Source organism: Achromobacter sp. Root83, from assembly GCF_001428845.1.
Taxonomy (GTDB): domain Bacteria; phylum Pseudomonadota; class Gammaproteobacteria; order Burkholderiales; family Burkholderiaceae_B; genus Achromobacter.
Window position 1 is genome coordinate 113,801 of record NZ_LMIU01000003.1, and the last position, 55,337, is coordinate 169,137.

The following is a 55,337-nucleotide window of genomic DNA, read 5'->3' on the forward strand; positions in this document are numbered from 1 at the left end:
TTCCAGAAATATATAGGTATTTGTTTTCCCCGCCGATGCGTCAGACTCCCGCGCTGGTGGCCGCGGGTCTGGCCGACGCCATTCCGGACCACATCAAGGCCTGCCGCCCGCCCTATTCGTTTGAACGGTTGCAGCCGAGCGACGTGCTCACCGCCTTGCACGGCGCCGGCTGGTCGTTCGGCAGCGACCGCATGGGACAACTGCTGATCAGCAAGGGCGCCGACCATCTGACCATACGGCCTGGCGTGCAGGTCGCATCCGGATGCATCACGGAAGCGGATGTCCGATATCTGGATGGATATGTGGCGGTCGTCACCGGCGATGAGGTGCATGAATGACCGGCGAAACCCGGCGCCCGCTGCGCGTCATCCACTCGGAAGCCGCTACCAGCTTTGGCGGGCAGGAGCATCGCATCCTGAAAGAAATGCGGGGCATGCGGGATCGCGGCCATGTCATGGAAGCCATTTGCCAACCCGGCAGCGGGCTGGCGCTGCGGCTGACGGACGAAGGATTTGCCGTGCACACGATGCCGATGGACGGGGCGGCAAATTATCTTCGGGCGATTCATCGCATCCGGCGGCTTCTGGCCCGCGGCCGGTACGATGTGCTCAATACGCATAGCCGCCGCGATACCGTCATCGCCGCGGTGGCGGCGCGCCTGGCTGGCGTGCCGCTGATCGTGCGCAGCCGGCATCTGGCAAAGCCGCCGGGCTCGCTCTGGAGCTACACCGGCCTTCCGCACAAGGTGATTGCCGTCAGCGAGTACGTCGCGCGGCAACTTCTCGACCGTGGCGTGAAACCCGGCGACGTTGATACGGTGTTTGACGCGGTCCAGCCCCTGGCGCGCGCGGCCCGGTCGACCTTGCGCGACGAACTGGGCATCGGCCACGATGCCGTGGTGATCGGATGCGTCGGACATTTGCGGCCTCAGAAGGGGCATGGCCTGTTGCTGGCCGCGGCCGCGCCGCTGCTGAATCGTGGACCCGACCTGCATCTGGTCGTTGCGGGCGAAGGGTCGCAGCTCGATAGTCTGCAGGCGCAGGCACGCAGCCTCGGATGCGAGGGGCGGGTTCACTTCCTGGGACGCCGGAACGATATCGAAAATGTCCTGTCCGGCTGCGACGTCTTCGCGCTTGCTACCGAGTTCGAGGCGCTCGGCACGTCCTTTATCGAAGCCGCTGCCTGCGGCCTACCCATCGTAGGCACGGCGGTGGGAGGCGTGCCCGAGATCGTCAAGCACGCAGAGACCGGCCTGCTGGTCCCGTATGGCGATGTCGAGGCGCTACGCGGCGCCCTGGCCGCGTTGGTGGCGGACAAGGCGCTGCGAGAACGCATGGGCAGGGCTGGGGAGGCCTACGTTCGCGGGGAAAAGAAATTCAAGATCACCGGAATGGCGGAAGGCATGGAATCCGCTTACAGACGCTGGCTGGCGCGTACCTAGCAAGCGATTACGCGGATCAGCAACCGGCCCAGGGCCGGTTTTTTTGCGCCTGCTCCAGGAGGGCGGGGTTTTCGTAATTCTTCTAAATACGTACGAAAACCCCAACGTTAGAGTCTCGCCTGGAATGAAGTTGCGGCTTTGGGCCGCGGTTGGCAACGGCTTGCGTTTGCCGCGCCGGTACCGACTTCGGCAAAGCAAAAATCTATATGAACACACTGAGTCACATCGTGCGCAGAGAATCCGGGCTGCCCGCGGTTCTTAGCGGAAGGCAGATGTCGATGGTCGCCTTCGGCACCGTCATCAGCTACGGACTCGTCTCCGGTAGCGCCTTCCCGCTGCTGGCGGCTGGTCCCGCCGCGGTGCTGGCCTATCTGGCCGCGGCGCTGATAGCGATATCGCTGATGGCCTGCCTGAGCCGTATCGCCAGCGCTCATCCGACGCCCGGCGCTTTTGGCTCCCTTGCCGAAGGCTATCTGGGCGCCACCGCGGGGTTCATGGTCCGCGCGGCGTACTTCGTTTCGCTCGTGCTGATCATGGGCACGGAAGTGACGCTGCTCGTGCCCGTGCTGAATGCCTGGTTGCCGAATGTTCACACCGGTCCGCTGCTTGTCGCCGTATTCGTGGGGCTCGCCCTGGTGAACCTGCACGGAGCCAGAACTTTCGCGCGTAGCGAAGTTGTGCTGTCGGCGCTGAAGATCCTGGCCCTGGCGGGGCTCATCGCCATGGCGTGCTACTACGCGGCGTTTGGCACGCCATCGCGGGCGCAGGCGCAGTTTGATGTCGTGGCCGCCATTCGGGCCGCGCCCTTGCCCGGCGTCTGGCAAGCCTTTGTTCTTGCTGTGCTGGGCTACGTCGGTATCGAGTCACTGGCCATCGTGGCGGGCGAGACCAACGCGTCCGCGCAGGCGCTGCGGCGCAGGATGCGGGTCACGTCCCTGGCGGTCGTGGCGCTGACCATTCTGGCCGTGACGGCGTCCGCCGCCCTGGTGTTCAGCGGCACGGTGTCCCTGTTCGAGATTCCCTTCAGCGCTTTGCTTGGCGTGGCGGGTTTGCCGTGGCCGAAAACGCTGTTTGGCGCATTGCTGCTCGTCACCGTGCTTTCGGTGCTCAACAGCCAGATGTATTGCGCGTCGCGAATGCTGTTCAGCCTGGCGCGCGCGGGGCAGGCCCCGTCGGCGTTCGGCCGAGCGTCGCCGCGCGGTCCCGCGCCGGCCGTTCTTGCGACCGCCGTGCTGGCGCTCCTGGTGGTCCTTGCCGGCGCGTGGTTTCCCGGCCAGACCTATGCGGTTGCAACCTCGATCGCGACAGCCGGCCTGCTGTTCGTCTGGCTGGCGATATTCCTGACCTATATCGGATATCGCCGCGGGCAGGCCGCAACGGCGAAGTTCCATCCGGCAGGGCATCTGGACTCGGCGGCGGCGGTGGCGGGCGCGCTGGTGGTAGCGACGATAGCGGCGTCGACGTGGGTGATCGAGTCCTTCTCCCTGACATTGCGCATTGGCCTTCCGTTCATGGCGCTTCTGTGGATCGGCCATGCGCTGCGGGGGCGTCGCGGATTGCCCCGTGTAGAGCGGGCAAACACAAACCGCCTCTGCGCGGATCAACTGATTGGGTGACCCGTATGAGCAAGCTAGGCATCTGGGCCGATTTTGAAATGAAGATCGTGTGCAACGAATTGCGCCGGCAGAACCTCCTGTCTTTTCGGGATTGGGTCTACGACGCGAGCCATTGCGCAAAGACGTTCTCGCCGACGAGCTACCTGGGGTATCGCGTCTGGGCGATTCCGTGTCTGCGGCTGATGCGCAAGTATCCGCCTTTGGCCGCGGGCCTTGCGGTGGTGGTTCGATGGATGGTCGCCGATTTGAAGTACGAAATCGGCGTCAGCGCGCAGCCTCACCTGCCAGGCCGCATCGTGCGGCGCGGGCTGTTCTGGCCGGGAAACTGGCTCCTGGGCAGTCTTGCGCGCTTTGCTCGAATGCAGGTTGGCGCTCCGTCATGCCGAATGCGGACGCCAGATTACCGGCTGTCCGTCGGACCGCCATCGTCAGTATTTTTTTCCTCAACATAGATAGGTTTGAAAGACATGAAAAAACACCTCTTGAATGCCCTGGTCGCCGCCAGCTTTGCCGCGATCGCCGGCACCGCCGCCGCGGATACGGGCAACATCTCCTTCCAAGGCGAGATCACCACGTCGCCGTGTTCGATTGGCGGTGGCCAGCAGGGCACCGACATGGTGGTTCCGCTGGGCAGCATCTCCACCAATAACTTCAGGGCCATTGGCGACAAAAGCCCGGAAGCGCCTTTCACCATCTCGCTGCTGAACTGCGACACGGCGGTCGCGCAATCGGCTGCGATCTCTTTCCGCGCCGGCGCGGGCAGTGTCGTCAGCAGCCGCCTGCTTGGACTGGAAAACGGCAGCGGCGCGCAAGGTGTTGCCATCGGCCTGATCGACGAAGCCGGCAATGCCGTGGTTATTGGCGGCGCGGCGACCAGCTACGCGCTGATCGACGGCACCAACAACTTCAATTTCAAGGCGTTCTACGAATCCACCGCGGCAACCGTTACCGCGGGTCCGGCCAACGGCCGCGCGGTATTCGAAGTCACCTACTCGTAAATTGCCCGCCTGCCTGTGGAAGACGGGCCAGGCAAGCGCCGAGCCCAGCAGTAAACCGCAGCAGCACGGAGCGGCGCCATGCGCCGCTCCGCCTCCCCCCTTCGCGGCGGTTGCCGCTTGCCGCGAACGGGAGCAAAGCGGGGGCACCGGATGACGATATGAATCTCAACACTGGAAATGTCGCCGTCGCCACGGTTCTCCTTGCCGCGGCTTGCGCGGCGTATGGCCAGACGGCCACCTTAAACATACAGGGAAGAATCACGAGCACCCCGTGCACCATTTCGGTCGGCTCGGTTTCCATGGGCGATGTGCCCATTTCGGAATTCAGCGGATCGAACACGCCGGATCAGAAGTACTGGAAGAATTTCACGGTCTCTTTGCAGAGCTGCGAGATGTCGACCCTTCAAGCCGCCAGCCTTCGCTTCAACGGCACGACGGCGTTCGGAGACGCCAGCATTCTTGCGCTGACACCCGGCTCGGACAACGCGACCGGATTCGGCGTGCAGGTGCAGACCAGCGACACGACGCATGGCTCCGGCGTCAAGGTGCGAATGGACGGTAGCCAGTCGTACGCCTTCAACGTGAATTCGGCGCAGAACACGTTCCAGTTCACGAGCTACTACATCAGCGCGCCGGGCGCGGCGCAAATCAGATCGGGAACGGCCAACGCCACCGCGACGATAACGCTGTCGTATTCCTGATTCAGGTCCGGCCCCCTTCGGGCAATGCGCCAGCGAACCGGCCATGCCTTTCACTTTCACTCTTAAGCCGGATCGCTGGTAGCGAACCGCAGGTTAGCCCCATGAACAGCATTATCAAACGCTTACTCCCCGTGGTTGCCGCGATCGGCGTATTGGCGGGCAATGCCGCCGAAGCCGCCGTGCAGCTCTCCACCACCCGCGTCATCATCAACGAGAAGGACAAGAACGTTTCGGTTTTTGCCAAGAATCATGGCGCCGATCCCTTCGTCGTTCAAGCCTGGATCGATGGCGACTCCGAAGAAATGGAAACGCCATTCTTCGTCACGCCGCCCTTGAGCCGGTTCGACGGCAATGCCGAGCGCAGTCTCAATATCACTCGGGTGGGCGCGGGCCTGCCTGGCGATCGGGAAAGCTATTTCTGGTTGAACGTGCTGGAGATTCCGCAGAAGAAGGCGGGCGGCGACAACAGCCTGACCCTTGCCACGCGCACGCGCATCAAGCTGTTCTATCGGCCGGAAGCGATCCAGAAGATGCCGCGCGGCGCCGATCTGGTGCAGTGGTCCTGGGGGAAGGACGGCAAGCAATGCCAGCTTGCCATCAAGAATGCCTCGGCGTTCACCGTCAATTTCGCGGCCATCGACATTCCCGGCGAGGCCGCCGGCTTTGGGCGCACGATCGTTGCCAAGCCGCTGGCCACGACCCAGGTGCCGCTTGGCAAGTGCCCAAGCGGCGAGGTCCGTGCGAAGGCGCACGTCGTCAACGATTACGGCGTGGTTGAAACGTGGGCCGAGGTTTCCGTGCAACCCGAGGCCGGCGGCCCGGAGGGGAGCCGCAGGTGAAAGGAATAGGGAATCGCGCGACGGTCAGCCTGATGGCGGCCGCGATTCTTGTCTTTCCCGCATGCAGCTTTGCCGGCGAGCCGGGCCTGGACGCGGCCACCTTCGACAGCAGCTTTCTGCATCGGAGCAAGCCGGGCACCGACGTGGACTTGTCGGTGTTCGCCTATTCGAATCGGACATTGCCGGGCAAAAAATCGGTCTTGATTAATTTGAACCGGCAGGCGTTCGGCATGCGCGAAATCGAGTTCGTCGCCGTCGAGGGAATGGACGACGGGCAGCCCTGCCTTCCCGTTTCCGTGCTGAAAGAGATGGGCGTGAAGGTCGATGCCTTTCCCGCCCTGCAGGCGCTGGATTCCGCCAACTGCCAGGACGCATTGAAGGCGCTGCCGTCGGCCGGGACGCGCTTCGATCAGGACAGGAACGTGCTGGACGTGTCCATCCCGCAGGCGGCGCTGGACCGCAAGGCCCGGGGCACGGTCGCGCCGGCGCTGTGGGATAACGGCACGACCGCATTGTGGTCGTCGTACCGGCTTACGCACAATGCCGTTCGCGCGCCTGGCGGGCAGGGCGGCGGCACGGCCAGCACTACATTCGCCAATTTTCGCAATGGTTTGAACCTGGGCGCGTGGCGCCTGCGGGCGAATGGCAGCTATTACGACAGCGCGGAACGATCGGATTGGGACTGGAGCGATCTCTACGCCGAGCGCGATGTCGCGCCGTGGCGCGGCTGGCTGCGACTGGGAGACAGTTCGACGCCGGGCAATATATTCAATGCCTCCCGTTTCCGCGGAGCGCTGCTGCAATCGGATGACGGGATGCTGCCGGATAGCCTGCGCGGTTACGCGCCGGTGGTTCGAGGCATCGCGCCTTCCAGCGCCAAAGTGACCGTGCGCCAGAACGGCCATGCGATCTATACGACGTTCGTGCCCGCGGGCCCGTTCGTTATCGACGATCTCTATTCCACGCCGGGCGGCGGGGATCTGGAAGTCATCGTCGAGGAACTCGGCGGCCGGACGACACGCTCCGTTCAGCCGTTTTCGGCCCTGCCGACGATGTTGCGCGAGGGCACCTGGAACTACAGCCTGGCGGCGGGCGAGCATCGCCCGGCCTATCTGGACGAGCGTCCGCTGATGGCTCAACTGACGTTCGCGCATGGCCTGCCTTGGGGCATCACGGCCTATGGCGGATGGACGAGCGCCGAGGGCGCCTATCATGCGGGCGCCGCGGGCATGGCCCTCAACCTGCGCCGGATGGGCGCGGTGTCCGTCGACGTGACGAGTTCGCGTTCACAAGGCGCCGCCGGCGAAAAGCTGGTCGGGGCGGCCGCCAGGGTTCAATACGCCAAGACCTTTCCAGGGATGGGCACCGATCTGACGCTGGCGGGGTACCGGTACAACTCCGATGGCTATCGCAGTCTGAACGACGCCATGCGCGACCGCTCGCGGCGCGACTCGTACCCGGGTTACGAGCGGCAGCACGAGTATCAGCTCTGGCTATCGCAGCGGATCGCGGATATGGGTTCGCTGTCCTTCAACTATTACGGCATTGCCTATCGGAACGCGCCGCGCAATGCCTCGTTCCTGCAGGTTTCGTATTCCAGCGCGATCGGCCGGGTGGGCTATGCGCTGAACTATGGCGTGAACCGGAGTCCCTGGCAGGACCGCGAGTCGACCGTCATGCTGACGCTGAGCATACCGCTGGGTAGCAGGCACACCGCCAGCTATACGATGAGCCGCACCCAGGGTCAGGGCACGAGCCACGACGCGAACGTCAGCGGTGCGCTGACCGATGACTACTCCCTGACGTATGCCGTCCAGGGAGGCGTGACGAATGGTTCTCAGGCCGGCAACAGCCGGCGAGGCTATGCCTCGATGGGGTACGCGTCGCCGGTGGGGCTTGCCAATCTGAGCCATGCGTCCAATTCGGGGGCTTCCAACACGAACATAGACCTTAGCGGCGCCGTGGTGGTGGATCGCAAGGGCGCGCTGTTCGGACAGTCCATCGGAGAGACGGCGGTCATCGTGGAGGCGCCGGGCGCCGCTGGCGTGAAGGTGGATTCCTATCCGGGCGTTCGCACCGACGGGTCGGGCCGGGCACTGGTGCCCTATGCGACGCCCTATCGCGAAAACCGCATTTCGTTGTCGCCCGATTACGACGATCCAAATGCGACGCTTGCGGAGAACGTCGCCACCGTCGTCCCGACGCGCGGCGCGATCGTGGTCGCGAAATTCGAGACGGAACTGGGCCGCACGCTACTGGTCGTGCTCAAGAACGCGTCCGGCGCGGAATTGCCTTTCGGGGCGTCGATCTACGCTTCCGACGGCGAGCAGCGCGGTGTCGTTGGGCCCGTCGGACGGGCATGGCTGACCGGGCTGCAGGGGGCCAGCCGCTACACCGTGAAGTGGGGAGGCGAGCAAGCACAGCACTGCACATTTGATATCGATGTTTCGGCGGCCCAATCCGGCGTTGCGGAAACCATGAAGGAACTGACATGCGCCTAAGCGCCAAGCCCATTCTTTGGGCGCTCGCCGGTCTCGGCTCGCCAAGCCGGAGATTCGCCGGACTTTGCCTCGCGCTTCTGGGCGCCGTGGCCGCCCCGCAGGCGGCGCTTGCGGGGCCGCTGGATTCCCGGGCGGTCAAATGCTCCGTCAACACGTCGGGCGGCAACGGGCCGAGCGGCATGCGCTATGAACCCTTTTCCTCGTATCAGTTCGCGCTGCCGTCGGGCAGGAGCTCCTTTGCCGCGCCCGCCCAGGCGGCCAGAGGCGAGGTGCTCTTTGCCGTGGAACGGTATCTTCCCGCGTTTGCCGCGGGCCAGCAGGGCAGGGTGGCTCCCTTGTACAACTGTCCGCCGGGGGCGATGGAGTATTTCTCCGGCAATGGAACGCTGGTGCCTGGAAGCGGCGACATCTACCGCACCAACATCGCGGGGATCGGCTACCGGGTGTTCTATTACCGGAATAGCCAGAGCAGCCAGACCGCCCCGGCGGTCTACACCAACAATTACGCAAAGGGCGTGCTGGTGTTCCCGTTCGATAACCCGAGTTTTGGCGCGAACACCAGAACCCGGATCGAGATCGTCGCCACGGGAGAGCCCATCGGCACCGGCACCCTGAATGCCGGCACCATCTACGCGCAGACCTGGATAAGCGGCACGGGAGGGACGATACCGCCCGCCGGCCTGTACCGGGTTGCCCTGCAGGGCAACGTGCAGATCACGCGGCCCACCTGCACGGTGTCCAACCCGAGCGCGCTGAATCTGACGCTGCCGGATGCAACGCTTGCCGCCCTGAAGGGCGGGAGCGCCGCCGACGTGACGGCGACCACGCTTCAGGTGACATGCGCCGCCACGAGCACGGCGGCGCCCACCCTGTCGATTTCTGGAACGACGGTCACCGGCTATCCGTCGACGCTGGCCAATCAGGACACGACGTCAGCCGGAGCCAAGGGGGTGGGCGTGAGGCTGTGGGTGCACGATCCCGTGACCGGGAGCTTCCGGCTGCCGGAAATGGGGGTGGCCGAGAAGAACCTGGGTTCGGCGGTCGGCGCCGTGCCGACGACGACGTGGTCGTACCGCTTGGGAGCGAGCTACCTGCAGGTGGCGCCGGCTCCCACCGCCGGGGTGGTGCGCGCCACGGCGACGCTGACGCTGTCCTATAGCTGACGGGCCGGCGCCGCGCTTGGACCATTTTGCGCCCGATGCCTTATAGTGGTTTGGTTCGGTGCCCAGAGGGTTCATTCGTCGCTGCCCCCATAGATAGTTCTATTTTTTGGGAATTCGATCATGCAAACCCAGCAGACCACGCCGGTTCTTCCGGCCCCCGGGATCCTGCGCGAAAAGCTCGCCGCCATCATCGCCAATGTGTGCCGATGCGAACCTGGACCGCTGCTTGAAGACCAGGAGTTCGCCGCCGTCATCACGCAGTTCGACTCGTTGGCGATTCTTGAGATCCTTCTCGAGATCGAAACGGAATTTCATATCCAGACCGACGACATGCTGCCCACCGACCACGCGGTCGGCGCTCAGGAAATCACAAGCATCTTTCCCACCAATCTCTCGGCCTTGATCGCCTATATGCACGTAGTCGTCGAGCGGGTCGCGGCGGGCCCCGCCGAGGGCAGCGCGGCGGCGCGCATGGCGCTCGCGGCCGCTCGGCGCAAGGACTGAAGCGGGGACGGCTCATGATGCAGCGCAGGAAAGTCGTCATCACCGCCATCGGCATGGTCACCCCGGTGGGCGGCAACGCCACGCAGACTTTCGACGCCCTGGTGGCGGGGAAGTGCGGCGTGGATGTCCATCGCGACAGCGGCATCGGGCGGCGCGTGGGCTATGTGCGCGCCGATATCGCCGCTGGCGTTCACCCGGCGCAGGTGCGCATGATGGACCGCGTCACGCTGATGGCGCAGTGCGCGGCCGGCCAGGCGATGGCGCAGGCGGATCTGGACGAGGCACAAAGGGCCAATTGCGGCGTCTTCGTGGGCACGGGTATCGGCGGTGTGTCGACCTTGTGCGAGGCGGTCGAGGCCTACCATGGCATCGTCCCGAAGCGGCCCCTGCTGGTGGTGCCTGCCACCATGCCGAACGCGCCGGCCGCGCATATCGCGCAGCAGCTCAAGTCCCTGGCGGAAGCGCAGACCTACACCACCGCATGCTCGGCGGGCGCCGTTGCCATCGGCGAAGCGTTCCGCCGCATTCGCGACGGCTACCTGGATATCGCCCTGGCTGGCGGCGTGGAGGCCATGCTGACCCCGACGATCGTGGCGGCGTGGACCCAGCTGCATGTGCTCTGCGCGGACCCGGAAAATGGCGACGCGGGGAGCTGCCGGCCTTTCAGCCATCGGCGCACGGGATTCGCCCTGGCGGAGGGAGCCGCGATGCTGATGCTGGAGTCGGCCGACCACGCCGCTGCCCGGGGTGCCGCGCCCATCGCGGAGCTCTGCGGCTATGGCGTCAGCAACGATGGCACGCATCCCCTGCGTCCCGACTCCGATGGCCAGTCCCTGGCCATGTCGCGCTGCCTGGCCGATGCGGGCCTGTCGCCTGCGCAGGTGGACTATGTCAACGCGCACGCGACCGGCACGCTGGTGGGCGATCGCATCGAGACCGCCGCCATCAAGCGGGTGTTCGGCGAGCACGCGCGCAGCTTGCCGGTCAGCAGCATCAAGGGGGCGATCGGGCATACGATCGGCGCCGCCGGCGCCATCGAAGCCGCCGTGACCGCCATGGCGGTATCGCGCGGGATCGTGCCGCCCACGCTGTTCTTTGAATCCGGCGATGCCCAATGCGACCTGGACTACGTGCCTGGGACGGCGCGCGCGCTGCCGGCGCTGACGCTGGCGCTCAGCAATTCGTTTGGCATGGGTGGCAACAATGCCGTCCTGGCGTTCCGCAAGGACGGGCACGGCATTTGCTGACGGCCTGGGCCCCAGTCCGCAGGCAGGTTGCCATGACCAAACCGAAGCTCGACGTTCGCACCGGACAGTACACCGGTCCGCTGGCGCGGGACGTTTTCCGGGTGCGCTTCATGCGCCGCTTCTACGATCCTGCCTTCCAGGCCGAGGGCGATGCGCTGGACCGGCTGGAAGCCATCGCGTGGGATGCCTACGAAGGAAGCCGCAAAGCGCCCATCACGGTGAAAGCCGGACCGGGGTATGCGGATCCCGAGTACGACCTGTCGGTGGAGTGGAAAGAAGCGCACGACCGCCTGGCGCGCGCGGCGGAGATCCAGAGCCAGCCGGAGACGCGCTCGCGGGTGCTGGTGGTCATCGCCGCGGCGCGCAACGATGGCACCTGTCCGGGGGAAGTCTCCAAGAGCTGGCGGCTTGCGCAGATCGTGCGGCACGAGCTGGAGTCGGCGGGCATGCTGGCCGACATGCTGGACCTGAGCCGTTTGACTTCCGAATACCAATACCAGATCCATCCTTGCAAGGGTTGCGTGTCCACGGCGATGCCGCTTTGCCATTGGCCGTGCAGTTGCTATCCCAATCATTCGCTGGGGCAGGACAACGACGCGATGAACGACATCTACGAGCAATGGGTTTCCGCGCACGGCGTGGTGCTGGTGGCGCCAACCTATTGGTACCAATCGCCGAGCGGCTTGAAGCTGATGATAGACAGGCTGGTGTGCGCCGATGGCGGCAACCCCGATCCGACGTCGACCGCGGGCAAGGATGCGATGAAGGCCAAGCAGATCGAGATGGCAGGCTGGCCCTACCCGAAGCACCTGGCGGGCCGGGCCTATGGCCTGGTGGTACATGGCGACGTGGCGGGCATCGAGGATCACCGGCGCGCCCTGGGCGACTGGCTGGACTGGATGGGGCTGGTCGACGCGGGCGCATCGTCCCGGCTGGATCGCTATATTGGCTACTACGAGCCTTATGCCACCAGCCACGCCGAGCTGGATCAGGATCAGGCGGTGCAGGAAGAGGTGCGCAACGTGGCCAAGGCGGTCGCCCATTGCGTGCCGCTGCTGCGGGCCGGTCGGTGGGCGCCGGGTGCAGACGGCGTGCGCTCGCCCCGGCCGAAGTAGGCCGCGGTCAAGGCGCGGACGGCGGCAGCAGCTTCATGCCTGTCCGCCGCACGAATTCCTCGTAGCCGATGGGCGCTCCCACCGTCGTGCTGGCGCTGTTTGCCTGCCAATGGACCCACGAGCGGCCCGTGGCCGCGTCGTACACGACCTTGTAGATGTGGCTGGGCACGGCCACACCCGACCCGATCTCTTTCGGCTTTTCCGCATAGAACGGCCCCGTGAAGACGTAGACGTCGCCTGCGGCGCGCATCACGTACTTCCGGGTGTCCTGTTCGATGCGGCTCCAGGCGCCGGCGTTCTGGGTCTGGTCCTGGGGCACCATATTGGCCAGCGAGAAGCTCTGCGCCATGGCGTCCGGGGTGGACATGTCCCCTGCCGGGGCCATGTGGCCGCGCGAGTAGCCCGAACCCCGATAGTCAGGCAGTTCTGCCCGTTCGGCGCGCGGGATGCGCGCCTCGGCGTAGAACCGGTCCGCTCGCTGCATCCCCTGGGCCTGCGCCAGCGTTTTCCGGTTCAGCCGCTCCGCGACGAAAACCGGCGTCTTCGTCTGGCCGTTGTGCAAGATGGCGAACGATGAAAAGCACAGTTCCCGCAGCGCCTGGCTGGCGGGAACGACCGGCGGGCTTTCGCGCGGAAAGAACTGAGGACAATCCGCGAATCGGGTGTGAGCGAAGCCGCCGGCCGGCGCCGGCGCGGGCGCGAACTGCTGCTCCTGGGCCGGCCAACCCAGCCGCGCCAGGATGTCTTCCGGCGAGAAGTGAACCCGCCATTGGGGATTCAGCGCGTAGGTGGCCGCGCCAAAGCTGGCAAGCGAGGTAAGGGCGAACGTACGCAGGAATCGATAAATGCGGCCACTTCGGGTGGCCTTGTTCCTGCTTACCGGGGTTCTCTTTCTGGGGGCTGATTTCTTCGCGCGCGTCATGCTGCCTATGTGTTGCAGGCCGGCGCATCTGCTCGCCCGGCACGTCGACGCATTGTAGATGACCGCAAAATTCGGGTGACGGCGGGGTATTCTATGGTCGCTCGCGTTCCGGGAGGCGGACCGCGGCTTACAAGATCGGGGTAGTTGAATGAGAATGTCATTGCTTTTCGTGGCCGCCATCGTCACCGGCTGCGCCGCCACCAACTCTGGGGACTTGATCACCCAGGCCAAGGTTGAAGGCATCAAGATCAATGCCACCACCTTTGACGAGATGGTCCGGGACTTCGGGCCGCCACGGTCCCAGCACGTCAATTCGCAGGGCCTGCGGACCGCGACCTGGTTCTACTTCAATAACAGCGAATTCGGGGCGGTGCAGGATCAGCGCACGCTTACCGTGGTCTACAACAAGAATCTCACGGTGAAGGAATACATGAACGCCTCCGCCGGAGAAAAGGACGCGAAGACCGTCCGGTAGCGCGCAACGGTCAAGCGGCCTCGCCCGCCGCCACCAGATGTTCCAGCAGCACGAAATGTACGTGCAGCAGGCGGGAGTGAGGGCCAGGCACATCCCGTACAAGGGCGTGGGGCCGACGCTGCGCGAACAGGGGCTGGCGGTCTACGAAATTCGCAGACGGTGGCGTACTTCCGTTCTGAAATGGCGAAGTACGCGGCCGTCGTCAAAGGCGCGGGGCTGGAACTGATGTAGCCCGGCCCGGGCGCGTCAGCTGCCGTTCTGGTCGGCCGCCCGCAGCAGCCCATACAGCTTGTCCTTGAGCTGCAGCTTTTCTTTTTTCAGCACTTCGATGTTGGTGCCCGAGGACGGCACGATGCCGTCTTCCATGTTCTTGATCTCCTGGTCCAGGTCGTTGTGCCGCTGGAACAGTGCCGAAAAATGGGCGTTTTCGGATTTGAGCTGGGTAATGAGTTGACGGTATTCAGGGAACATAGGGGCCTCTTTAGGAACCGGTTGACGGGACCGATGATGCGCCATGCAAGACGCTTCATCAGCGTCGATTCCATGACACGCCAACCCCCGCGCCTTGTCAACCTTGCGGGCCGCCGTCGCGGATACCCGATTGACCGCGCGCAAAGGCCGCCGCGAAAGAGTCATTCTGTCGCGCATGCTCACGTTTCTTTACAGGGTGTTCCGTCCCCAGCGATACACTCGCTTCCCCGTGGATAGCCATCAAAGTGAAATGAAACAGCGCGCGCCCATCTATCGGCAGGTTTTCGACCTTTTCAGGCAGGACGGCCGTATTCATCCGGGCACCGGCATGATGAGCGGCGTGATTGCGCTGTTCCTGGCCATCCTGGCGGTGCTGGGAGTCCTGGCGTTTCACTTTCCCGCCTATCTGACCACGCCCGAGCTGCGCGCGTTCTATTCCGTGGACGCGATGCGCAGCCTGCTGTTCGGCGCGCTGCTGGTGTCAGGCACCATTGCGTTGGCCAACACGGTGCTGGGCCGTCAGCGGTGGCTCAATATATCGGCCTTCTTGCTGGTCTGCTGCGCGGTGGCCGCCGGTGGCAGCCAGATCGCGGTGACCCCATCCAACGCGGGCAGCCATCCCTATCTGGGCCTGGACTGGTTCATCCTGGACCTGCTGGCGTCCAGCACGGTCTTCATCATTTTCGAGAAGCTGACGCCGTTGTATCCCGGGCAGCCGGTGTTCCGCGGCGAATGGCAGGTCGACATGAAGCACTTTCTGTTCAACCACCTGTCGGTGGGTGCGGTGCTGCTGTGCATCAACTTCTTCATCCACCGCCTGTTTTCCTGGGCGGCCTATGAGCCGCTGCAGGCGGCCATCCAGTCGATGCCTTATCTGCTCGAGCTGTTCGTGGCGGTGCTGGTGGCCGACCTGGCGCAGTACGCGGCCCATCGGATCTATCACGAGGTGCCGTTCATGTGGCGCTTCCACGCCGTGCATCACAGCACGCGCACGCTGGACTGGCTGGCGGGTTCGCGCCTGCACATCGTCGAACTGCTGATCACCCGCGTGGCGGTGCTGGGCGTGCTGTTCGTCCTGGGGTTTTCCAAGTCGGTGCTGGACGCCTACATCATCATCGTGGGATTCCAGGCGGTGCTGATCCACTCCAACGTGAAGCTGCCCTGGGGCTGGCTGCGCTACATCATCGTGACGCCGGACTTTCATCACTGGCATCACTCGTCGGACACCGAGGCCATCGACCGGAACTACGCGGCGCACTTCTCGTTCATCGACTACCTCTTCGGCACCGCCGTGCTCGGGGTCGGCAAGCGCCTGCCGGAGAACTACGGCATTCTGGACAACGACATGCCCGGTACCTTCCTGGCGCAGCAGGCGTATCCCTTCCGCAGGAAGTCGTAGACGTTACGGCCCAGGCAAGCGCCTGGGCCATAACGGTCACTTGCAAACCCGTGCGTGCAACGCTTACCTGGAACCCTTGACCGTCGAGTACGACGCCATCAGGTTGCGGTAGTCCGGGATGTGATTGGCGAACAGGGTGCCCAGGCCTTCCACATCGTTGCGCCAGTCGCGGTGCAGTTCGCACGCCACGCCGAACCACGACATGAGCTGCGCGCCGGCCTGCTCCATGCGGCTCCAGGCCGCATTCCGGGTCACCTCATTGAACGTGCCCGACGCATCCGTCACGACGAACACATCAAATCCCTCTTCCAGGGCCGACAGCGCCGGGAAGGCGACGCAGACTTCGGTCACCACGCCGGCGATGATCAATTGCTTCTTGCCGGTGGCCTTGACGGCTTTGACGAAGTCTTCGTTGTCCCAGGCATTGATGTTGCCGGGGCGGGCGATGTAAGGAGCCTGCGGGAACTTGTCTTTCAGTTCCTGGACCAGGGGGCCATTAGGACCGTCTTCGAAACTGGTGGTCAGGATGGTGGGCAGCTTGAAGTATTCCGCCAGGTCGGCCAGGGCCAGCACGTTGTTCTTGAACTGGTCGGGTTGAAAGTCGCGCACCAGGGACAGCAGGCCGGCCTGGTGATCCACCAGCAGAACGGCGGCTTGGGTCTTGTCGAGCTTTACGTAGGGCTTGGTCATGACTAGTTCCTTGTTGGGTCGCACCGGGCAGGGCGGCACTGAGTACACGCTGATTGCGTAGACAGAAATCCTAAATTCAAGGTGATTTCAGCGCTAGACGGGCAATATGAGCTTCAGCGTTCTATAAATCGGACAATGCATGGGCTGGCAGCAACGTGGGGATGCCATGGCGCGTCTGGGTATCGGCTTCGCGCCGGGCGTTTTCACGATACGCCGCGCTCATGAAATCCAGAAGTTCTCTGACGGCGGGCAAGAGGCCGCGGCGGGAAGGGAACACGGCATGCACGCTGCCCGGTTCCGGTTGCCAAGGGGCTCCCACCGTCGATAGCGAGCCGGCGTCCAGTTCGTCGCGGATCATCAGCAGGGGCAGGGCGACGATGCCCACGCCTCGCAGGGCCGCCTGCTTGAGCGCCAGCATGTCGTCGGTCACCAGCCTGGGCGCGAAGGGCACGACCTGGCGGGCGTTGCCGGGCCCATGCAGCCGCCATTGGCATTCGCGCTGTTCCGTGCCCAGCGCCAGCGTAGGCTGCTGGGCGATACGCTGCAGATCGGCGGGATCGGAGAGGGATCGCGCCAGCGCGGGGCTGGCGACCAGGGCCTGGCAGCTCATGCCCAGGTGCTTCATGACCAGGTCGCTGCTTTCGATCGGGCCAAACCGCACCCGTACCGCCAGATCGAACCCTTCGCGCAGCACGTCCACCGGACGGCTGTAACTCTTCAGGTAGACGTTCACCTTGGGGCACTTCTCCATGAAGCGCGCCACCACATCGCCCAGAAAGTAATAGATCAGCGCGGGCGGGGCCGCAATGCGGATCGTGCCCTGCGGCTCGGCGTGCGTACGGTCGATGACCTCTTGCGCCGCTTCCGCGCCCGCCAGCATCGCCAGGCATTGATCGAAATATTCCTGGCCCAGTTCGGTCACGGCGAACGTGCGCGTGGAGCGCTGTATCAGGCGCACGCCCAGGCGCTCTTCCAGCAATGCGATGCGCCGGCTGAGCCGCGATTTGGGGATGTCCAGTGCCCGGCCGGCGGGTGCGAAGCCGCCGCTTTTGACCACCTGGACAAAGTAGTAGAGATCATTCAAGTCGTGCATGGACCGTCCGTGCTTGCGTCAATAGGCTTGTTGCGAGGAGGATATAACGCGCGCGGGCCCGGGCACGCGCTTTTTCCTCTACAGTCGTGCGCATCGAGTCCACGCGTTACGGAGACGCAGACATGTCCGCATTCGACCCGGAATCCCTCGCCCGCCAGGTGCTGGCCGCCCAGGACGGCGTCCACCCGCTCACGCCGTTCACCGCTCGATATCCGGGCTTCAGCCTGGAGGCGGCTTATGACGTGGCCGCGCGCGTCCGCCGGACGCGCGCCGGCGCCGGGGCCGTGCTCGCGGGGCGCAAGATCGGCTTTACCAATGCCGCGATGTGGGCCGCGCTGGGCGTGGATTTTCCGGTATGGGGCTCCATGTATGCGCACACGGTCGTCCATGTGGCTGAGGGCGAAGCCCGCTGCAGCCTGGGCGGCTACATGGAGCCGCGCATCGAGCCCGAAATCGTGCTGCGATTTCACGCCGTGCCGCCAGCGACCAGCGACCTGGCAAAGATCCTGGCCTGCGTGGACGGCATCGCGCATGGCTTCGAACTGGTGCAATCCCATTTCCCGGCGTGGCAGTTCCAGGCCGCCGATACCGTGGCCGACGGGGCGTTGCACGGCGCGCTGTTCGTGGGTCCGTTCGAGGATCCCGCCCGGCTGGGGCCAGACCTGCAGGACAAGCTGGAGCGCTTCCGCATCGAACTGTCTTGCGACGGCGTCCGCCGCGAGACAGGCGGGGGCGCCAATGTGCTGGGCAGCCCGCTGGCAGCCATGGCGCACTTGCTGGGCGTGCTGGCGGACCGGCCCGCCGACGAAGCGTTTCAAGCGGGGGAACTGGTCACCACGGGCACCCTGACGCGCGCCTACCCCGTGCATGCGGGCCAGACCTGGAGCACCGCGCTGGACGGCATCGGCTTGCCCGGCCTGCGGATCGCGTTCGAAGACTGAACGGCAGCGCGCGTATCGCGTCTTTGCGACAGGCGCGTCAGGCCGCCAACGCGGTTTCGTCTTTCCATCGCTGCTTGTCGCGCAGGGGCGGCGCGCCGAACAGCCGGCTGTACTCGCGGCTGAACTGCGACGAGCTTTCATAGCCGACGGCGTGCGCCGCAAGCGCTACGCCGGCGTCGTCGGTAAGCATGAGCCGGCGCGCTTCCTGCAGGCGCAGATGCTTCTGGTACTGCAGGGGGCTCATGGCCGTGGCCTGCTTGAAATGATGGTGCAACGACGACACGCTCATGTGCACGTCGCGGGCGATCTCTTCCACGCGCAAGGGTTGCGCGTAGTTGTCGCGCAGGATGCGGATGGCCTTGGCCACGCGGTTGAGCTGGCTGTCCTGCAAGACCGTCTGCCGCAGCACGACGCCCTGGCCGTTCATCAGTAGGCGGTACAGGAGTTCGCGCCGGATCATCGGCGCCAGGATGGGAATGTCGCGCGGCGTGTCCAGCAACCGCAACAGGCGCAGCACCACATCCAGCAGCGTGCCTCCCAGCGGATTCACGCACAGTGCGCGCGACGCTTCCGCGGGCAGCAGCGGCGGCAGGTTCTCGTCGCTGATCAGCTCGGTGATCTCTTCCACGTTCAGGTCCAGCCGCAGGCCCAGATAGGGCAGGGTCGGGCTGGCGACCGACACCTTGGCCACCACCGGCAGATCCACCGACGAGATCAGGTAGTGGAAGGGGTCGTACTCGTACGTCTCGTCGCCGATGAACAGGCGCTTCGATCCTTGGGCAATGACGGCCAGCGCGGCTTTCTGCAAGCCCGGCTTCGCGCCGGTAGGCTGCGACAGGCGATGCAGGAACAGGCCTTCGATGGGCGTGTCCAGCGAACCCTCGAGGGTTCCGGTCATCCGTTCCAGCGTGCACAGCAGTTCTTGCCGCGCGGGCTCGTACGCGGTGTCCGGAACGGCGCTCGTGTCATTGCCGGAATGGGCACGTGTCAGGGGCATCGGGGTTCCCGGTGGCGCGCCGCCTCGCGGGCGGGTAGCCGTGGGGGCAGCGGAGGATTAGGTGGTTGCCAGTGTATCCCTGGAAGCAGCCGTCTTGCAGGGCGAAACCCAGGTGTGGAGGAATGGGCAGAAAATCCGGAGGATTGAGCTCGCGCCCGCGGATTGGCGCCCGCGCCAGAGAATCAGGCAAAAAAAGGGCAGGATCGAGCAGCGCGCGCGCCGGGCCCCGGACGCATACTGTGTCCACGCCGGCGGGCTGCCGCAGCGGCGTCCCACTCCGGGGACCCAGCGCGCCCGCCAAGCCCTTGAAGGAGTGCAATCATGCGATACAAGAAATTCGGAAGCACCGGTCTGTTCGTCTCGGAGCTGTGCCTGGGCACCATGACCTTCGGCGGCGAAGGCGAACTCTGGAGCAAGATCGGCAATCTCCAGCAGGAAGACGCCAACCGGCTGGTCGGAAGGGCCCTGGACGCCGGGGTCAATTTCATCGACACGGCGGACGTGTATTCCGAAGGCCGTTCGGAAGTCATCACGGGCCAGGCGCTGCGCGACCTGAAGATCGCACGGGACGAGGTGGTCGTCGCGACCAAGGTATTCGGCCAGACCGGCCCCGGCGCGAACGCCCGGGGCAACTCGCGCTTTCACATCATCGACAGCGTCAAGAAGAGCCTGTCGCGCTTGCAGCTCGATCATATCGACCTCTATCAGATCCACGGCTTCGACCCGGCGACACCCGTGGAGGAAACGGTGCGGGCGCTGGATAACCTGGTGCAGCATGGCCACGTGCGCTATGTGGGCGTGTCCAACTGGGCGGCCTGGCAGATCATGAAGGCGCTTGGCATCGCTGAACGGCTGGGGCTGGCGCGCTTCGAGTCGCTGCAGGCGTACTACACGATCGCGGGCCGGGACCTGGAGCGGGAACTGGTGCCCATGCTGCAAAGCGAGGGCGTCGGGCTGATGGTCTGGAGCCCCCTGGCAGGCGGCCTGCTCAGCGGCAAGTACGGCCGCGACGGCCAGGCCGAGGCCGGCAGCCGCCGCGCCGCGTTCGACTTCCCGCCGGTGGACCGGGACCGCGCCTACGACAGCATCGACGCCTTGAGGCTGGTGGCGGACGCGCGCGGCGTGTCGGTGGCGCAGGTGGCGCTGGCCTGGCTGCTGCACCAGCGGGTGGTGACCAGCGTCATCATCGGCGCGAAGCGCGTGGACCAGCTTGACGACAACCTGGCCGCTACAAGCATCAAGCTGACGCAGGACGAGCTGGCGGCGCTCGACCAGGTCAGCGCGCTCCCGCCGGAATATCCGGGCTGGATGCATGAGCGCCAGGGCGAGTACCGGCGCCAGCAACTGAGCGGGTCCGGGGCGGTCTAGCCCTGCCGCGATCCTCGGCGGCGGGCATCGGCCATCTTAGTCGGCCATCTTATCGCGGTGGTCCGGCCCGCCCGCTAGTAGAATCGCAGCAGCCCCAACCTTGAAGATTCCACATGAGCCTAGGCTTTACCCCCGGCGAACTGGGCGCCCTGCGTGAGCATGGCATTGCCCTGTTCGCGGACCGCGTGCTGATCAGCGTGCAGCCCCCCTTGTCCGATGCCCGCATCGCCGAGATCGAAGCGGCTTGCGAGGGCCCTTTGCCGCAAGCCTTGCTCGACCTGTGGCGCCTGACCGCGGGCGGCGAGCTGGCGTATGACCTGCGCGCGCGGATGGACGGCAACGAAGAAGCCCTGAGCTGGACCGAGCTCTTCTACGACGGCAGCGATCAATATCGCGACCTGCAAGGCTGGATCGAACACGAGCAGGAGTGCGCGCAAGAGGCGGCCGCCGAAGACGGCGGCGTCTGGAACGGCAAGCTGCGCTACCTGCCGATAGGCGGCTTCGAATACTGCGACCGCATCTATGTGGCGATGGAACCAGGCCCGCGCGCCGGCAGCGTCGTCGCGTGGAAGCAAGGCCTGCCGGGCTGGACGCACGCCTTGCAGCAGGACGGCATCGCGACCATCGCGCCGGACCTCTACAGCGCATTCGCGGCGCTCTCCCTGGAGACCGACCCCAACGAAGACGAGGACAGCCCGGGCGTGCGCGTGCTGGAGTATCTGGACGAACGCGTGTCGGATCACGGCATGCCACAAGCCCTGGCGGACAGGCTAGCCGCGTTCTATCGGCGCGCCCTGGTGGATTGGCGCGGCCCGCTGGAGGCCGGGACGCTGGCCGATTCGCCCCGCCTGGCTGGCCTGGCGCTGCAACATGCGCTGGCCAAGGACGATGCCGCGCTGGTCCGCCTGCTGGCGGCGCAGGGCGTGCGCTTTGACGTTGCGCTGCGCGGCAGCGCCCAGCCCGTGGAGATCGCTCTGATGCAGCACGCCTATGCCGCGGCCGAGGCTCTGCTGGACGCCGGCGCGCCGGTCAGCGCCACGGCGATCCACCGGTTCGACCGCAAGCCCTCGCCGGAACTGGTTCAGCGGCTGCTGGAACGGGGCGCGGTCGGCGATGCGCTGGGCGTGGCGCGCTGCGCCGCCTGCGGTTCGCCGGAAGCCGCGCGCCTGGTGGCCCAAGCATGCGGCGACGGTATCGCCGAGGCGTACGCGGAAGTTCGGGATTCGATGGCCGGCAGTTACCAGGAAGACCTGCGGCGCGTGCGCGCGGGCAAGCTGAGCCACTACCTTGGCGCGGACGGCCTGGCTGAAAGAGTTTTCAACCTGCGGGAGTTTTCACTGTGAGACCTATTACCTTCGCGTCGGCGCTGCTGTTTGCGTTGTGCGGTTCGGCGGCCCTGGCGGCCGGCAAGCCCTCGTTCGACTGCGCCCGGGCCCGGACGAATGTCGAAAAGGCGATCTGCGCGGACGGCGCGTTGGCCGCACAGGACGCCAGCATCGCCAAGAATTTCGGCAAGGCACGAAAGGCGTTCGATGCGGCGACGGCCAAGGCGCTGACGCAGGACCAGCGCTATTTCGTGCAGGTGAGGGATGACGCCTATGCCGCCGCCTCCGATGGCGGGACGCCGGGCAAGGAACTGGCCGACCGCCTGAAGTACCGGGATGCCTTCCTGGCGTCCCTGGCGCTCAAGCCGCGGCAGGGCTTCGAAGGGGTCTGGGAAAACCTGGCTGGCGGGTTCTCGGTCAAGAAGCAGGCCGACGGCAGCCTGGTGTTCGACGGGTCCGCCGCGCACCCGCAGAACGGACGTTGGGTGTGCGATGTCCAGGGCATCGGCACCGTCAAGGGCGATACGCTGGTGGTCCAGACCTCGGACGCCGAAGGCTGGATCCTGACGCTGGTCCGCAAGGGGGCAGGCGTGGAACTGTCCGAAAGCCCGCCGTCCGGGGCCGCGAACAGCGCCGGACGGCCGTATTGCGGGCTCAACGGGGGCTTGGTCGGTGCGTACTTTCCCGTTGCCAAGCCTTGATCGACCCGGGTAGGCCGCGGCTAGAATGGCACTTGCATCGCAATGAGTACGGTCTTGTTTTGAAAGGACAAGCGTGGCCATTCCGTATCTGCGCAGGCTGACCGCCGTCAGCCGCAGCCCGCAAGCCAACCGGCATCTTGCCTACCTTCTGACCTTCACCGCCGGCGCGGTCAACGCCGGCGGCTTCCTGGCTGTCCAGCAGTACACCTCGCACATGTCGGGCATCGTGTCGATGATGGCCGACCACATGGCGCTGGGCGGGGTGGTGGTGGTGCTGCAGGGCCTGGCCGCGCTGCTGTCCTTCATGGCGGGCGCGGCCAGTTCGGCCTTCCTGATCAATTTCGGGCGCCGGTCCCGGCTGGCCAGCGAGTACGCCTTGCCGCTCCTGCTGGAGGCGGTGCTCCTGCTGGGCTTTGGCCTTCTGGGCGCCAACCTGGAAACGCTGCGCTGGTTCTACGTGCCCGGCACCGTCATGCTGCTGTGCTACATCATGGGCCTGCAGAACGCGATGATCACCAAGGTTTCCCGGTCCGAGATCCGCACGACCCACGTGACGGGCATGGTGACCGATATCGGCATCGAATTCGGCAAACTTTTCTACTGGAACCTGGCCAAGGGCGAAGCCCAGGCCATGCCGCCCGTGCTGGCCGACCGCGGCAAGCTGATCGTGCTGAGCGTGATGGTCAGCTTGTTCTTCGTGGGCGGCGTGACGGGCGCCTACTCGTTCTTCAACTTCGGTTTTGGATCGACCTGGCCGCTTGCGCTGCTGCTGATGCTGCTTGCCGCGGTGCCGATCGCGGACGATATTCGCAGCTTCATGCAACGCGCCTAGCTCGCCGGCCGTTTGAGCTTGGCGGCCGTGGAGCGGCCCAGGAAAACCTGCAGCGCCGCCAGCGTTTCGTAGTGCAGCCGCTCCAGGCGGGCGTCCTTAGCGGGATCGGTGATGGCGTAGCCCTTGGCATCCAGCGGGTAGGATTCCCCAAGCAGCCGCGCCATGTCGATCTGGTAATAGCTGGCGTTGCCGTAGGGGCGCTTTCCGTCGATGTACGGCATGGGCCAGAAGCGTTCGCCTTCACGTAGAACGGCCTGCAGCGCATGTTCATCCACTTCGCGCCAGATGGCTGCGCGCAACAGGATCAGGTGTTCCTTGCGCAGGTTGAACATGCCCTGCGCATCCACGCCGCTTTCCGGAAAGTCGAACGCCTCTTTCATTTCCGGCGGCACGGCATAGCGACCGGGCGGCAACCTGCCGAGGGTCTGCACATAGCGCGGGATCAGGCGGCATACTTCGGCCAGCCGCCGGACGGCCAGCGTGTCGTCGGCGGTCTTCAAGGCGCCGCGCACGACGGCCAGGGTATCGGCTCCGCCCAGCAGCGGCTGCTCGAAGTCGACGGCGGGCGCGCCGGACTCGACCGGCATCCACTGCACGCGCAACAGGCGCACCAGGGCCGCGTGTTGCGCGCCGTACGGCAGGCCATCTTGCGGGGCCGCGAACACCCGGCGGATGATGGCGTCGCGGCCAGGCGCCGCCAGGGCGCGCCATGGCAAGGCGACAAGGCTGCCAAGGGTCAATAACAGGGTTCGGCGTATCAAGGGGGCTCCGGGCGCACAGGCCTTATCGCGGCATGCTTGCCAACTGGGTTTCGGTGTAGGCGTATCCGGGCTGCACGCGGAGGGCGGCCTCGTAGGATAGGCGGGCGTCGTCCAATCGTCCGAGCCGGCGTTGCAGATTGCCCAGATTCGTCAGGATGAGCGCGCTGGCCGGCTTGGCGCGCACCGCCTTTGCATAAGCGTCCAGCGCTTCGGCTTCGCGGTCCATCGCGTCCAGCTAGGAAGCCTGCAGGTTGTAGCCGATGCTCCAGTCGGGAAATCTGGCCGTCAGCGCTCGCGTGGTCGCCAGCGCGTTGGGCATGTCGGACCGCTCGGCCTGGGCGCCCGCCTTGTTGATGTACGCCCATTTGTTGCCGGGATCCAGCGCGATGGACTGGCCGAACAGATCGAGCGCGGCGGCCATATTGCCCTGCTGGCCTTGAAGCTTGCCCAGGAACAGCTTGACGTCGGCATTGCCGGGTTCCTGTCTTGCCATGTTTTCGGCCAGGCGCCGCGCTTCGTCGCGGTTACCGGCGCGCAGTGCCGCCGACACTTGCGAGTTCAGCGCCTGCATGGCGGGAGGCCATTTCTGGATACGCGTGCGCAGTGCGTCGCTTTCCGCCTGCAGCGCCGCCTGATAGGCGTGGTCCAGTTGCGCGGCGTCCTGCGCGTGCGCCGCCGGACCTGCCAGGGCGGCCGCCAGCAGCAAGAAAGACAGGCGGGTTCGAAGTGTTGCGAGCATGTTGGCGGGCCAGGGCATTGCGGGCCTCTACGATACCGGAACCTTCGTGGATAACAGGGCCCGGCGCGGCGCCCGGGCGTCATCCGCGGGCGGGCACTACAATGCCCCGAACCGGCTTTGAGCGCGATCAAGCATCGTGGGAGCCGCCCCGGCTACGCTGGGGGCGCGAAGGCGGCGGCCCCGGTATGGGTGCGAATCGCCGCGATGAAGATGCGACACGATTCATAGGAGGAGCAGACAAGACATGGACGCGGAATTCTGGTTGGAACGGTGGCGCGACGGGCGCACGCATTTTCATCAAACGCGGGTGACGCCGCTCTTGCAGAAGTATTGGCCGACGCTGGCCGTGCCGGCGGGCGGCAAGGTGCTGGTGCCGCTGTGCGGCAAGTCGCTGGACATGGTCTGGCTGGCGGCGCAGGGCCATCCGGTGCTGGGCGCCGAGCTGTCGCAGCTGGCGGTGGAGCAGTTTTTCGCCGAGAACGAGCTGCGGCCCGTCACGCACGAATCCCCTTATGGCAAGCACTACGTGGCGGGCAACATCGAGATCGTCTGCGGCGACATCTTCAAGCTGGATGCGCAGGTGCTGTCGCATTGCGTCGGCGTGTACGACCGCGCGGCACTGGTGGCGCTGCCCGACGGCATGCGCGCCGACTACGTGCGCCACGTCTTTGGGCAGTTGTCACCGGCTTACCGGGGCCTGCTCATCACCCTGGACTATCCCCAGGAAGAGATGGCCGGGCCGCCGTTTTCGGTGGTGGATGCCGAGGTGCAGGCGATCTTCACCGGCGTATCGCCCGCGACGATCATCGACCGGCGGGACATCCTGGATAAAGAGCCCAAGTTCCAGGGCGCGGGCGTGAGCCGGCTGGACACGGTGGTCTACCGCCTGGGCGTCCAACGCTGACTTCGGTTCCCGCGAAATAAAGGCCCGTTCGGATTCGGACGGGCCTTTTGCTATGTCATCAACCAGCCGCCGGCCACATCCAGCACCTGCCCGGTCACGAAGCGCGCCTGATCCGAGGCCAGGAACAGGCAGGCGTCCGCCACTTCCTCGGGCGTGCCCAGCCGCCGCATCGCGGTCACGGCGGCGACGGCGTCATTGATTTCCTGGGGCACGCTCTTGAGCAACGGCGTGCTGATCCGCCCCGGGGCCAGGCCGTTCACGGTGACCTGGTGTTCGCCCAGTTCGGCGGCCCAGTGGCGGGTAAGGCCGATCAGCCCGGCCTTGGTTGCCGCATAGTGCGCCGCCACGATGTCGCAATACGCCTTGCCCGCCACCGACGACATGTTGATCACGCGCCCCTGGCGTGCCTGCACCATGTGCGGCGTGGCCAGATGCGTCATGTAGAACACGCTGTTCAGATTCACCGAGACCACGTTGTTCCACTCGGCGGGAGACATTTCCCAGACCTTCAGCGCGCGGCCATTCGTCTTGGGCGAGATGCCGACGTTGTTGACCAGGATGGTCGCGGCGCCCAGTTCGGCCGTGATGCGGTCGTAGGCAGCCTGGCATTGGTCAAAATGCGAGACGTCCGCGTGGACGAAGCAGACATCGTGGCCGCGTTTCCTGAGCTCTTTCTCATAGGCCTGGCCGGCTTGCGAGTTGAAGTCGATGAGGCCGACGCGTCCGCCTTCAGCCAGGAACCCTTCGACGATCGCCGAGCCGATGCCGCCGACCGCGCCCGTGACGATGGCGACCTGATCCTGGAAGCGCGGGCTCATTGCCGCACCTTCAACATGATCTTGCCAATGTGCTTGCTGCTCTCCATCAGCGCGTGCGCGCGCGCCGCTTCGGCCAGCGGGAACACCTCGTGTATCAGCGGCAGGCACTGGCCTTTTTCCACCAGCGGCACGACCTTGGCGGCCAGCGCCTGGGCGATGGCGCCCTTGTCGTCGTCCGAACGGGGGCGCAGCGTGGATCCCGTGAACTGCAGGCGCTTGATCATGATGGGCAGGGCGTCGATCTCTGCCTTGCTGCCTTCCAGGAAGGCGATCTGCACCAGCCGCCCATTGAGCGCCAGCAGCCGCAGGTTCTTGTTGATGTAGGCGCCGCCCACCATGTCCAGGATCACGTCGATCCCGGCGCCGCCGGTGGCGTCGCGCACCTCGGATTCAAAATCCTTGTCGCGGTACAGCACGGCGTGGTGCGCGCCGGCCTTCAGGCAGGCGTCCGCCTTCTGCTGGTTGCCGACGGTGGTCCAGACCTCGGCGCCGAAGGCGCGCGCGAGCTGGATGGCGGTCAGGCCGATGCCGCTGGAGCCGCCGTGGACCAGGAATTTCTCGCCGGCGGACAGACGCGCGCGGTCGAATACGTTGGTCCAGACGGTGAAGTAGTTCTCGGGTATGGCGGCGGCGGACAGCAGGTCCAGGCCGCGCGGCACCGGCAGGCAGTGGCGTTCGTCGGCCAGGCAGTACTGAGCGTAACCGCCGCCCGGCGTCAGCGCGCAGACCTGGTCGCCGGCCTTCCAGGCACGGACCTCGGGGCCGACGGCCACGACGGTGCCCGACACTTCCAGGCCCAGGTAGGGCGAGGCGCCGAGTGGCGGCGGGTAAGAGCCCGAGCGTTGCAGCACGTCGGGACGGTTGACGCCCGCATAGGCGACCTCGATCAGTACCTGCCGCCCCTCGGGCGGCTCCATGTCGCGTTGCGCGACGCGCATGCAGTCGGGCGCGCCGCCCTTGCCGTGATCGATGAATGTGCAGCGTAAAGACATAAGACGATGGTCCTTGGATTCAATGGCCCAGATAGGCTTTCTTGACATGCGGATCGCTGAGCAGCTCGGGGCCCGTGCCGGTGCGCACGATGGCGCCGTTCTCCAGCACATAGCCACGGTCCGCCAGCCGCAAGGTGCGGAATACGTTCTGCTCCACCAGCAGCACCGTCACGCCGTGCGAGGTGACGTCGCGGATGATGTCGAACATCTGCTGCACCAGCAGCGGGGACAGGCCCAGCGACGGCTCGTCGAACACCAGCAGCTTGGGGTCGGCCATCATGCCGCGCGCGATGGCCACCATCTGTTGTTCGCCGCCGGATAACGAGCCGGCGTATTGGCCCAGGCGTTCCTTCACACGCGGGAAGATGCGCAGGACTTCGTCCAGCTTGCGCTGCACGATGGGCCGCGCCGCGCGCTTGTAGGATCCCATCAGCAGGTTGTCGCGCACGGTGAAGTGCGGGAAGAGCTGGCGGCCTTCGGGGATCATGGTGATCCCCGCGTCCACGATGTCGTAGGGGTGGCGGTTGGTCAGGTCCTGGCCCTCGAACTCCACCTTGCCCTGCGTGGCGCCGATCACGCCGCACAGGGTCTTGAGCGTGGTGGTCTTGCCCGCGCCGTTGGCGCCGATCAGGGTCACGATCTCGCCCGCGTTGACCTCGAAGTTCAGGCCATTGAGCACCTGGCTCTTGCCATAGCCCGACGACAGATTCGAAACCTTAAGCATCCTGGTACTCCTTGCCCAAATAGGCTTCGATGACGGCGGGGTTCTCCACCACGTCCTTCGGCGCCCCGCTGACCAGCACGCCGCCCTCGTTCAGGACGATGATGCGGTCGGACAACGCCATCGTCGCCTGCATCATGTGCTCGATCAGCAGCACCGACACACCCGAATCGCGGATGCGCCGGATCATCTGGATGGACTTCTCGATGTCGGTGGGGTTGAGCCCCGCCATCACCTCGTCCAGCAACAGGATGCGCGGCCTGATCGCCAGCGCGCGGGCTATCTCCAGACGCTTCATCCCGCCCACGGTGAGGCTGCGGGCCTCGATGTTCAGGTGCTTGACCAGGTCGGTCTGCTCGGCCACCTTCAGCGCGATCTGTTCGGCCTCGTCGCGGTTCGATGTACGGATGAACGCGCCCAGCATGATGTTCTCTAGCACCGTCAGCCCCGTGAACGGCTTGGCGATCTGGAACGTGCGGCCCAGCCCCTTGTGCGCAAACGCGTCGGGGGTCTTGCAGGTCACCCAGTTGCCGTCGGCGTCCAGCATCGAGATATCGCCCTTGTCCGGCGACAGGAAGCCCGACAGCAGGTTGAAGACCGTGGTCTTGCCGGCGCCGTTGGGACCGATCATGCCCAGGATCTCGTTCTGGTTCAGCGTCAGCGACACGTCGTTGGTGGCGCGCAGCCCGCCGAAGCTCTTGAACAGCTTGTCCGCCTTCAGTACGGGCTGGTCGGTGCGCGTGGCGCCGCGCAGGCGCATCTCGTCGGCCAGCTTCAGCTTCGGGCGGGGCTTGCCCAGGTAAGGCAGGCGGGCAAGCAGGCGCTCGACGAACGGGCCGAATGCGCCGGCCAGGCCGCGCGGAATCGTCAGCACCACCGCCACCAGGATCAGGCCGTAGATCAGCCCGTGCATGCCGTTGCCCACGCTGCTCAGCCAGCCGCGCGCCAGCTCGGCGATGGGCAGCACCAGGAACGTGCCCGCGATCGGGCCGGACACGGTGCCCAGGCCGCCAATGAGGGCGAACATGGCCACCTGGATGGACAGTTCCAGCGAGAACGCCGAGCTGGGATCGACGAAGGTCAGGTAGGTGATGTGGAAGGTGCCGATGATGCTGGTCAGCATGGCGGACACCACCGACGCGATGATCTTCACGCGCACGGTGTGGATGCCGACGGCAAGCGCCGCATCCTCGCGTTCGCGGATGGCGATCAGGTAGTGCCCGATGCGCGACTTGCGGATGAACCACGACACCCAGGTCACGAACAGGAACAATCCGAACGCGATGATGACGTAGTTGACCTTCTCGCGGAACACGATCCAAGCCCAGCCGATATTCAGCGGAAGGCTGATGCCGCTGGAGCCGCCCGTCCAGCTTTCCTCGTGGATGACGAGCAGGCGCACCACTTCCAGGATGGCGATGGTGGCCAGCGCGAAGAAGGGGCCGCGCAGGCGCAGCGTGGGATAGCTGATCAGGATGGCCACCGCCGCCGAAATGGCCGCGCCCGCGAACATGCCGAACCACGGCGAGATGCCGAAGTTCTGCGTGAGCAGGGTGGCGGTGTAGCCGCCGATGCCATAGAACACCGCGTGGCCCAGCGACAGCTGGCCTGCATAGCCGCCCACGATGTTCCAGGCGACCGACAGGGCGGAGAAAACGAACAGCAGGACGAACAGGTTGGTCCAGAAGGGAGTGCCCATGACGACGGGCACGAGGAACATGACGATCAGCAAGATGACGCTGACGTAGGTTTTGGGATGTCGAAAGTCGGGAAACACGTCTCGCTCCTTGGTGTTCTGGTCACTCTGTACCGACGCCGAACAGGCCGTTCGGTTTCAGGACAAGGATCAAGAGGAAGATCCCGAAATACACGACCTCTTTCAGGTCGGGAGCGATGTAGAAGCCGGCCAGGGTATCGACGATGCCGATGATCATGGATCCGGCGACCGCCCCGTAAAGGCTTCCCAGCCCGCCCAGCACGACGATGACGAAGGCGGTCAGCACGAAATACGTGCCGACCGTGGGAAACACCGGATACTGCGGCGCCAGCAGGCCGGCGGCGATGCCCACGAAGGCCGTCCCCAGGCCGAAGGCGATGGCGTATACGTTATTGACGTTCACGCCCATCAAGGTGGCCGCGTAGCGGTGTTGGGCCACGGCCCTCAACGCGCGGCCCAGGTAGGTGCGGTGCATGAACAGGTGCAGCAGCACGGCCAGGCTCAGGCCGATCACAAAGGTGACAAGCTGGCCGGTCACCATCGAGAACGGACCGATGCTGATGGCGTTCGTGCCCAGCTCAACCGGCGCGCGGTAGACATTGGCGCCGAAGATCACCAGCGCAAGGTTCAACAGAATGGTGGACACGCCCACCGTGGCGAAGATCTGGATGTGCTGGTCGGCATTGAGCAGCGGCTGGATGATGCCCTTCTGCGTCAGCGCGCCCAGCGCGAACAGGATGACGGCGACCGGGATCAGGCCCGCGTACGGATGCACGCCGAACTGCGCCGCGATCAGATAGACCATGTACATGCCTATCATCAGGAATTCGCCATGCGCGAAGTTCACGACGCGGACGACGCCGAAAATCAGCGTCAGCCCCAGGCTGATGATGGTGTACGCGCCGCCGAGCAACAGGCCATTGATGACCAGTTGAATGAATAATTCCATGGTGCAACCTCTAAGTGCGGGAAGCGCTCCCGTTCTTGCCATGCAGCGGGCAAGAACGGGGAGCGCCGGTCCCGGATAGGTCAGGCCCTAGCGCCGACCGCAGGCGTGGCGCTTATTTCTTGAAGACGGGCTTGCCGAGTGCGAGGTTGCCGGGCGCGATGGTGACAAGCTTGCCGTCCTGCCACTGCATCACATAGAACGTGGATGCATTGTTCTGTCCGTCTTCACCGAAGTCGAAGGCCCAGCCGTTGGCGGTCTGGCCGGCGGGCTTCTTGTACGCCAGGACCGCGGCGCGGATCTTGTCCTTGTCGGTGGACTTGGCGTTGCCGATGGCTTCAAAGAAGGCCTTGGCGCCGACGTAGTTGGTCAGGCTGTGGCCGGATTGCGGATCGCTCTTGTAGGTGGTCTTGTAGGCATCCAGGAATTTGTCCAGGCCGGGCGCGCCGGCCGGATTGATGGACGCCTGGGGAAAGTCCAGGTCGAACACGCCGTTCATGTCGGCGCCCACGGCCTTGGCGGTGTCCGCCAGCGAATAGCCGCCGCCCGCCCCGATCACGACCTTGGGCTTGAAGGCCGCCGCGCGCGCCTGGCTGAAGAAAAGAATGGCGTCGTTCTGGTAGGCCGTCTGCAGCACCACGTCGACCTTCGCGCCCTTCAGGCGCAGGATCAGGGACGACAGATCCACCGTCTTGGCCGAGTACGGCAGGACTTCGACCACGTTGTAGCCCAATTCCTGCGCGCGTTTCTTTTCGGTCGCCGCCACGTCCGTGCCATAGGGGCCGTCTTCGTGGATGATGCCGATCTTGATTTCCTTGGGGTTCAGGCCCATGCCCGGGGCAATGGTGTCATGCAGCGCGTTCACGACCGACACGCCATACAGCGCGGTGTTGGGGTTGCTGCGGAACAGGTACTTGTAGCCGCGGGTGGTGATCTTGTGCGCCGTGGCGCCCAGTTCGAAGTACGGCACCCCGGCCAGTTCGGTGACGGGCGAGGCCGCATACGAGATGCCGGACGCATAGCTGCCGAACACGCCCACCACATCGGAAGAGATCAGGCGCTTGGTTTCCGACACGGCCTGCGTCGGGTCCACGGCGTCGGCCTTGACGATCTGGATCTTCTCGCCGTTGACTCCCCCCGCGGCGTTGATCTCATTGACGGCCAGTTCCAGGCCGCGATAGCTCTCTTGTCCAAGGAGCGCGAGCGCGCCGCTGAAAGGGAAGAGGGCGCCTACCTTGATGTCCGCTGCCGCGGTGCCGCTTGCCAGCGCGCCGCAAACGCCCAGCGCCAACGCAATTTTGTTGAATGTGAACACTGTCTACGCTCCTTTGTTGGTATGGGATGCGGACTGGTCTGAGTGATATCCGTCTTTTTCTATATATGATATATGAGCCGGCAGGGCGAATGACCCTCGCCTTGGATTCTAGTGTCGGAGCCCGCAAGCCGAATCAGGGAATTCCCTGAAACCGCATGAATAAAGCCCCAGCGGCCAATATTGAGCCTAAATGCGCGCATAATTCCGTCAGGCGAACTGCACCTCCGTGCCACCGAAATCGCCGTTCTACGCGCCAGACAATAGCTGTTTTCATCATATATCGTATATCATGAAATACGCTTTTAAGAATGTTCCTAGGAGACGGAAACATGTTCGAGGAAGTTGATTTCGCCGGCAAAAAGGTGCTGATCACCGCCGGCGCCGACGGGCTGGGCCTGGAAATGGCCAAGGTGTTCCGCCACGCGGGCGCCAAGGTGTTCGTGTGCGACGTGAATGAAGAACGCCTGGCCGCGCTGCCGGCCGAACTGCCCGGCGTGCATGCGGCGCGGGCGGACGTTTCGGACGAAGACAGCGTGGAAGCGCTCTTTGCCGCCGTCGAACAGAAACTGGGCGGCCTGGACATCCTGGTCAACAACGCCGGCGTGGCGGGCCCCACGGGCTACGTGGAAACCCTGTCCAAAGCCGACTGGGACCGCACCCTGGCCGTGAACATCACCGGCCAGTTCCTGTGCGCAAGGAAGGCGATTCCGCTCCTCAAGGAGTCCAGCGCGGGCGTGATGATCAATTTGTCCTCGGCCGCCGGCCATCTGGGATTCGCGGGGCGCTCGGTCTACTCGGCGTCCAAGTGGGCGGTGATCGGCTTTACCAAGTCGCTGGCCATCGAACTCGGGGGCCATGGCATCCGGGTCAATGCCATCCTGCCCGGCGCGGTCGAAGGGCCGCGGATCCGTGCCGTCATCGCGGCCAAGGCCGGCACCCTGGGCCGTCCGGTGCAAGAGATCGCCAGCCAGTATGAAGACCAAGCCGTGCTGGGCCGCATGGTGACCGCGCGCGACATCGCCAACATGGTGCTGTTCAACGCCAGCGAAGCCGCGCGCAGCGTCACCGGCCAGGCGATCGTGGTGGACGGTTTCACGCAGAAGCTCTACTGATGGGCGCCGGCTCCCCGGCGCGCCGCGCCGCCATCATCGGGACCGGCCTGATCGGCCAGGGCTGGGCCATCGTGTTCGCACGCATGGGCTGGGACGTACGGCTCTACGACGTCAACGCCGCCATGCTGGCCGAGGCCCGCTCGCTGATCCTGCAACAGTTGCGCGAACTGGAAGTCCAGAGCCTCCTGGACGACGCCGACGCCATCGTCGAACGCGTCCAGACGGCCGGCAGCCTGCGGGACGCCTTGCAGGGCGCCTGCTACATCCAGGAAAACTCCCCCGAAAAGGTGGAGATCAAGCGCGCGCTGTTCTCGGAACTGGACGCGCTGGCGGAACCGCACGCGGTGATCGCCAGCTCCACTTCCAGCATCCCCGCCAGCCTGTTCACCGAGCATCTGGCAGGCCGGCACCGCTGCCTGGTAGCGCATCCGGTCAATCCGCCTTACCTGATACCGGTCGTGGAACTGTGTCCCGCGCCCTGGACCAGCGCAGAGGCGCTGGACGGCGCGCGCGAGGTGATGACCGCCATCGGCCAGAAACCGGTGCTGGTCCGCAAAGAGATCGAAGGTTTCATCCTGAACCGCCTGCAAGGCGCCTTGCTGCAAGAGGCCTTCCGGCTGGCCAGCGAGGGCATCGCCAGCGCTGAAGACATCGACACGACAGTCAAGGATGGCCTGGGCCTGCGCTGGTCCTTCATGGGGCCGTTCGAAACCATCGATCTGAACGCCCCGGGCGGCATTGCGGACTATTGCGAGCGCTATGGCGGCCTCTATCAATCCATCGGGGCCACGCAGGGCGAATGCGTGGCCTGGCAAGGAGCGCTCGTCGACGCCCTGTCCAACGAGCGGCGCAGCCTGCTGCCACACGAAGATCTTCCCAGGCGCCGCTTCTGGCGCGACGAAAAACTGATGCGCCTGATGCGCCACAAGCAAAGCAACGGAGACAACCATGGCTAAACCCAAACCCAAAGTCGTCATCACCTGCGCCGTGACGGGCGCCATCCACACGCCCAGCATGTCGCAGCACCTGCCGGTCACCGCCGACGAGATCGCGGAAGCCGCCATCGGCGCCGCCAAGGCCGGCGCAGCGGTGCTGCATCTGCACGCGCGCGATCCGCGGACGGGCAAGCCGTCGCAGGATCCGGCGCTGTTCAAGCCCTTCCTGGAGCGCATCAAGCGCGAGACGGACGCCATCATCAACATCACCACCGGCGGCAGCCCCCACATGACGGTGGAAGAGCGCATGCGCCCGGCCACCACCTTCCAGCCGGAACTGGCTTCGCTGAACATGGGCTCCATGAACTTCGGCCTGTTCCCGATGCTGGACCGCTTCAAGGACTTCAAACACGAGTGGGAACGCGAGCACCTGGAGAACAGCCGGTCGCTGGTCTTTCGCAACACCTACCAGGACATCGAATCCATCCTGACGCTCGGCAATGCCAATGGCACGCGCTTCGAGTTCGAATGCTATGACATCAGCCATCTCTACAACCTGGCGCACTTCGTGGACCGCGGCCTGGTGAAGTCCCCGCCGTTCATCCAGTCTGTATTCGGCATCCTGGGCGGCATCGGCCCGCACCCCGAAGACCTGATGCACATGAAGCGCACGGCCGACCGCCTGTTCGGCAACGACTATGAATGGTCGATCCTGGGCGCGGGCCGCAGCCAGATGCAGCTTGCGACCATCGGCGCGGCCATGGGGTCCAATGTGCGGGTGGGGCTGGAGGATTCCCTGTGGATCGGTCCGGGCCAGTTGGCGGAATCCAACCGCGTCCAGGTCGAGCGCATCCGCGGCATCCTCGAAGCGCTGAACCTCGATATCGCCACGCCGGACGAGGCGCGCGCCAAACTGGGCTTGAAGGGCAAGGACAACGTCGCATTCTGACGAAAGGGCGCGCGCCGGCTGCGGCCGGTCAGCGCGGCTTGTCCGGGGCGTCCGGCATGGAGCCGGCCGCCTCGGCGTCAGGCGCGGCGCCGCAGGGCCTCAGCCAGCATGTTCACATCCAGCACACGATCAAAGTTGGCCGCGTGGCGGGCCTTCAGGCTCAGGTCGGCCGCCAGCGTCAGCTCCGCATCGGACGGCGTGCCCGCCGCGCCCAGCTCGCGCAGCGTGGTCGGCAGGCCCACCTGGGCATACCACTGCGTCAGGTCTGCCAGCATGCCATCGGCGCGGTCTTCCAGATCGAGCTGCACCAGCAGGCCCACGGCAACCTGCAATCCGTGCAGCGCCGTGGCTACGCCGTTGATCTTGGGCAGCCCGCGCGTCAGGGCGTGGGCGATGGACAGGCCGCCGCTCTCAAAGCCCAGACCGCTCATGAGGATCATTGCTTCCACCACGCGCTCAAAGGCCGGCGTGGGCTGGCCGGTTCCAGCCACGGCCACGGCATCTGCGCCGTCGGCCAGCAGGGTGCGCAGGCAGCCGTCGGCAATAAACTGGGCGGTCAACAGAGGCGCCGCGTCATACATGTTCATGCCGCCGTTGTTCCGGCATTGCTCGGCTTCGAATTTCTTGGAGATTGCGTCGCCCAGGCCCGCGCGGAAGAAATGCACGGGGGCGGTCGCGATGATGGCGGTGTCCACCAGCACGATCGTGGGGTTGAACAGCATGTGCTCCACCGCCAGGAGGTTGTGATGCGCGTCGTACAGGACGTAATTCTTGCTGGTGGGGGCGTCATTGGACGCCACCGTGGGCACGGTGATCAAGTGGCAGTGCGAGGACTTGGCCACCGCCTTGCCCGCGTCCAGCGACTTGCCGCCGCCAACGGCGATCACCATGTCGGCGCCCACCGCGGACGCCTGCGCGCGCAGGCCCGCGATGACCTCCGGGGTCAGATCGCCCTCGACGATCAAGGGCGCAAGCGCCACGCCGTGCGCGGCACACAAGGCTTCGATTCTTGGACCCAGCACGCCGTGGACGTAGCTGTCGATGACGAGCGCCGCGTGGCGGCCGAACAAGGCCGCGTACTTGCCCAGGGTGTCCAGGGCGTTCGCGCCCTGAATGTAGCGGCCGGGGGCTCCAAAAACCTTCAGCATGGGGTCTTCCTATTTGCGGGCCCCGGGGGGGCGGTAGTCGAGTTCTTTTTCGCGTTCGACCAGCCAGTCGATCATGATCTTGCCGCCCCAGACCAGATCGGCCTGGATGGCCTTGCGGGCGCGTTCGGAGTCGCGCGCTTCAAGGGCTTCGATGACGGCTTCGTGGCGGTGTTCGTCCGTGGAGTAGTCCAACCCCGCCGTCTTGACGTGGAACACTTTGAGGATGGGGCCGGTAATGACCCAGAACGATTCCACCGTGCTGCGCAGGATGGGCTTGTTGCTGGCTTCAAGGATGGCGAAGTGGAACTTGCGGTTCAGGTAGCTGGCGCGCTTGGGGTCGGTGGATGTGCAGGAAATGAAGTCCCGCTGCAGGGCGATCAGATTGTCCAGTTGCTTGCGCGTGATGTTCTGGGCCGCTTCGGCCGCGCCCATCCCTTCCAGATGGAATCGGATCTGCTGGATTTCACGCAGTTTTTCCGAATTGACGTAGGGCACGTAGACAGCCGTGGCCGCCTGCATTTCCAGCCCCTGTTCGCTGATGAGACGGAAGATCGCCTCGCGTACGGGCGTGATGGACACGCCCATTTCCTGGGCCAATTCCCCAATGATCAGGCGCTCGCCGGGTTCGTACTGCCCATTGATCAGGGCATTGCGGATTTCGTTGTAGACCCTGACGGAGAGGTTCTCTTTTTTTATTGGTTTGAGGCTGGGCATGACGTGTCTGGCTTGCTGTATGTGGGTAGCGGTGATTCCAGGATGAATTCTAGCCCGCCGTAGCCAATTCGAACGCAATGGGTATATTATATATCATATATTCTAAACGAGAGAGGAGGCGCGATGCGCAAGGATCAGGACACCCCGACCGGCGAAGAAATCGCGAGGCTGCGGGAAAAGGCCCGCCACATCCGGCTTGAGACCATCCGCCTGATCGAGATCGCCAAGGTCGGGCACTACAGCTCTGTCTTTTCATGCGCGGAAATCTTCGCCGCGCTGTACTACGACGTGATGCGTCTGCGGCCAGGCGAACCGCATTGGCCCGACCGCGACCGATTTCTGATGGGCAAGGGCCACGCGGCGGTGGGGTTGTTCCCGGTGCTGGCCGACCACGGTTTCATCGAACGCGAGCTGCTGGACGGCTATACCCGGCTGGGCAGCCCGCTGGGCGATCACCCCGACATGAGCAAAGTGCCCGGCATCGACTTCAGCTCGGGGTCCATCGGCCACGCGCTGTCCAATGGCGTGGGCATGGCGGTGGGCGGCCGCATGAGCCAGCGTGACTTCAACGTTTTCGTGATGCTGGGCGACGGCGAGATGCAGGAAGGACAGGTCTGGGAGGCGGCGCTCTTCGCTGCGCACAACCGCCTGTCGCGTCTGGTGGCCATCATCGACCGCAACGGCTATCAGTTGGACGGCAAGGTGGACGACGTGATGGGCGTGGAGTCGCTGAAGGAAAAGTGGCTGGCGTTCGGATGGGAAGTCCATGAGGTCGATGGCCACGATCTGGCCGCGCTGACCGGCTTGCTGCGCCGCCTGCGCGCGGACGGCGCGCGCGCCAGGCCGGCGTGCGTGATCGCCAGCACGATCAAGGGCAAGGGCGTGTCCTACATGGAAACCGAACCGGGTTGGCACCTGGGCTATCTGGCGCCGCAAGACGCGCGAAGCGCCGTCGACGAAATCCTCTCCCGCGAGATCTGAATGGCACAGGCACAAGTACGTTCCCCCGATTCCTGGCAGTACCGCGCGCTCAACGCGGTGAACCCCGGGCTGTCCTATCTTTCCGACGCGCTGATCGAGCTGGCCCAGGCCGGGCATCCCGTCGTCGCCGGTTCGGCCGATCTGCAGTATTCCAACGGACTGAACCGCTTTGCGCAGGCTTATCCCGACCGCTATATCCAGTTCGGTATTTCCGAGCAGAACATGGTGTCCGCCGCGGCGGGTCTGGCGACCACGGGCGTGATGCCCTTCGTGGCCACCTTCGCGTCCTTCCTGGGCCTTTTGTGCTGCGAACAGATCCGCATGGATGTGGCCTACACCAAGCTCCCGGTCCGCCTCATCGGGCACCACACCGGCATCAGCCTGGGCTTCTATGGCACTTCGCACCATGCCACCGAAGACATCTCCACCATGCGCGCCCTGGCCGGCCTGACGGTGGTTTCGCCCGCCGACGGCCCACAACTGGCGTCCGCCATCAAGGCGTCGGTGGACTGGCCCGAACCCATCTATTTCCGCATCGGACGTGGCCGCGATCCGCAGGTCTATGAAGACGGCGCGCCGTTCGAGTTCGGCCGCGCCATCGTGCATTCCACCGGCAGCGATCTGAACATCGTCGCCTGCGGCATCACGCTGCATGCCGCATTGGCCGCCGCCGAACAACTGCGCCAGGAAGGCCTGTCCGTGGGCGTGATCGACATGCCCACCATCAAGCCGCTGGACCGCGAAGCCGTGCTGGCCGCCGCCAGCCGCGCCCGCCTGCTGATGACGGTGGAAGAACACAACGTGCTGGGCGGGCTGGGCTCGGCCGTGGCCGAGGTGCTGGCCGATGCCGGCACCGGCACGCGCCTGCGCCGCCACGGCATTTATGATGAATACAGCCTCATCGCGCCGCCCACCACCCTGTATGCCCATTACAAGCTCGATGCCCTGGGCATCGGCGACGTCGCGCGCCAGTTCATCAAGACTTGATCCCGGAGAAGACAATGAAGGAAATCAGCGGAAACACCCGTCTGTTCGGCATCCTGGCCGACCCGATCCACCATGTGAAGACGCCGCAGCGCATGAACGAGCACTTCGCCAAGATCGGATTCGACGGCGTGTGCGTGCCGTTTCATGCGCGGCCCGACAATCTGGCCGCGGTGGTCGAAGGACTGCGCCACCTGGAGAACCTGGGCGGCGTGATCGTCACCGTTCCCCACAAGACAGCCATCCTGGAACTGGCCGACGAGGCCACGCCCGTCGCGCGCAAGATCGGAGCGGCCAACGTGCTGCGCCGCGAGGCCGACGGCCGGCTGGTGGCCCACATGCTGGATGGCGAGGGCTTCGTGCGTGGGCTGCAAAGCTGCGGCGTATCCCTTGAAGGCAAAACCGTGTACCTGGCCGGCGCGGGCGGCGCGGCCAACGCGATCGGTTTCGCGCTGGTCCAGGCAGGTGTTTCGCGGCTGACCATCGCCAACCGTACACCGGCCAAGGCAGAGGACCTGAAGGCCCGCATCCTGTCGCTGCATCCCGGTGCGCGGATCGAGGTGGGCACGTCCGATCCGTCCGGCCATGACCTGGTCGTCAATGGCACATCGCTGGGCATGAAGGAAGGGGATCCGCTGCCGCTGGATGCAAGCCGCCTGACGCCGGACCAACTGGTGTGCGAAGTCATCATGCAGCCCCGCGACACGGCGTTGCTGCAGGCCGCGCAAGCGCGCGGCTGCAAGGTTCATTATGGCGCGCCCATGCTGGCCTGCCAGATTGAACTGATGGTGGAAATGCTGGGCGTGGCGCCTGCCCGGTAAGCCCATGCAGCCATATTCGGAATTCGGTGGATAACGATGGGCGACTACGATTTCATCATCGCGGGCGGCGGCACGGCCGGATGCATCCTGGCCAACCGGCTCAGCGCCGACGGCAAGTATCGCGTGCTGATGCTCGAGGCCGGGCAAGAGGCCCGCAGCATGTGGATTCCCATTCCTGCGGGCTTCTCCAAGCTGCTGGTGAATCCCGACTACAACTGGCGCTTTGCGACCGAGCCGGAAGACAACGTGTATGGCCGGACCATCGCCGTGCCGCGCGGCAAGGGCGTAGGGGGATCGACGCTGATCAACGGCATGATCTACGTCCGGGGCCAGCCGCAGGATTACGACGGCTGGGAGGCCGCCGGCGCGGTCGGTTGGGGCCATGCCCAGGCGGAGCGCATCTTCCGCAAGATCGAAAATTACGCGCCCGGCGGCGACGGCCGCGGCACGAGCGGCCCCATGCACCTGGAAGAAGTGGCCGAACGGTTTCCGCTGTCGGACGCCTTCCTGCAGGCCGCCCGGGAAGACGGCCAGCCCTTCAACCCTGACTACAACAGCGGCAGCCAGGAGGGCGTGGGCTACTACCAGGTTCTGCAGCATCGCGGCAGGCGCTGGAGCGTGGTGGACGGCTACATGAAGCCTGCCGCCGGCCGCAAGAACCTCAGCGTGGAATGTGGCGCTCACGTGACGCGTCTGGTGTTCGAGGGCAAGCGCTGCGTGGGCGTGGCCTATCGCAAGAACGGGCAGGAATACACGGTGCGCGCAAGGCGCGAAACGCTGCTGTGCATGGGCGCTGTGCAGTCGCCGCAACTGCTGGAGCTGTCCGGCGTGGGCAATCCGGCCTTGCTGCAGTCCTTCGGCATTGCTCTGGTGCATGCGCAGCCGCAGGTGGGCGAGAACTACATCGACCACTTCGCCACGCGCATGAACTGGCGCGTGAAGGACACGGTGACCCTGAACGAGATGTCGCGCGGCTGGCGGCTTGCACGGCAGGTGGCGCGCTACTACCTGCGCCACAAGGGCATCCTGACGCTGGGCACGGGGCTGGTGCATGGATTCGTGAAGAGCGCGCCGGACCTGCCCACACCCGACGTGCAGTTCTTCTTCGTCCATGCCAGTTACGCCAATGCCGCCGAACGCATCCTGGACAGGCATCCGGGCATGACGATAGGCGTGGCGCAACTGCGGCCCGAGTCCGTCGGCACCATTCATATCAAATCAGCCGATCCGCTGGCCGCCCCGTCGATCAGGCCCAATTTCCTGTCCGCCCAATTGGACCGCGACAGCCTGGTGGGGGGCATGCAGGCAGCGCGCCGCATCGTGGGGCAGCCCGCCATGCAGCGCTATGTGGAGTCCGAGGTCAGTCCCGGCTCTGCCGTGGACAGCCCAGCCGAATGGCTGGATTTTGCGCGGCGCAACGGGCAGACCATCTACCACCCGATCGGCACCTGCCGCATGGGGTCGGACGCCTTTGCCGTCACCGATGTGCGGCTGCGTGTGAACGGCGTGTCCGGTTTGCGCGTGGTGGACGCGTCCGTCATGCCGAAGATGGTGTCCGGCAATACCCAGGCGGCCGTCATGATGGTGGCCGAGCGCGGCGCTGAAATGATCCTGGAAGACGCCGCGCAAGCGTAATGGCGTCTTGCTTGCGCGGGACTGTGCCTTCAGACTGGGAGCCTACGCTTGCCTGACACGAAGGAGACCTCATGACCTACGACCTTTGGTATTGGAATGGCATTCCCGGGCGCGGTGAGTTCGTGCGCTTGGCGCTGGAAGCGGGCGGTATTCCGTATCGGGAGCGCGCGCGCGAACCTGGCGCCGATGAAACCACGCTGATCGGGGACATGCAATCCGCGCGCCGGCATCCGCCTTTCGCTCCGCCCTATCTGGTGGCGGGAGAGATGACACTGGGGCAAACGGCCAACATCCTGCTGTTCCTGGGCGAAAAGCATGGCCTTGCGCCGGAATCGCTCGAAGGGCGCCTGTGGGTGAACCAGCTTCAGCTCACGATCGCCGACATGGTGGCCGAGGCGCACGACACCCATCACCCGATTTCCGCCAACGAATACTACGAAGACCAGATGGAAGAGGCCGCGCGCCGCGCCCGCGTGTTCCGCGAAGAGCGCATTCCAAAGTTCCTGGACTATTTTGAACGGGTCCTGGGCGGGCCGGATGCCTGGCTGGCCGGCGGCAAGGATTGGACCTATGTGGACCTGTCCTTGTTTCATCTGACCGATGGCTTGCTTTATGCCTTCCCCAAGCGCATGGGCACTGTCGCGGCGCATTATCCCAACGTCTTTGCGCTGCATAAACGCGTGACGGAGCTTCCGGCGCTGCAGGCTTACTTTGCAAGCGGCAGACGGCTTCCGTTTGGTGAGGATATTTTCCGCCAATACCGCGAACTGGACGCCGCTTGAACCTCGGGCTTACCCGGGTGTGCGGGGGCGCGACGGTCCGGCGTATTTTGGTCAGGCCTGGCGGGAATATATTGAGGTGAGATCATTTTTAGGATTAAATAGTTTCGTATTGATACATATCCTTGGGCTTGTTCTGGTCGACACCTGAAGCTGCCCCATCGATGACGGGCCGCGCAGGCTGGGGTTCGCGGCGGTTGCCAGCAGTCTCGTCCCATCCTAGGCAGGAGCTCGTCATGCATTGGTTCACCCTAAGCCGTCTGTTCGGCGCAGACCGCGCATTGCGAAAGGCCGATCTGCATGGTCAGATCGCGGCCATCCATAAGTCGCAGGCGGTCATCGAATTCGACCTTGATGGCCATATCCTGATGGCCAACCAGAATTTCCTGGATGCCATGGGTTATTCCCTGGATGAAATTCTGGGCTGCCATCACCGCATGTTCATGAGCCCCGCCGAGCGCGATTCGGTGGCCTACGCGGCGTTCTGGCAAAAGCTGGGGCAGGGCGCGCATGACGCGGGCCGCTATCGGCGGATCCGCAAGAATGGGGCCGAGGTCTGGCTGCAGGCTTCCTACAATCCCATCTTCGATAAGCACGGGCGGCCGCTCAAGGTGGTCAAGTACGCCACGGACATTACCAGCCAGCAGCATCGGCAGGCGGACTCCGAGGGCCAGTTGGCGGCCATTTCCAAGGTGCAGGCCATTATCGAATTCGAGCTCGACGGCACCATCATCCGCGCCAACGACCTGTTCCTGAATGCCGTCGGCTACCGAGCCGACGAAGTGCTGGGCCGGCATCACAGCATGTTCGTGTCGCCCGAAGAGGCCCGGGGCGCGGCGTACAAGGAATTCTGGCGGAAACTGCGCAGCGGCGAACACGCCACGGGCCAGTATCCGCGGCTTGGAAGAGATGGCCGCCAGGTCTGGATCGAAGCCAGCTACAACCCGATCTTCGACGCGCAGGGGCGGCCGTTCAAGGTCGTGAAATACGCCACGGACATCACCCGGCGTTTCACCGCAGCCCAAACGCTGCGGGTGGCCGTCCAGGGGCTGACCGAAAACGCCGAACGCGCCAGCCAGGCCAACGCCCTGGCGCGGGATGCGAGCAGTATCGCGGAGACGGGCGGCAAGACGGTGCAGGGCGTGGTCACCACCATGGAGGCCATTACCCAGAGCTCGCGCCGCATTTCCGACATCATTGGCGTGATGGACAGCATCGCTTTCCAGACCAACATCCTTGCGCTCAACGCCGCGGTGGAGGCGGCGCGTGCCGGCGTGCAGGGCAAGGGCTTTGCCGTCGTCGCGGCCGAGGTCCGCAGCCTTGCGCAGAACAGCGCCGCCGCGGCCAAAGAGATCAAGGGGCTCATCACCGCCTCGGTGGAACAGATCGAGACCGGGGCCGCGCAGGTCCAATCGGCGGGCGCCACGATGGACGGCATCGTGACGTCCTCGCGGCGCGTTACCGAGATCATGGCGCAAGTCGTGGAGGTTTCGTTGGCGCAATCGGCCACACTGGGCGAGGTCACCGAGGACATCACCCAGATGACCGCGGAGGCGGCGGCGTCCAAGCCTGCCGCGCCCGCCATTCGCACCCGGCCGGCCTCCCGCGCGGCCATGCTGCCCAAACCGGCGCTGGCCTACGCGCACGATTGAAGGCCGGAAGCCGGGCGCAGGCGGGCGCCGGCCGTAGTGCGCTATAAAGACGGAATTGTCTGAACCCCCTGGCCCGGGCAGGAAGCATCCCTGCCGGGCCGCGCCATTTGCGGCAATCCGTCCATGACCGAATCCGAAGCCTTGGCTCTTGCCTCGCACCGCCACTACAAGGGCGGCCTGTACCGCTATGTGGGAACCGCCCGCCACTCCGAAACGGAGGAGTCCATGGTGGTGTACGAACATCTGTGGCCGCATCAGCGCGGCCTGTGGGTGCGCCCGGCGACGCTATTCTTCGGCCAGCTTGCCGATGGCTCGCCCCGCTTCGCTCCCTTGCCCGCGGCGGAGTAGCGCCGTGACATTCTTCAATCGGCGCCCGCGCGCCAGCGGCACGGCAACCGCCCGGCCCGCGGCACGCGCCCAGGCCGCCTTATCGGAAGCGCTGCATGCGCTGCGCGGTCCCTTCATCGTGGCCGACCTGGAAACCACCGGCCTGTCCACGGCAAGCTGCGAGATCCTGGAATTCGCGGCGGTCCGGATAGGCCCGGCCGGCGCGCTGGAACGGGAGTACACGCAGGTCGTGCGCACGCGCGGTCCGGTGCCGCCGTTCATCTCGCGGCTCACCGGCATAACGCAGGCAGAGGTCGACCGCCATGGCGTGCCGGTCGTGCAGGCGTTTTCCTCGTTCCTGGCGTTCGTCGAAGACCTGCCCGTGTTTTTTCACAATGCGTCTTTCGACCGGCGGTTCTTGGGTGCGGCAGCGGATCAGACCGGGCTGCCATTTCCGAATGCGACCCATTGCACGCTGGCGCTGGCGCGGCGCGCCTGGCCCGAGCTGCCCTCGCACAAGCTGGACATCCTGGCGCGCCACGTCGGCGCATCGCAGCCGACTCACCGCGCCTTGGCCGACGTGCGGACCACGGTCGCCGTGGCGCTGGCCGCCAGTTCGCGTCTGGCCGTGGCATGACGCGGCGCTAGCACGCCGCTTATCTGGGAATTCCGATGTCCGACCTGGAACAGATCAAAACCGCCGTACGCCAGTTCACGGCGGAGCGTGAATGGCAGCAGTTCCATTCGCCCAAGAACCTGTCGATGGCCCTGGCGGGCGAAGCCGGCGAGCTGGTGTCGCTGTTCCAGTGGCTGAGCGAGGACCAGTCCCGCAATCTGTCCGCCGAACGGCTGTCGGAAGCCGCCGACGAGATCGCGGATGTGCAGATGTATCTGGTCGCCCTGGCCGATCAGCTTGGGGTGGATATTGCCGGCGCTGTCGCCGGCAAGATGATCAAGAACGCGGGGAAGTATCCGGCCGATCGTTTCAGGCGCAGCGCGCGCAAGTACAACGATCCGCCGGAAGGCTAGGCGTCAAAGGACCTTCTGTTCGTGGTGCACCTGGGGCGGTTCGACAAAGAACCCCGCCACGAGTTTGCGCCATTCCTGGAAATCGGTGGACTCGCGAAAATCGACCATGTGGTTTTCCACGGTTTCCCAATCCACGACCAGCGTATAGCGTTGCGGCTGTTCGATGCTGCGATACAGCTCCATGGCATGGCATCCGCGGGCGCGCAGGAAAAGCGGCTTCGCCTGGGCAACGCCTGCTTCGAACAACGCTTCCTGTCCTTCGCGGACAAGAATGCTGGCAATCTCCTGAATCATGGCTGAGTCTCCGAGTGAATTGGGGCCGGGCAGGGCCCGGCGGGCCGGAGTAGTATGGCTGAAAATTCCATTTTTGCGTGTCCGATGAATCACCGAGCCGTCACCTTGACTCGCCTCATTGCCGTTCGCCTGCTTTGGTACGTCGGCGTCGGCGCCCTCGCTCTGGTGGCCTTCTTCCTGCACACCCAATTCGGCGTCGCCGTGCTGCTGTCGGCCATCGCCATCTATATACCGCTGTCGATGCTGGGCATGCCGCTCATGGCCTGGCTGTGCCTTGCCTACCGCGCCGAAGCCGGCGGGCCGCCGTTGCCGCCGGCCTGGCCCGGCTATCTGGCCGGCGTCACCGGCATCGTGCTGCTGGCCAGCTACCACGCGCTGGCGGATCAGGATCTCGCGGAATCCGGTGTCCTGTTGATGCTGGTGGCCGTGGACCTGCTGTTGGCACGCAGGGAAGCCGCGCAGATCCGCCGCCTCGCGCACCATCGTGCGCGCTAGGGATCTTGCGTGAGCTGAACCCGCATCGTCCCATCCTTAAAGCCGAGCCGGTATCGCCGGCGCTGCTTCCCGCGCTTTTCCTGTCGCCCATACGCATGGGCCGGCTTGCGCCCGTCCGCATATTTCGGCCTTTGCAATACGCCGGATCCTCATCCACAAAGACGCGGTCGTCCGTTTAACCGATACCGACATGCGTAGGACGGCGCAATCATTCCGTACCCATACGAAAGTCTCACGCTGCCATCCCTAGCCGGAATGCAGTCCATGGGAAGTAGGGGTCCGAGCCGGTCGGCTTCCGGCATCTGTGCATCCGCGCAAACGGATCAGGAGGAGCTCAAATGAAAAAGCTCGCAGCAGCAGCCGCATTGTCATTGTTCGCCGCGTCGGCCTACGCCACTGGCCCCGGCCAGGTCGGGGGCTCGGTGACGGGCCACGCAGGCACCGTGCACGGCACCGCGTCATCCATCTCCACCGGCAGTTCGGTGGTGGCCACCCAGGTCAATGGCTACGGCTCGTCCAGCCAGACGTCGTTCGGCAGCACGGGCGGCATCGCGGAAGTCGGCGGAACGTTCGGCCGCGACGGCACGCAAGTGGTCACCAGCACGCGCCAGTACGCCAATAGCGAGTCCTACGGCCAGGTCACGGGCAATGCGCCGATCATGGTGGGCGACAGTATCGCCAATGGCGGCGCGACGTTCGGCCAGACGGAAACCAGCGCGTCGGCCACGGGAACCTTCCACGCGGCGAACGTCGGCGGTTTTGGGGCGATACACGGCATCGGCTCGGTTGGCCATGTCGTTGGGTTCAATCACTGACCCAATTATCCGGACGGCTTCGGCCGTCCGGGCGAGGGGACATCATGAAGACCATTGTTCTTGCCATTTCCTTGTCGCTTGCGGCGTTTTCGGCCGGGGCACAGACCAGTACCTCCAGTTCCACGACGTCGGCATCGTCCGGGTCGACCAATGCGGGCAACAACCAGGGCATCACGCTGAATTCCAACAACAGCGGGACCAGCACCATACACAGCGCGCCGCCGGTCGGCGGTCAGAGCTTCTACGGTTCATTCTCGTCGGATAGCTGCATGGTGTCCGCGGGCGGCGGCGGCTCCGTGGTGGGCTTCGGAATGAACGTCGCGATTCCGATCGAGGATCAGAAATGCAGCCTGCGCCGCAACTTCGAACGCACGATGCAGGCAGCGGCCTCCACGAAGGACGCCGACCGCTCCCGCCGTCTCGAAACGGCGGCCATCGATATCCTGTGCCAGACCGATGACCGCACCAAGGCAGCCCTGGTCGCCCAGGGGCTATGCACCAATCCGGCCTTGACGACTGCCGACCACCGCTTTGACAGCGGGGCGGTCGCCCAGGTCGCGGCGCCGACGCCCGTCCAGACGGTGCGCCTGGCGCCCCCGCAGCCTCAGGCGCCGGCCGCGCAGGGGTATCCCGTGCAATCCGCCCGTAGCGCCTCGCTGACCTCGCCGCCGCTGCGGAACCCGCGGATGGAGCGGCAGCAGTTCGCCGACTTCTATACGCCTGGTTGAGCCGGGGCCTGGCGGCGCGGGCCGCCAGCGGCTGCTAGGTTGAGACGGGAGGCGGGACGGCGACGGGCGCGGCCGCCTGCGCCGGTTCCGGCGCCGAGGCCAGAAGCATCGTGGGAGGAGACGACACTTCCAGCCCGGCGTCGTGCAGCCGCTTGAGTACGGTGAACAGCAGGGCGCTGCGCACGCCGTAGGCGGTGCGGGGCGAGGAGACGTATCCCTTCGCGTTGAAAATCAGGTGCCCCGCGTCGATGCCATCCAGGAAGACGTCGGGTGCCGGCGCGTCGAGCACGTCCTCATGGTCCGCGAATGCCTGAAGAATCAACTCGCGCACCTGCTCCGCATCGATGGACAAGGGCATGGGCAGCTTGATCTGCACCAGACCCAGCGGGTTGGACCGCGTGACGTTGCGCACGGTCTTCGTCACGAATTCCGAATTCGGAACGATCACGGTGGAGCGGTCGCCCATCTGGATTTCTGTCGCGCGCACATTGATGCGCAGGATGTCGCCTTCGACGCCGCCCAGGGATACCCAGTCGCCGACCTTGACGGGACGTTCGGCCAGCAGGATCAGGCCCGACACGAAGTTCTGCACCACCGCCTGCAGCCCAAAACCGATACCCACGGACAGCGCGCTGGCGATCCACGCAACGCGTTCCAGGCCGATGCCGGCGGCGGACAGCGACAGCGCAACGGCCACCACGACGCCCCCGTACCCAAACAACGTGGCCGCGGACAGCTGCATGCCGGGGTCGAGTTCCGTGGTGGGCAGGTAGCGGTTCGACAGCCAGCGCTTGAGCATCTTCACGCCGAGCAGCGACAGGGCCAGCACCAGCAGCGCCTGCAGGACCGCGCCGGGCCGGATCTGCGCCTCGCCAATCGCCAGACCCTTGCGCAACTGATCGAAGCGCTGCAGCAGGTCCATCGGCGCTTCGCCGAAGGGCGCCAGCAGAAGGGTGATGGCAAGCAGGGCGATCGCCACGCGCCCCATGCCGGACAGCAGCACCGCGGCCTGGTCGCGCATGCCGGGCCCTTCGTTTTCGCTGCTGTCGCGGTGGGACGTGCCCAGCAAGGTGCTGAATCCGTCTTCGATCAGGGTCGACGCCAAGTAGGCGGAGGCGAGCACGATCAGCACCCACAACGCTTGTTTGACCAGGAAACTGCCAAACGCCACATAGCCTGCCAACAGGCTGGCCAGGCTCAGGATCAGCACGGTCCAGACCGCGGCCAGCAACAGGGATACCCAGAGCGGGATAGGGGTTTCGCTTTCCTGCATGGCCTGCCGGCGCAGTCTGCGGCTGATAGCCAGCACAGCGCCCAGCATCGCCATGCTGAGCACGGCAACGATGCCCGTCAGCGTGATCGTCGTGGTCAGGCTGGCGTTGAGCAGAACCGGCAGACGCTCGGCCAGCCAGATCATCACCACCAGCACGCCCATCACGCCGGGCAGCCAACGCAACCGGTTCGCGACGATGTCGCTCACGGGTGGCAGGCGCCAGGAAGGGCGGTTGGTGGACAGCAACGCGTAGCCCAGCCCGGACACGTAACCCCCGAAACAGACCGTCGCTACCAGATTCGCCAGCAGCGAGGTCGTGCTGTCCGACAACTGCGACTTCCAGTCCAGTCCGATATGAATCAAGAGCGCGATCACGCCAGGCGTGGCCACCGACAGGACCACCAGCGTGACCGCCAGGAACGAGCGGCGCAAGCGCCCCGGCGGCACGCGCGTAGCAGTCAGTTGCAGCAGGTACCGGCCGACCCACACGCGCAGTGCGATGGCCAGGGCGGCCGCGGCCGCCAGCATCAGCCAGCCCAATTTTGGCGTCTGCCCGACGGCGGTCGCCAGGTCGTCGCGCAAGGCTTGGAGGCGCGTCAGGTCGCGCGGGAATTCTTCGCGAAACTCCGTCCAGAACTGGCCCGAAAGGAAGGAATCCCGGCGTTCGCCCAGGCGCACCTGAAACTGGGTGCGCCGTTGCGCCGATATCTGTTCGGCGGTCTGGCCCGCGTCCACCGACAGCAGCCTTGCCAGCTTGAGCTGAGCGTCCAGCGTGCGGCTGGTCTTTTCGAGCTGCGCGCGCTGAGCCGCCACATCGGGTGCTTCCTTCGCGCCTTCGGGGGGCGTGCCCAGTTCGCTCAGCCGCGCTGTCACGCTGGCCAGTTGGGGGGTAAGGGCTTCGGTGGCGGCGTCCGCCTTGGACTGGATGTCCAGGGCATCCCCGCGTTGCTTGACCAGGTTGCCGTCATCCGTTTCGTCGGCGATCCGCTTGCGGATATCGTCGATCTGCTTGCGCGCGGTGGCGAGCACCGTTTCCGTGTCGGGGGGCGCGGGCGGCGGCGCCGCGAACGCGGGCATGAGGCAAAACACCAGCAGCCATGCCGCCAACAGTGCCACGAAATGTGGCGCGCGGCCGCGGGGGGCGCGGGAAAGCAGGGAAGGCGTGGTCGGGTTCATGTTCCTGGGCGAGTTGCTCGCGTCGAGGCGGCAGCATAACAAGCCGTGGTCCCATCGGTTGCAACAAAAATTGGTATGGCGTCCCTGTTTTTCAGGAGTCCATGGCCGGTCAAATCCCCCTTCGCCCGCAACCCAAGTTTACGAGGCCAACGTTTGGATTCAACTCGTCTGGCTTTTCGGCCCGGGTGCGGATGGCTTTTTCGGTTTGCCCAGCACGCTGTCGCACACATCCAGCCACGCGCGCGCGGCAAAGGACAGATAGCCGGACTGCTGCCAGATATGGCCGACTTCCCATTGCATGCCGGATTTGGCCAGCTTCGCCGTGCTGAGTCCGCGGGTCTTCATGCGCTGCATCAGCGGTTCGGGCAGCAGGGCCACGCCCAGGCCGGCCGAGGCCATCGCCACCAGGAAGTCCCAATGCGCGCTTTGCGCGGCGATGCCGGGCTGAAAACCCGCGTCGGCGAACGCCTGGCGCAAGCGGCGCGTCACCGCGAAATCGTCTGTGGGAATCAGCAGCCGCGCGTCGCGCAATGCGCTCAGCGGCAGCGAGGTTTTGCCCGCCCATTGCGCGTCGGGCGGTCCGATTACCCAGATCGGATAGCTGCCGAACGCGCGCGCGGCAAGACCGCCCGTGGGGGCGATGGGCAGGACGGTGGCGCCCACTTCCAGCTCGCCGCTGGCGACCAGCCCTTCCACGGCTTGGCCCGTGCCCTCGCGCAAGGTCAGGTGTATGCCGGGATGCAGTTCGCGGAATCGCTTCACCACAGGGGTGAACAGCAGGTTGATCATCGGCGGAATGCCGACTTCCAGGGCTCCGCGGTCCAGTTCGGCGGTCTGGCGCAGTTCCACCGAAAGCTGCCGCATGGTCTCCAGCACCTGCAAGCCCCGCTGGTACATGACCTGACCGGTGTCGGTGGGGCGGGCGGTATGCCCGTCGCGGATCAGCAGCGGCGTGCCCGCTTCTTCCTCGAGCTGGCGGATCATCTTGCTGACGGTGGATTGCGTGACGAACAGCGTCTTGGCCGCCTGCGTGAAGCTCGCGTGCCTGACGGTTTCCACGAAATACCGCAATGCGCGCACGTCCATGACCCGCCAGCCCCCCTCGCGCGATGCGCGCCAAATACTCAAACCATGAAAAAGCCGACTTATTTTGATGATTTTAAGTCATTACGAGATTTTTGCCGGCCTTCCTATACTGCCCCAAATTCGTCACGTTGCCGGCCTGTGCGGGCAATGGGACCTCGGGAAACGCCGCGTCAGACGGTGCCTGGGCGCTGAAGGCGGCCCCGCCGCGCCCGGCCGCAAGCCGTAGGCCCTTAAATTTGGAGACACCATGCATCTCGACCGTATCCGCCACCTTGGGCTGCGCGCCAAGATCACGTCCGCCGATCAGGCGGCCATGCTGGTCCAGGACGGCATGACCGTCGGAATGAGCGGTTTCACGCGGGCCGGGGACTGTAAGTCCGTGCCCGCCGCGATCGCGGCGCGGGCCGAGCGCGAGCCGCTCGCCATCACGCTGATCACCGGCGCATCGCTGGGCCACGACACCGACAAGTTGCTGGCGCAAGCTAACGTCCTGGCGCGTCGCATGCCGTTCCAGGTGGACACGACCCTGCGCCGCAAGATCAACCAGGGCCAGATTGCCTTCATCGACCAGCACTTGTCCGAAACCGTCGAGCAATTGCGCGCCGGGCATATCGGCCCGATCAATGTCGCCATCATCGAGGCCGCCGCCATTACGGAAACTGGCGCGATCGTGCCGACGATGTCGGTGGGCAATTCCGCTTCGTTCGCGCAGCAGGCCGACAAGATCATCATTGAACTGAATATGAGCGTGCCGGCTGCCATCGAAGGCCTGCACGACGTCTATGTTCCGGGTGAGCGCCCGGCACGCCAGCCGATCGGCCTGGTGTCGGTGGACCAGCGCATCGGCCAGCCCTTCATCGAGGTGGACCCCGGCAAGATTGCCGCCATTGTCATCACGCATGAACCCGATAGCCCTTCCAACGCGCTGCCGCCCGACGATGAGACCAACGCCATCGCGGGGCATATCAATGATTTCCTGCGCGGCGAAGTCGACGCGGGCCGACTGACCAACGCCTTGCTGCCCTTGCAGGCCGGTATCGGGACCATCGCCAATGCGGTGCTGCACGGCTTCGAATCGTCGGACTTCGCGGACCTGACCATGTATTCGGAAGTGCTGCAGGACAGCGCGATCGAATTGCTGGACCAAGGCAAGCTGGCGTTCGCCTCGGCGTCTTCCATCACGGTGTCCGAGCCCGTGTACGAGAAGATCCTGGCCAACATCGAGCATTACCGCGAACGCATCGTGCTGCGCCCACAAGAGATCAGCAACGCGCCCGAGATCGTGCGCCGTCTGGGCATCATCGCCATCAATACTGCCCTGGAATTCGACCTCTACGGCAACGTGAACTCCACGCATGTGGGCGGCACGCACATGATGAACGGCATTGGCGGTTCCGGCGATTTCGCCCGCAACGCCCACCTGGCGATCTTCGTATCCAAATCCATGGCGAAGGGCGGGGACATTTCCAGCGTGGTGCCGATGGTGTCCCACGTGGACCACACCGAACATGACGTGGATGTGCTGGTTACCGAATGCGGCCTGGCGGACCTTCGCGGCCTGGCCCCGCGCGAGCGCGCGCGGGCGGTCATCCAGAATTGCGTGCATCCGTCGTATCGGGACGCCCTGCAGGACTATTTCGACCGGGCATGCGTCCGTGGCGGCCAGACGCCTCATCTGATCGAAGAGGCGTTTTCCTGGCACCAGCGTTTCAATGAAACGGATTCCATGCGGGCGGCCGTGCCGTCCGCGCGCAAGGCGGCCTGAGTCCGGCGCCACAGGGGGCGGCCGCTGCGCGGCATCCCCATGCCGGCCATCCCGTGCGGATTTGTCGGCTTTACGTCCTGCCGCCGTCGGGCGGCGGCGTAACTTCGTTGCGGTGCAGGTTCCGGCGGGACATTTCCTGCTCGTCGCGCAGCCATTGCTTCAACGCGACCAGCGGTGCCCAATCCCGCAGACTCGGCCGATAGACCAGGTGATAGGTCTGCGCCATCTCGTAGGGGACGCTCACGGGCGACACCTGCACCAATCTGCCTGCGCATAGCGCGTCCGCTGCCAGCAGCTCGCGTCCCAGCGTGATGCCCAGCCCTTGTTCGGCCGCCTGCAGCATCATTCCCGCGTCATTGAAGGAAGCCACGGGCGTAACGGGCGTGCGCAGGCCAGCCGCATTGAACCAGTGCTGCCAGAGCTCCCGGTCGCCCAGCAGCGGCTGGCGCGACAGCGTTTCGGGCGAGTTGTCCGCCAGGGCCGCCGCCGTTTCGGGCGATGCCAGCGCGATCAGCGGCATAGGCATATCGAAGAGCGGCTCCGATTCCACTCCGGCCCACGGACCGCGGCCAAAACGCAGCGCGGCATGAAAACCATCCCGCAGCAGATCGACGACCTGCTGCGAGGTTTCGATCTCCAGCGCCAGATCGGGATGCCGGACACGCCAACGTGACATGCGCGGCAACAGCCACCGCTGCGCGAAAGACGGCAGCACCGACACGCGCAGGCGCTGTTCGCTGCCGGTCGCGGCGGCAGCGGCGGCCTGCAGCCCTTCGTCCAGCAGCGCCATTGCTCCCTGCACGCTGCACAGCAAGGCGGCGCCCGCGGAGTTCAGGACGATACCCCTGCCGGTACGTTCAAACAGCGGAAAACCGACTTGCTCTTCCAGCACCTTGATCTGCTGGCTGACTGCGCTGTGCGTCAGGTGCAGGCGTTCGGCCGCGGCGCGCAGGTTCTGCAACTCGGCGACGACGCGGAAGGCGGGGAGGGTATTGAGAGGTAAACGCATGGTTAAAGCCCCGGGGTGGCACCAATTGGTCATCTTAGCTTACCGAATTGGCGAAAACAATTCGATTTTCACCGGGATATTGGGCGACTACGCTTACCAAATCGGATCAATCAAAGGAGTCCGCCATGTCCGCCCAAATCTGCACCTCGCCTGCACCCCCCTTTGGCCGGTTGGACGCCAAACCCCACTCGTCATTAACTGACGTCCAAGACACCGCGCTCACCCCGCAGCCCTCCGCCCTGGAGTTGGCCCAAGCCCCTGATCAAAGCCTGCTTGCTAGGATCTGGCTCGCCTTCTGCAAGCGGCGCAACGAAGTCCGGTTGCGCAACCTGGCAAAGGAAATGGATCCGCATATGTTGGCGGACGTAGGCGCACCCAGCTGGTTGATCAACGAATGCTCCCTGCAGCGCGACCTCGCGCGCCTGCGTAGTGCGGACTACCTACGTTGGTAACCTGCTGCTTTCTCCGTTTCGACTGGATCTTCACTTCAATATAAAGAGGGGCGAGCCCCCGTTTCGAAGAGGAGCGTGCGGCCAAGGAAGCGCTTCTATATATAGAGGGAGGCATCTGCTCGGGTTATAGAGGGAAGCACCTGCCGAGGTGCGGAATCTCCGCTTGAGCGGGTCCGCACCGAGATTTAAAAGGGTCAATTGCTTCCTCCGCATGACAGCTCAAAATTCTGTGCTATAGTCTCGCTCCTTCGCGGTTCAAACAGTTTTTCGAGCCACGGAGCCAAGCAGGTGCAACAGGTCTGACGGGTTTCCCAGCAGGTCTGCCGCCCAAGTGATCAGAAATGAAAGCGCGGCGGTTATTGCAAGGATTGGTGCAAATCAGGCAGAAGCCGGTTGCACGATCTGCAAAAATTGTGCTATAGTCTTGGGCTTNTTTTTCGAACCACGGAGCCAAGCAGGTGCAACAGGTCTGACGGGTTTCCCAGCAGGTCTGCCGTCCAAGCGATCAGAAATGAAAGCGCGGCGGTTATTGCAAGGATTGGTGCAAATCAGGCAGAAGCCGGTTGCACGATCTGCAAAAATTGTGCTATAGTCTTGGGCTTGGCAGTTACCGCAAGATTAGGGATAACCCTGATGTTTCGATAGCTGCTAAAACAGGGCGGCGCCAGAAGGAAACTTCCGGCACACCCTGGCGAGAYCTGAAGAGGTCGCCGCAAGAAAGCGAAGTTGCTAAAACGACGCTGACTTGACAAGCGATAAAAACTTCTTCATAATCTCRTTTCTCTGCTGCAACGACAGCGACGACGCGAAAGCGAAGTTAGCCGAAGTTGAGGGCAGATGGTTAGTAGTACCGAATTTGCAGTACCGCTCTTTAACAATTAAACAACCGATAAGTGTGGGCGCTTGATGCGAGTGCAGTGATGGGG

56 protein-coding genes and 1 pseudogene are annotated in these 55,337 nt (G+C 64.9%); 37 read left to right on the top strand and 20 right to left on the bottom strand.

Going from position 1 to position 55,337, the window contains the following annotated elements:
- Positions 1–35: 35 nt before the first annotated feature.
- From ASE30_RS06735 to ASE30_RS06790, 12 genes are all read left to right on the top strand, one after another.
- A complete protein-coding gene (locus tag ASE30_RS06735) occupies positions 36–338 on the top strand; it encodes a hypothetical protein (RefSeq protein WP_057283527.1) in 303 nt (100 codons plus the stop codon).
- Entirely contained in the window at positions 335–1,441 is a 1,107-nt protein-coding gene (locus ASE30_RS06740; RefSeq protein WP_057283528.1) for a glycosyltransferase, read from the top strand. Before ASE30_RS06735 ends, ASE30_RS06740 begins: the two co-directional genes overlap by 4 nt.
- A gap of 278 nt (positions 1,442–1,719) precedes the next feature.
- Complete coding sequence (locus ASE30_RS06745; protein ID WP_162259908.1) at positions 1,720–3,057, top strand: amino acid permease; 1,338 nt, start codon at positions 1,720–1,722, stop codon at positions 3,055–3,057.
- Positions 3,058–3,062: 5 nt separating this feature from the next.
- Positions 3,063–3,509 (top strand): hypothetical protein, encoded by a 447-nt coding sequence (locus ASE30_RS06750; protein WP_057283530.1) that lies wholly within the window; start codon positions 3,063–3,065, stop codon positions 3,507–3,509.
- Between the two features lie 15 nt (positions 3,510–3,524).
- A complete protein-coding gene (locus tag ASE30_RS06755) occupies positions 3,525–4,055 on the top strand; it encodes a fimbrial protein (protein WP_057283531.1) in 531 nt (176 codons plus the stop codon).
- Positions 4,056–4,213: 158 nt separating this feature from the next.
- A complete protein-coding gene (locus ASE30_RS06760; RefSeq protein WP_057283532.1) occupies positions 4,214–4,756 on the top strand; it encodes a fimbrial protein in 543 nt (180 codons plus the stop codon).
- Positions 4,757–4,857: 101 nt separating this feature from the next.
- Positions 4,858–5,595 (top strand): molecular chaperone, encoded by a 738-nt coding sequence (locus tag ASE30_RS06765; RefSeq protein WP_057283533.1) that lies wholly within the window; start codon positions 4,858–4,860, stop codon positions 5,593–5,595.
- Positions 5,592–8,096, top strand: a complete 2,505-nt coding sequence (locus tag ASE30_RS06770; RefSeq protein ID WP_235515193.1) for a fimbria/pilus outer membrane usher protein — start codon at positions 5,592–5,594, stop codon at positions 8,094–8,096. The genes ASE30_RS06765 and ASE30_RS06770 overlap by 4 nt, the downstream gene beginning before the upstream one ends.
- Positions 8,087–9,259 (top strand): fimbrial protein, encoded by a 1,173-nt coding sequence (locus ASE30_RS06775; RefSeq protein ID WP_082601476.1) that lies wholly within the window; start codon positions 8,087–8,089, stop codon positions 9,257–9,259. The genes ASE30_RS06770 and ASE30_RS06775 overlap by 10 nt, the downstream gene beginning before the upstream one ends.
- Before the next feature lie 120 nt (positions 9,260–9,379).
- Positions 9,380–9,763 carry an acyl carrier protein gene (locus ASE30_RS06780; RefSeq protein ID WP_057283536.1) on the top strand — a complete coding sequence of 128 codons (384 nt, stop codon included), beginning with the start codon at positions 9,380–9,382 and terminating at the stop codon, positions 9,761–9,763.
- Between the two features lie 14 nt (positions 9,764–9,777).
- Positions 9,778–11,010 carry a beta-ketoacyl synthase gene (locus tag ASE30_RS06785; RefSeq protein ID WP_057283537.1) on the top strand — a complete coding sequence of 411 codons (1,233 nt, stop codon included), beginning with the start codon at positions 9,778–9,780 and terminating at the stop codon, positions 11,008–11,010.
- Positions 11,011–11,042: 32 nt separating this feature from the next.
- Complete coding sequence (locus ASE30_RS06790) at positions 11,043–12,125, top strand: flavodoxin family protein (RefSeq protein WP_057283538.1); 1,083 nt, start codon at positions 11,043–11,045, stop codon at positions 12,123–12,125.
- Between the two features lie 7 nt (positions 12,126–12,132).
- On the opposite strand, the gene ASE30_RS06795 is transcribed toward ASE30_RS06790, so the two are convergent.
- Positions 12,133–13,047, bottom strand: a complete 915-nt coding sequence (locus tag ASE30_RS06795; protein ID WP_082601477.1) for a DNA/RNA non-specific endonuclease — start codon at positions 13,045–13,047, stop codon at positions 12,133–12,135.
- Positions 13,048–13,201: 154 nt separating this feature from the next.
- Between ASE30_RS06795 and ASE30_RS06800 the strand changes: the two genes are divergently transcribed.
- Positions 13,202–13,522, top strand: coding sequence for a hypothetical protein (locus tag ASE30_RS06800; protein ID WP_235515194.1), 321 nt, complete (start codon positions 13,202–13,204; stop codon positions 13,520–13,522).
- Positions 13,523–13,768: 246 nt separating this feature from the next.
- On the opposite strand, the gene ASE30_RS06805 is transcribed toward ASE30_RS06800, so the two are convergent.
- On the bottom strand, positions 13,769–13,993 hold the full coding sequence (locus ASE30_RS06805; protein WP_057283540.1) for a YdcH family protein: 225 nt from the start codon (positions 13,991–13,993) through the stop codon (positions 13,769–13,771).
- 250 nt (positions 13,994–14,243) lie between these two features.
- Between ASE30_RS06805 and ASE30_RS06810 the strand changes: the two genes are divergently transcribed.
- On the top strand, positions 14,244–15,392 hold the full coding sequence (locus ASE30_RS06810) for a sterol desaturase family protein (RefSeq protein WP_057283541.1): 1,149 nt from the start codon (positions 14,244–14,246) through the stop codon (positions 15,390–15,392).
- Between the two features lie 63 nt (positions 15,393–15,455).
- Here ASE30_RS06810 and ycaC read toward each other — a convergent pair whose 3' ends face one another.
- The gene (ycaC, locus tag ASE30_RS06815; RefSeq protein WP_057283542.1) at positions 15,456–16,082 is read right to left on the bottom strand and encodes an isochorismate family cysteine hydrolase YcaC; all 627 of its coding nucleotides are present in this window, start codon (positions 16,080–16,082) and stop codon (positions 15,456–15,458) included.
- A gap of 121 nt (positions 16,083–16,203) precedes the next feature.
- On the bottom strand, positions 16,204–17,175 hold the full coding sequence (locus ASE30_RS06820; protein ID WP_057283543.1) for a LysR substrate-binding domain-containing protein: 972 nt from the start codon (positions 17,173–17,175) through the stop codon (positions 16,204–16,206).
- A 122-nt stretch (positions 17,176–17,297) separates the two neighbouring features.
- On the opposite strand from ASE30_RS06820, the gene ASE30_RS06825 reads away from it, so the two are divergent.
- On the top strand, positions 17,298–18,116 hold the full coding sequence (locus ASE30_RS06825) for a 2-keto-4-pentenoate hydratase (protein WP_057283544.1): 819 nt from the start codon (positions 17,298–17,300) through the stop codon (positions 18,114–18,116).
- Between the two features lie 37 nt (positions 18,117–18,153).
- Here ASE30_RS06825 and ASE30_RS06830 read toward each other — a convergent pair whose 3' ends face one another.
- On the bottom strand, positions 18,154–19,113 hold the full coding sequence (locus tag ASE30_RS06830; RefSeq protein ID WP_057283545.1) for an AraC family transcriptional regulator: 960 nt from the start codon (positions 19,111–19,113) through the stop codon (positions 18,154–18,156).
- Positions 19,114–19,434: 321 nt separating this feature from the next.
- Between ASE30_RS06830 and ASE30_RS06835 the strand changes: the two genes are divergently transcribed.
- From ASE30_RS06835 to ASE30_RS06850, 4 genes and pseudogenes are all read left to right on the top strand, one after another.
- Entirely contained in the window at positions 19,435–20,481 is a 1,047-nt protein-coding gene (locus tag ASE30_RS06835; protein ID WP_057283546.1) for an aldo/keto reductase, read from the top strand.
- Positions 20,482–20,594: 113 nt separating this feature from the next.
- The gene (locus tag ASE30_RS06840; protein WP_057283547.1) at positions 20,595–21,824 is read left to right on the top strand and encodes an SMI1/KNR4 family protein; all 1,230 of its coding nucleotides are present in this window, start codon (positions 20,595–20,597) and stop codon (positions 21,822–21,824) included.
- Positions 21,821–22,507 carry a lysozyme inhibitor LprI family protein gene (locus tag ASE30_RS06845; RefSeq protein WP_057283548.1) on the top strand — a complete coding sequence of 229 codons (687 nt, stop codon included), beginning with the start codon at positions 21,821–21,823 and terminating at the stop codon, positions 22,505–22,507. The genes ASE30_RS06840 and ASE30_RS06845 overlap by 4 nt, the downstream gene beginning before the upstream one ends.
- 73 nt (positions 22,508–22,580) lie before the next feature.
- Positions 22,581–23,333 (top strand): annotated as a pseudogene (locus ASE30_RS06850) (YoaK family protein); the annotation flags it as partial.
- Between the two features lie 2 nt (positions 23,334–23,335).
- Here the strand turns inward: ASE30_RS06850 and ASE30_RS06855 are convergent.
- Genes ASE30_RS06855 through ASE30_RS06860 form a run of 3 tightly spaced genes read right to left on the bottom strand, consistent with a single transcriptional unit; the run spans position 23,336 to position 24,839 of the window.
- On the bottom strand, positions 23,336–24,100 hold the full coding sequence (locus ASE30_RS06855; RefSeq protein WP_057283550.1) for a hypothetical protein: 765 nt from the start codon (positions 24,098–24,100) through the stop codon (positions 23,336–23,338).
- 22 nt (positions 24,101–24,122) lie between these two features.
- Entirely contained in the window at positions 24,123–24,326 is a 204-nt protein-coding gene (locus ASE30_RS29400; protein WP_235515195.1) for a tetratricopeptide repeat protein, read from the bottom strand.
- Between the two features lie 9 nt (positions 24,327–24,335).
- The gene (locus ASE30_RS06860) at positions 24,336–24,839 is read right to left on the bottom strand and encodes a tetratricopeptide repeat protein (RefSeq protein ID WP_235515196.1); all 504 of its coding nucleotides are present in this window, start codon (positions 24,837–24,839) and stop codon (positions 24,336–24,338) included.
- Between the two features lie 244 nt (positions 24,840–25,083).
- On the opposite strand from ASE30_RS06860, the gene ASE30_RS06865 reads away from it, so the two are divergent.
- A complete protein-coding gene (locus tag ASE30_RS06865) occupies positions 25,084–25,743 on the top strand; it encodes a thiopurine S-methyltransferase (RefSeq protein ID WP_057283551.1) in 660 nt (219 codons plus the stop codon).
- Between the two features lie 50 nt (positions 25,744–25,793).
- Here ASE30_RS06865 and ASE30_RS06870 read toward each other — a convergent pair whose 3' ends face one another.
- The 6 genes from ASE30_RS06870 to ASE30_RS06895 all read right to left on the bottom strand — a co-directional run bounded on the left by ASE30_RS06870 (position 25,794) and on the right by ASE30_RS06895 (position 32,252).
- Positions 25,794–26,561, bottom strand: a complete 768-nt coding sequence (locus ASE30_RS06870; protein WP_057283552.1) for an SDR family NAD(P)-dependent oxidoreductase — start codon at positions 26,559–26,561, stop codon at positions 25,794–25,796.
- Positions 26,558–27,553: an NAD(P)H-quinone oxidoreductase gene (locus tag ASE30_RS06875; RefSeq protein ID WP_057283553.1), complete on the bottom strand. Its 996-nt coding sequence runs from the start codon at positions 27,551–27,553 to the stop codon at positions 26,558–26,560. The genes ASE30_RS06870 and ASE30_RS06875 overlap by 4 nt, the downstream gene beginning before the upstream one ends.
- Positions 27,554–27,572: 19 nt before the next feature.
- Positions 27,573–28,277 (bottom strand): ABC transporter ATP-binding protein, encoded by a 705-nt coding sequence (locus ASE30_RS06880; RefSeq protein WP_057283554.1) that lies wholly within the window; start codon positions 28,275–28,277, stop codon positions 27,573–27,575.
- Positions 28,270–30,051: an ATP-binding cassette domain-containing protein gene (locus tag ASE30_RS06885; RefSeq protein WP_057283555.1), complete on the bottom strand. Its 1,782-nt coding sequence runs from the start codon at positions 30,049–30,051 to the stop codon at positions 28,270–28,272. Before ASE30_RS06885 ends, ASE30_RS06880 begins: the two co-directional genes overlap by 8 nt.
- A gap of 22 nt (positions 30,052–30,073) precedes the next feature.
- Positions 30,074–30,940, bottom strand: a complete 867-nt coding sequence (locus ASE30_RS06890; RefSeq protein WP_057283556.1) for a branched-chain amino acid ABC transporter permease — start codon at positions 30,938–30,940, stop codon at positions 30,074–30,076.
- A 112-nt stretch (positions 30,941–31,052) separates the two neighbouring features.
- Positions 31,053–32,252, bottom strand: a complete 1,200-nt coding sequence (locus ASE30_RS06895) for an ABC transporter substrate-binding protein (RefSeq protein WP_057283557.1) — start codon at positions 32,250–32,252, stop codon at positions 31,053–31,055.
- Between the two features lie 329 nt (positions 32,253–32,581).
- Here ASE30_RS06895 and ASE30_RS06900 point away from each other — a divergent pair, with 329 nt between their 5' ends.
- Genes ASE30_RS06900 through ASE30_RS06910 form a run of 3 tightly spaced genes read left to right on the top strand, consistent with a single transcriptional unit; the run spans position 32,582 to position 35,248 of the window.
- Positions 32,582–33,364, top strand: a complete 783-nt coding sequence (locus ASE30_RS06900) for an SDR family oxidoreductase (RefSeq protein WP_057283558.1) — start codon at positions 32,582–32,584, stop codon at positions 33,362–33,364.
- Positions 33,364–34,320 (top strand): 3-hydroxyacyl-CoA dehydrogenase, encoded by a 957-nt coding sequence (locus ASE30_RS06905; protein WP_057283559.1) that lies wholly within the window; start codon positions 33,364–33,366, stop codon positions 34,318–34,320. Before ASE30_RS06900 ends, ASE30_RS06905 begins: the two co-directional genes overlap by 1 nt.
- On the top strand, positions 34,313–35,248 hold the full coding sequence (locus ASE30_RS06910; protein ID WP_057283560.1) for a 3-keto-5-aminohexanoate cleavage protein: 936 nt from the start codon (positions 34,313–34,315) through the stop codon (positions 35,246–35,248). The genes ASE30_RS06905 and ASE30_RS06910 overlap by 8 nt, the downstream gene beginning before the upstream one ends.
- A 77-nt stretch (positions 35,249–35,325) precedes the next feature.
- Here ASE30_RS06910 and ASE30_RS06915 read toward each other — a convergent pair whose 3' ends face one another.
- Positions 35,326–36,396, bottom strand: a complete 1,071-nt coding sequence (locus ASE30_RS06915; RefSeq protein ID WP_057283561.1) for a glycerol dehydrogenase — start codon at positions 36,394–36,396, stop codon at positions 35,326–35,328.
- 9 nt (positions 36,397–36,405) lie between these two features.
- A complete protein-coding gene (locus ASE30_RS06920; protein ID WP_057283562.1) occupies positions 36,406–37,110 on the bottom strand; it encodes a GntR family transcriptional regulator in 705 nt (234 codons plus the stop codon).
- Positions 37,111–37,233: 123 nt separating this feature from the next.
- Between ASE30_RS06920 and ASE30_RS06925 the strand changes: the two genes are divergently transcribed.
- The 9 genes from ASE30_RS06925 to ASE30_RS06965 all read left to right on the top strand — a co-directional run bounded on the left by ASE30_RS06925 (position 37,234) and on the right by ASE30_RS06965 (position 45,318).
- The gene (locus tag ASE30_RS06925) at positions 37,234–38,091 is read left to right on the top strand and encodes a transketolase (protein WP_057283563.1); all 858 of its coding nucleotides are present in this window, start codon (positions 37,234–37,236) and stop codon (positions 38,089–38,091) included.
- The gene (locus ASE30_RS06930; RefSeq protein ID WP_057283564.1) at positions 38,092–39,078 is read left to right on the top strand and encodes a transketolase family protein; all 987 of its coding nucleotides are present in this window, start codon (positions 38,092–38,094) and stop codon (positions 39,076–39,078) included. It begins immediately after the preceding gene.
- Positions 39,079–39,092: 14 nt separating this feature from the next.
- On the top strand, positions 39,093–39,896 hold the full coding sequence (locus tag ASE30_RS06935) for a shikimate dehydrogenase (protein ID WP_057283565.1): 804 nt from the start codon (positions 39,093–39,095) through the stop codon (positions 39,894–39,896).
- A gap of 36 nt (positions 39,897–39,932) precedes the next feature.
- On the top strand, positions 39,933–41,531 hold the full coding sequence (locus tag ASE30_RS06940; protein WP_057283566.1) for a GMC family oxidoreductase: 1,599 nt from the start codon (positions 39,933–39,935) through the stop codon (positions 41,529–41,531).
- A 71-nt stretch (positions 41,532–41,602) separates the two neighbouring features.
- Positions 41,603–42,313 carry a glutathione S-transferase gene (locus ASE30_RS06945; RefSeq protein ID WP_057283567.1) on the top strand — a complete coding sequence of 237 codons (711 nt, stop codon included), beginning with the start codon at positions 41,603–41,605 and terminating at the stop codon, positions 42,311–42,313.
- A 233-nt stretch (positions 42,314–42,546) separates the two neighbouring features.
- The gene (locus ASE30_RS06950) at positions 42,547–43,962 is read left to right on the top strand and encodes a methyl-accepting chemotaxis protein (RefSeq protein WP_057283568.1); all 1,416 of its coding nucleotides are present in this window, start codon (positions 42,547–42,549) and stop codon (positions 43,960–43,962) included.
- A gap of 123 nt (positions 43,963–44,085) precedes the next feature.
- Positions 44,086–44,310, top strand: coding sequence for a DUF1653 domain-containing protein (locus tag ASE30_RS06955; RefSeq protein WP_057283569.1), 225 nt, complete (start codon positions 44,086–44,088; stop codon positions 44,308–44,310).
- Between the two features lie 4 nt (positions 44,311–44,314).
- Positions 44,315–44,926, top strand: a complete 612-nt coding sequence (locus ASE30_RS06960) for a PolC-type DNA polymerase III (RefSeq protein WP_235515197.1) — start codon at positions 44,315–44,317, stop codon at positions 44,924–44,926.
- Positions 44,927–44,961: 35 nt separating this feature from the next.
- Positions 44,962–45,318 carry a nucleotide pyrophosphohydrolase gene (locus ASE30_RS06965; protein WP_057283570.1) on the top strand — a complete coding sequence of 119 codons (357 nt, stop codon included), beginning with the start codon at positions 44,962–44,964 and terminating at the stop codon, positions 45,316–45,318.
- A gap of 3 nt (positions 45,319–45,321) precedes the next feature.
- On the opposite strand, the gene ASE30_RS06970 is transcribed toward ASE30_RS06965, so the two are convergent.
- Positions 45,322–45,612, bottom strand: coding sequence for an antibiotic biosynthesis monooxygenase (locus tag ASE30_RS06970; RefSeq protein WP_057283571.1), 291 nt, complete (start codon positions 45,610–45,612; stop codon positions 45,322–45,324).
- A gap of 84 nt (positions 45,613–45,696) precedes the next feature.
- Here ASE30_RS06970 and ASE30_RS06975 point away from each other — a divergent pair, with 84 nt between their 5' ends.
- The 3 genes from ASE30_RS06975 to ASE30_RS06985 all read left to right on the top strand — a co-directional run bounded on the left by ASE30_RS06975 (position 45,697) and on the right by ASE30_RS06985 (position 47,650).
- Complete coding sequence (locus tag ASE30_RS06975) at positions 45,697–46,107, top strand: hypothetical protein (RefSeq protein WP_057283572.1); 411 nt, start codon at positions 45,697–45,699, stop codon at positions 46,105–46,107.
- A 338-nt stretch (positions 46,108–46,445) separates the two neighbouring features.
- On the top strand, positions 46,446–46,922 hold the full coding sequence (locus ASE30_RS06980) for a hypothetical protein (protein ID WP_057283573.1): 477 nt from the start codon (positions 46,446–46,448) through the stop codon (positions 46,920–46,922).
- Positions 46,923–46,966: 44 nt separating this feature from the next.
- Entirely contained in the window at positions 46,967–47,650 is a 684-nt protein-coding gene (locus tag ASE30_RS06985; RefSeq protein WP_057283574.1) for a hypothetical protein, read from the top strand.
- 34 nt (positions 47,651–47,684) lie between these two features.
- Here the strand turns inward: ASE30_RS06985 and ASE30_RS06990 are convergent, their stop codons facing one another.
- Positions 47,685–50,099 carry a DUF3772 domain-containing protein gene (locus ASE30_RS06990; RefSeq protein WP_082601479.1) on the bottom strand — a complete coding sequence of 805 codons (2,415 nt, stop codon included), beginning with the start codon at positions 50,097–50,099 and terminating at the stop codon, positions 47,685–47,687.
- Between the two features lie 159 nt (positions 50,100–50,258).
- The gene (locus tag ASE30_RS06995) at positions 50,259–51,185 is read right to left on the bottom strand and encodes a LysR family transcriptional regulator (protein ID WP_057283575.1); all 927 of its coding nucleotides are present in this window, start codon (positions 51,183–51,185) and stop codon (positions 50,259–50,261) included.
- A 247-nt stretch (positions 51,186–51,432) separates the two neighbouring features.
- Here ASE30_RS06995 and ASE30_RS07005 point away from each other — a divergent pair, with 247 nt between their 5' ends.
- The gene (locus ASE30_RS07005; RefSeq protein ID WP_057283577.1) at positions 51,433–52,950 is read left to right on the top strand and encodes an acetyl-CoA hydrolase/transferase family protein; all 1,518 of its coding nucleotides are present in this window, start codon (positions 51,433–51,435) and stop codon (positions 52,948–52,950) included.
- A 70-nt stretch (positions 52,951–53,020) separates the two neighbouring features.
- On the opposite strand, the gene ASE30_RS07010 is transcribed toward ASE30_RS07005, so the two are convergent.
- Complete coding sequence (locus ASE30_RS07010; RefSeq protein WP_057283578.1) at positions 53,021–53,959, bottom strand: LysR substrate-binding domain-containing protein; 939 nt, start codon at positions 53,957–53,959, stop codon at positions 53,021–53,023.
- A 125-nt stretch (positions 53,960–54,084) separates the two neighbouring features.
- Here ASE30_RS07010 and ASE30_RS29405 point away from each other — a divergent pair, with 125 nt between their 5' ends.
- Positions 54,085–54,411: a hypothetical protein gene (locus tag ASE30_RS29405; RefSeq protein WP_235515198.1), complete on the top strand. Its 327-nt coding sequence runs from the start codon at positions 54,085–54,087 to the stop codon at positions 54,409–54,411.
- Positions 54,412–55,337 lie beyond the last annotated feature (926 nt).

Coding starts and splice junctions, on each gene's coding strand:
- ASE30_RS06805 (WP_057283540.1), bottom strand. CDS start 13,993: ATGTTCCCTGAATACCGTCAACTCATTACCCAGCTCAAATCCGAAAAC.
- ASE30_RS29400 (WP_235515195.1), bottom strand. CDS start 24,326: ATGGACCGCGAAGCCGAAGCGCTGGACGCTTATGCAAAGGCGGTGCGC.
- ASE30_RS06905 (WP_057283559.1), top strand. CDS start 33,364: ATGGGCGCCGGCTCCCCGGCGCGCCGCGCCGCCATCATCGGGACCGGC.
- ASE30_RS06995 (WP_057283575.1), bottom strand. CDS start 51,185: ATGGACGTGCGCGCATTGCGGTATTTCGTGGAAACCGTCAGGCACGCG.
- ASE30_RS06990 (WP_082601479.1), bottom strand. CDS start 50,099: ATGAACCCGACCACGCCTTCCCTGCTTTCCCGCGCCCCCCGCGGCCGC.
- ASE30_RS06970 (WP_057283571.1), bottom strand. CDS start 45,612: ATGATTCAGGAGATTGCCAGCATTCTTGTCCGCGAAGGACAGGAAGCG.
- ASE30_RS06780 (WP_057283536.1), top strand. CDS start 9,380: ATGCAAACCCAGCAGACCACGCCGGTTCTTCCGGCCCCCGGGATCCTG.
- ASE30_RS06935 (WP_057283565.1), top strand. CDS start 39,093: ATGAAGGAAATCAGCGGAAACACCCGTCTGTTCGGCATCCTGGCCGAC.
- ASE30_RS06915 (WP_057283561.1), bottom strand. CDS start 36,396: ATGCTGAAGGTTTTTGGAGCCCCCGGCCGCTACATTCAGGGCGCGAAC.
- ASE30_RS06775 (WP_082601476.1), top strand. CDS start 8,087: ATGCGCCTAAGCGCCAAGCCCATTCTTTGGGCGCTCGCCGGTCTCGGC.
- ASE30_RS06760 (WP_057283532.1), top strand. CDS start 4,214: ATGAATCTCAACACTGGAAATGTCGCCGTCGCCACGGTTCTCCTTGCC.
- ycaC (WP_057283542.1), bottom strand. CDS start 16,082: ATGACCAAGCCCTACGTAAAGCTCGACAAGACCCAAGCCGCCGTTCTG.
- ASE30_RS06955 (WP_057283569.1), top strand. CDS start 44,086: ATGACCGAATCCGAAGCCTTGGCTCTTGCCTCGCACCGCCACTACAAG.
- ASE30_RS06740 (WP_057283528.1), top strand. CDS start 335: ATGACCGGCGAAACCCGGCGCCCGCTGCGCGTCATCCACTCGGAAGCC.
- ASE30_RS06950 (WP_057283568.1), top strand. CDS start 42,547: ATGCATTGGTTCACCCTAAGCCGTCTGTTCGGCGCAGACCGCGCATTG.
- ASE30_RS06930 (WP_057283564.1), top strand. CDS start 38,092: ATGGCACAGGCACAAGTACGTTCCCCCGATTCCTGGCAGTACCGCGCG.
- ASE30_RS06830 (WP_057283545.1), bottom strand. CDS start 19,113: ATGCCCCTGACACGTGCCCATTCCGGCAATGACACGAGCGCCGTTCCG.
- ASE30_RS06975 (WP_057283572.1), top strand. CDS start 45,697: ATGAATCACCGAGCCGTCACCTTGACTCGCCTCATTGCCGTTCGCCTG.
- ASE30_RS06945 (WP_057283567.1), top strand. CDS start 41,603: ATGACCTACGACCTTTGGTATTGGAATGGCATTCCCGGGCGCGGTGAG.
- ASE30_RS06875 (WP_057283553.1), bottom strand. CDS start 27,553: ATGTCTTTACGCTGCACATTCATCGATCACGGCAAGGGCGGCGCGCCC.
- ASE30_RS06865 (WP_057283551.1), top strand. CDS start 25,084: ATGGACGCGGAATTCTGGTTGGAACGGTGGCGCGACGGGCGCACGCAT.
- ASE30_RS06825 (WP_057283544.1), top strand. CDS start 17,298: ATGTCCGCATTCGACCCGGAATCCCTCGCCCGCCAGGTGCTGGCCGCC.
- ASE30_RS06810 (WP_057283541.1), top strand. CDS start 14,244: ATGAAACAGCGCGCGCCCATCTATCGGCAGGTTTTCGACCTTTTCAGG.
- ASE30_RS06860 (WP_235515196.1), bottom strand. CDS start 24,839: ATGCTCGCAACACTTCGAACCCGCCTGTCTTTCTTGCTGCTGGCGGCC.
- ASE30_RS06900 (WP_057283558.1), top strand. CDS start 32,582: ATGTTCGAGGAAGTTGATTTCGCCGGCAAAAAGGTGCTGATCACCGCC.
- ASE30_RS06735 (WP_057283527.1), top strand. CDS start 36: ATGCGTCAGACTCCCGCGCTGGTGGCCGCGGGTCTGGCCGACGCCATT.
- ASE30_RS06965 (WP_057283570.1), top strand. CDS start 44,962: ATGTCCGACCTGGAACAGATCAAAACCGCCGTACGCCAGTTCACGGCG.
- ASE30_RS06940 (WP_057283566.1), top strand. CDS start 39,933: ATGGGCGACTACGATTTCATCATCGCGGGCGGCGGCACGGCCGGATGC.
- ASE30_RS06835 (WP_057283546.1), top strand. CDS start 19,435: ATGCGATACAAGAAATTCGGAAGCACCGGTCTGTTCGTCTCGGAGCTG.
- ASE30_RS06870 (WP_057283552.1), bottom strand. CDS start 26,561: ATGAGCCCGCGCTTCCAGGATCAGGTCGCCATCGTCACGGGCGCGGTC.
- ASE30_RS06890 (WP_057283556.1), bottom strand. CDS start 30,940: ATGGAATTATTCATTCAACTGGTCATCAATGGCCTGTTGCTCGGCGGC.
- ASE30_RS06880 (WP_057283554.1), bottom strand. CDS start 28,277: ATGCTTAAGGTTTCGAATCTGTCGTCGGGCTATGGCAAGAGCCAGGTG.
- ASE30_RS06985 (WP_057283574.1), top strand. CDS start 46,967: ATGAAGACCATTGTTCTTGCCATTTCCTTGTCGCTTGCGGCGTTTTCG.
- ASE30_RS06980 (WP_057283573.1), top strand. CDS start 46,446: ATGAAAAAGCTCGCAGCAGCAGCCGCATTGTCATTGTTCGCCGCGTCG.
- ASE30_RS07005 (WP_057283577.1), top strand. CDS start 51,433: ATGCATCTCGACCGTATCCGCCACCTTGGGCTGCGCGCCAAGATCACG.
- ASE30_RS29405 (WP_235515198.1), top strand. CDS start 54,085: ATGTCCGCCCAAATCTGCACCTCGCCTGCACCCCCCTTTGGCCGGTTG.
- ASE30_RS06910 (WP_057283560.1), top strand. CDS start 34,313: ATGGCTAAACCCAAACCCAAAGTCGTCATCACCTGCGCCGTGACGGGC.
- ASE30_RS06765 (WP_057283533.1), top strand. CDS start 4,858: ATGAACAGCATTATCAAACGCTTACTCCCCGTGGTTGCCGCGATCGGC.
- ASE30_RS06785 (WP_057283537.1), top strand. CDS start 9,778: ATGATGCAGCGCAGGAAAGTCGTCATCACCGCCATCGGCATGGTCACC.
- ASE30_RS06755 (WP_057283531.1), top strand. CDS start 3,525: ATGAAAAAACACCTCTTGAATGCCCTGGTCGCCGCCAGCTTTGCCGCG.
- ASE30_RS06790 (WP_057283538.1), top strand. CDS start 11,043: ATGACCAAACCGAAGCTCGACGTTCGCACCGGACAGTACACCGGTCCG.
- ASE30_RS06750 (WP_057283530.1), top strand. CDS start 3,063: ATGAGCAAGCTAGGCATCTGGGCCGATTTTGAAATGAAGATCGTGTGC.
- ASE30_RS06925 (WP_057283563.1), top strand. CDS start 37,234: ATGCGCAAGGATCAGGACACCCCGACCGGCGAAGAAATCGCGAGGCTG.
- ASE30_RS06920 (WP_057283562.1), bottom strand. CDS start 37,110: ATGCCCAGCCTCAAACCAATAAAAAAAGAGAACCTCTCCGTCAGGGTC.
- ASE30_RS07010 (WP_057283578.1), bottom strand. CDS start 53,959: ATGCGTTTACCTCTCAATACCCTCCCCGCCTTCCGCGTCGTCGCCGAG.
- ASE30_RS06745 (WP_162259908.1), top strand. CDS start 1,720: ATGGTCGCCTTCGGCACCGTCATCAGCTACGGACTCGTCTCCGGTAGC.
- ASE30_RS06820 (WP_057283543.1), bottom strand. CDS start 17,175: ATGCACGACTTGAATGATCTCTACTACTTTGTCCAGGTGGTCAAAAGC.
- ASE30_RS06800 (WP_235515194.1), top strand. CDS start 13,202: ATGTCATTGCTTTTCGTGGCCGCCATCGTCACCGGCTGCGCCGCCACC.
- ASE30_RS06795 (WP_082601477.1), bottom strand. CDS start 13,047: ATGACGCGCGCGAAGAAATCAGCCCCCAGAAAGAGAACCCCGGTAAGC.
- ASE30_RS06840 (WP_057283547.1), top strand. CDS start 20,595: ATGAGCCTAGGCTTTACCCCCGGCGAACTGGGCGCCCTGCGTGAGCAT.